We start from the raw sequence: 57,671 nt of genomic DNA, 5'->3' as shown, positions 1-57,671 counted from the left end.
TGCTGGAGCACGCTTTCATCGTGTGACACAGAGTTCACTTTCTGCTCGAGTTGGTTCTGAGCTCTGCGGATCAGTCCGCCGACGGGGTTGGGCTTGTTGTTCATTTCAGCTCGACTCCTGTTGGCGATAGAGGGCGTAGTACCGACCTAGTTTTTCCATCAAGGCTTCGTGAGTGCCCATTTCCACGATTGCCCCTTGATGCATCACCACAATCACGTCGGCTCGACGAACAGTGGAGAGCCTGTGGGTGATGAAAAAAACCGTGCAGTCATGCATTGCGTTGACGAGGTTGTCGCAAACTTTGCGTTCGGTTTCGTAATCAAGGGCGCTGGTGGCTTCGTCCATCACCAGCAGTTTGGGATTGCTTAAGAGCGTCCGAGCGATTGCGATCCGTTGCCGTTGACCTCCGCTTAAGGAGGAGCCCCGTTCACCCACCGGCGTGCTGTAGCCGCTCGGTAGCGTCATGATGAAATCGTGGGCGACTGCCAACTTTGCAGCCATGATTATTTCGTTGTTATCGGCATCAGGCTGGGTGAGGGCTATGTTTTCGCTGATCGAGCCTGAGAACAGCAGAGGATCTTGCGGCACGATCCCGATCTGGCGTCGTAAGGAGTAGAGCTCTACTTTGTCGATGTCATAGCCGTCGATCAGGATGCGGCCTTGATCTGGGGAATAGAGACGAGGCAGCAGCTTGACCAATGTGCTCTTGCCGCTTCCGCTCTGACCCACGATGCCCACAAAGGTACCGGCCTTGATGTTTAGGTTGATGTCTTTCAGGACTGGTGCTGTCGATTTGCTGAAGCTGAAGCTGAGATCTTCAAAGCTCACATCTCCTTCAAGCGGTGGCAGTGGAACTTTGCCTTTATCGAGGTCATTTGATTCTTGGGGGGTGTCGATCACATCCGCAAGACGCTCAAAACTTACCCTCAGTTCTTGGATGCTCTGCCAGATGGTTGAGAGCCTTAGCAGCGGTTGGGTGACATATCCAGAAATGATGCGAAAGGCGATTAGTTGTCCAAGGGTTAGTTCTCCAGCCAAAACCATGCTTGCGCCTACCCAAAGCACAAGTAATTGGGAGATTTTTTGCAGCACTTGACTGGTTTGGCTTAGTGCGGTGCCACTAATTGTTTTTTCGAAGCTTCGGCTGATGTAACGGCCGTAACGCTCTTGCCACTTCCAACGGCTGATCATTTCTACGTTCTGAGCCTTCACTGTTTGGATGCCTGTTAGCACCTCAACCAGGTGGCTTTGAGTCTTGGCATTTTCCTCGGCAGTTTGTCGGAATTGACGCCGGAAAAGAGGTGCTCCCAGCAGTGTGAGTCCGACCTGAATCGGTAATACAGCTAAGGCAATCAGGGTCAGCAGCCAGCTGTAGATCACCATGACCACCACATAGATCACTGAGAAGGCAGCATCAAGAATGGTTGTTAATGCTTGGCCGGTGAGGAAGTTGCGGATCTTCTCCAGTTCGCTGACCCTTGAGCCCAATTCGCCAACTGGGCGCTTGTCGAAATAGCCCAGTGGTAGTCTCAGTAGGTGGTCGATCACTTCAGCGCCTAGGCGTTGGTCGATGCGGTTGGTGGTTTCAGCGAAGAGAAAGGTTTTGAGACTGCCCAACACACCTTCAAGCACAGTCACGATGACAAGGGCAAAGCCAAGGATCTGCAGTGTGTCGAGGCTGCGTTGATTGATGACCTTATCGATGATGACTTGGATCAACAGGGGGTTTGCCAGCGTGAAGAGCTGGACCACGAAACCGGCGATCAAAACTTGGATTAAGACCCCCCGATAGCGCTGCAGTGCTGGCCAGAACCAACTCGGACCAAAGGCCTGCTCAGGAGTGGTGTTGGAACGGTCGAGGAGCAGCAGTTCGATGCCTTCAGGAAAGGCTTCCTCCAGCTGACTCGGATCTAGCTTGATAAAACCCTCGCTTGGTGAGGCCAGGGTGAGGCCTAGTTGATCGCTGCGTGTTACGAGAGCAAAGCTTTGTTTCCATGGCACCAAGGTGGGCGTCTGTAAGCGAGTGCCCATCAAGGCTGGTACCTTGGCTCCGGCAACGTGTAAGCCAAGTCCGGCTGCGATCTGGCCGCACATTCGCAGGGTGGGAGTTTGGCCGCGGCGCAGACTGTCACGCAGCATTTTCTCGATCGAGTCGCGTCTGAATGGCAGCTTCATCAGCTTGGCCAGCATCTGGAAGCAGGCCAGGGTTTCTTGGAGAGGGCCTTGACCGCCAACGAAGAAGTCTTCGGAGCTTGAGGGGCTATTGAGGCTGCTGACGGGTGGTCTTGATGGTGCGAGTGACAGTGCTGTCTCAGGGGTCTCTTCGTCGTTCTGCAGAGCTGCATTGCTCTTGCTATCGACTGCTGGTCTGAGCAGAGTGGCTAGCGAGTCGGCTGGTAGGGCAATCAGCCTTAGGCAGAAACCAGATTGGGGTTTGCTTAACTCGCGAATTGTTGCGATTGAGTCCAGCTCAGTGTTGATCGGGCAGCTGGGTATCGACGAGGCGAGGAATAGACGTTTGCCATTGTTTAGGGCTGCTTCTGCTTCATCGTTATTCGCGCGCATCAATGTGGCCAGAGGGCCGAGCATCTTCAGCCATGCCTCCAGGGAATGGTGGCTCTTGGGTGTGCTTGCACGGATCCCCTGGAGAAGGGCAGCGACTTCAGCGTCCCAGAGGTAAGCCTCACAACAGTCTCGAATGTCTTTTTTAGAGTTGTAGAGCTGTTGGAAGGTTGCGTCTGTGATGCTCCAAGCCACAAGCTCTGTTGCAGCTCGTACGGCTTCGCAAGATGCACCTCTTAGTAGAGAGACTGCTCCGATTAAGGAGCCGGATTCAAGTTTGATGCGTGTGGTCAAGCGACCATCACTGTTACCAAGCAGACGGGCGGTGCCGCTTTCGATCAGCAACACATGACCAGGGAGATAATTCTCTTCGCATAGGGATTGACCGATTTGAAACTTCAGCCGCTCACCTTTGGTCTGTAAAGCGTTTTGCAGCGGAGCAAGGGGGTGATTCAGATTAGCCAGTGTCATGTGAGGGCACCATTCTCAAATTGTTCGCCGCGAACAACTGAGATCAGTTGATTGGTTTGTTGCTCAATCCAGCCATCGAATAATTCGATCGCCATGCGTTTTTGCATGTTGGAGTCAAATGTGGCGAGTTGCCGCTCTTCAAGCCGCGTGACGACCCACCATTGCTCGATTTTGAAAGGCTCCAGTAAGACCCCTGGGGTTGCTGTGCGTAAGCGCTGGCGAAGGAGGGGATGGGCTCTGCCGAGGCTTGCAGGTCCTACGAGGCCATGGGACGCTCTCTCTCGGCCCTGGGAATGTTCGGTTGCCAGCACCGTGAAATCGGCTTCCCCGGCTTCGATCTGAAGGTAAAGCTCATGGGCCAGATCAGAATCCTCAACTCGGAGCAAGCTGTAGGTGAATTGATCGAGTTCTTCCTTGCGTTTGAGGAAGTGCGCTTCGGCTTTGACGCTGAATTCTTTCAGACTTAAATATTGAACTTTTAAAGGGATCCCGAGTTGATGAATGAGGTCTAGCTTGATCAGACCTTGATGAGAGAGATATCGCTCGAGACGTTCCTCATCACTTAGCCCATGCTGCTCGCAGAAACTCGCAATCGCCTGATCCAGTTTTTCTGCGGGTAACTGAACAGCTGCGCAGGCTTGATCAATGACCATCCTCTGCACGAGTGACCTCAACAGGTTTTTACTGCGAAGCAGAACCACAATGTCTTGAGGGAGCTTGTTGAGGCTCTCCCGAACGTTCTCTTGGAGGTCGTCCACGATGTTCTTGGGCGCCAATTGAGGCTAGTGGGTCGGTGTCAGGCGAAAGGTTCTCAGCATTGTCTTTTGATTGTTTTCGCGCTTGGCAGGGCTGGCAGAGATGAGCCATCGTCTTGAAGCTGAGCTAACACCTGCCTTGCTCGTTGCACCACGTCGTCAGGCACACCAGCTAGACGGGCGGCTTCAATGCCGTAACTGCGATTTGCACCGCCTGCGGCCACCTGATGCAGGAACACCAGGTCGTCGCCTGTTTCCTCCACCAAAACTTGAGAATTGGCGACATTGGTCAGCTCTTGGCTCAGCCCATTGAGTTCGTGATAGTGGGTCGCGAACACAGTGCGGCTTCTTAGATCTGTTGCCAGGTGTTCGCTCACCGCCCAGGCAATCGAAAGACCATCAAAGGTGGCGGTGCCACGTCCAATCTCATCGAGAAGCACCAAGGAACGATCGCTGGCGTGATGGAGAATGTTGGCCGTTTCTGCCATTTCCACCATGAAGGTGGATTGTCCTGCCGCTAGGTCATCGACGGCGCCGACACGGGTGAAGATGCGGTCTGCGATGCCAACACGGGCCTGCTTTGCAGGCACCCAACTACCCACCTGGGCTAGCAACTGTATGAGGCCGATTTGACGCAGGTAGCAGCTTTTGCCACTGGCGTTTGGGCCTGTGAGTACGACGAGGTCAATGTCCTTGCCAAGTTCTACATCGTTAGGGATGAAGGATCTCTCTACCAGTAGTTGTTCCACCACTGGGTGTCTGCAGGTTTTGAGCTGTAGTTCTCTGCTGTTATCGATTTCTGGGCAGCAATAGTCTCCAGTGGCGGCTACTTCTGCTAGGCCGACTAGCGCATCGAGTCCTGCTACTGCCCGGGCTGCTTTACGGATTGAAGTTGCCTGTTTTCCCACTTGCTCACGCAACTGGCAGAACAGTTCGTATTCCCGTTGGCACGCCCTTGCTCTGAGCTGGAAGATCTGCCCTTCCCGGGTTTTGAGATCTGGAGTGATGAAGCGTTCCTCGTTGGCCAGGGTCTGCCGGCGGATCCAGTGGTCCGGCACCATGGAAGCCTTGGCTTTGCTTACGGCTAGGAAGTAGCCGAAGGTTCGGTGATATTGCAGTCGCAGATTAGGGTTGCCACTGAGTTTCCGTTCTTGGATTTCCTGGCCTGCAAGCCAGGTGTCTTGGTCATCCAGTTGATTGCGCAGGCCATCTAGTAGCGGATCGACGTTGTCGTGCATGAGGCCTCCCTCGCTGAGGCTGAGCGGTGGGTTATTGATCAATTGCTCGCGGATACTCGCCGCCAGCCTTGGCAGGCTCTTATCCAGAGTCAGCAAGTTGTCGAGCCAGTGTGGGGCAGAGCTCAGTGCATTGTGTAGTTGCTCTGCTAGCCGTGGTAAGCGTTCAATACCATCGGCGATAGCCACGAGTTCGCGAGCACCAGCATGACCGGCGCCTGCCCTGCCGGCCAGCCGTTCGAGATCTCCCATCGGTCGCAGCAAGCGTCGCAGTGAATGCCGCAGCGAGCGTGTCTCCACGAGATGGCTCACCACTGCTTGACGGGCGCGGATGGCTTTGCTGTCTAGGAGGGGGGCCTCGATCCAGCGGCGCAGGCAGCGGGCTCCCATGGCAGTGAGGGTACGGTCTACGGCCCAAAGAAGGGATCCTTGGAATTGGCCATCCCGTTGGGTGCTAGTGAGTTCTAGGTTGCGTCGGGTTTGGGCGTCGAGTACTAAGGCATCGCCTGCGAACACTGTGAGCGGATGTTCCAGGGGCATCGGGGCGATGCCTTCATCGACGTTTTCAGCGAGGGGTTGGGTGTCCCTTAGATAAGTCAGCAGTCCGCCGGCGGCCCTTAGTGCCAAAGGCACCTCTTGCAGCCCTAGACCGTCAAGGGTGCTGAGCCGGTAATGATTGAGTAGCGTGCGCTCGGCCTCTGGCTGACTGAAGGGTGTAGTGGCCATCGTTGTCAGGAAGAGCTGCTCTGGACACCACGCAGGCCTGCTTCTTTCTGCGATCTTTTGAGCCATGATCAGTTCCGAAGCCTCGAGCTGAGCAAGGTGTTGGTGCAGCTCAGCGCTCCCCTCCCGTTGCGTGACAAGGAATTCGCCTGTGCTGACATCGGCGTTGGCTAGGCCCCAGCAAAACGGTTGGTTGCCTTGTGCTGGCTCAACCACAACTGCTGCTAGCCAATTGTTGCGGCGAGCTGTCAGCATGCCTTCTGCAAGCACCGTGCCTGGGGTGAGCACCCTGGTGATGTCACGTTTGAGCAGTGCGCCTTTGCTTGGAGTTGTTTCCAGTTGGTCACAAATGGCCACGCTTAGTCCATGGCGGATCAATTCGGCGCAATAGCGCTCTGCAGCGTGGTGGGGGACCCCTGCCATCGGCACACGGCCGATTCCTCTACCTCCTTCCTTGCCCGTGAGAGTCAGCTCCAGCAGCCTTGAGAGCTGAATGGCATCTTCAAAAAAGCATTCAAAAAAATCGCCGAGTCTGTAGAGCAAGATCCTTTCGGGATGTTTGGCCTTGAGTTCCACGTAGTGACGCAGCATTGGCGTGAGCTGCTCAGGGTCAACAAGGCTGTGGTGTGCCCAGGCGGGCAGCTCGTTGTCGTTATCGGCTGTTTCGAGTTGCTCTTGGCTTTCAGAATCAAGTGGGATGCTTTGAACGGATGTTGGCTGATGTCGATTGCGTGGCCTTCTCAGGGATTCCTCGACGAGTTCTTGATCAGAGAGATCGTTACGCAGAGCCCGTTTAATGGTTTCTGGGCAGCTTTCAGCGTTTGACTGCGGTTCCAGATCACCAAACAGACTGCCTTGCAACAACTCAGCGTTGGCAGTCATTGGATCATCCTGCCAGCAAAGAGATGGCATCGTAAGTCTGTTGTGCTGGGCAGGATGTGAAGCCTCGCGACACCCGTGGCGGCCTTTTCATGAGAAGCCTCGGCCTCGTGGGAGAATTTTCAAAGATCAGAGCATTGGCTCCGCCGCCTCAACTCCATGCAGATCATTTCCGACATCGCTGTGAACGCCCTGTTGTTCGCATCATTGCTTTTGGTTGTTGGGATTCCGGTGCTTTATGCAACCCAAAAAAATCCTGGCGATCGCCGCAATCCTGAAATCAAAAAGATCGAAATCATTGGTGGGGTTTGGTTCCATCTTGTTTTGCTCAACGGAGCAATCAGCTTTTTGGTGGTTTGAACCAATCACTCACTTGCTTTGATGAGAGCATGTGGGCAGTTTCTGCCACTGAATGATGGCCACATATGAAGGGCGTTATACCGATGCACAAGCTCTGCGTATAGCTGTTGTTGTTGCCAGGTTTAACGATTTGGTGACCAGCAAGCTGCTAAGCGGTTGCCTGGATTGTTTGGCACGTCATGGGGTTGATACATCTGCAACCAGTTCACAACTTGATGTGGCCTGGGTGCCCGGTTCGTTTGAATTGCCCCTTGTGGCTCAGAATCTTGCGCGTAGTGGTCGCTATCAGGTGGTGATTACCCTTGGAGCTGTGATTCGAGGCGATACACCCCATTTTGACGTGGTTGTGTCTGAAGCCAGTAAGGGAATTGCTTCAGTGTCCAGAGAGACAGGCGTCCCGATGATTTTTGGAGTGCTCACCACCGACACCATGCAACAAGCGCTTGAGCGGGCTGGTATCAAGAGCAATTTGGGCTGGAGTTTTGGGCTGCAGGCCCTAGAGATGGGCTCGCTGATGTCTTCCCTTGCATTATTGGCCTGACCGCTGATGAAAGTGCTGCTTACCGGCGCTTCAGGCCAGCTTGGTCAGGCTCTCCGCTCTAGGCAACCTGCTTTCGTTCTTGGCCAACCTTTTGAGTTGATCGCGACCAGTCGTCATGGTTCTGATGGTGTGTTGGCGCTGGACTTGTCTGATGCCGAAGCGTGCAAGGAGGCTGTACGTCACCATCGGCCTGATTGGGTGATTAATGCTGGTGCTTACACCGCAGTTGATCTCGCCGAGTCTGAGCCTGCTTTGGCTGAGATGGTGAATGCTGGAGCGCCGTTGGCGTTTGCCAAGGCGCTTAAAGACAGTGGTGGTCGAATGCTGCAGCTGAGTACGGATTTTGTGTTTTCTGGCAATCAAGGCCATCCTTATCGCCCTGAACAGCAGCTCAATCCACTCGGTGTTTATGGAGCGAGTAAGGCGGCTGGAGAGATGGCCGTGCAGAAGCTCCTTGGCTGTGAAGGCCGTGCGGTGGTTTTACGCACGAGCTGGCTCTATGGCCCTTTAGGAAATAATTTTTTGCTCACCATGTTGCGGTTGCATCATCAACGGGCTTTGGCTGCTGAACCGTTGTGTGTAGTGGCCGACCAAGTGGGATGCCCAACTGCCACGATTGGTTTGGCAGATGCCTGCTGGGCTTTGATCAATAGTGGAGTTAACTCAGCGGGAAAGCCAGACCATCAGCCTTTTTTGGCATCAATGCCAACGCTGTTGCACTGGAGCGATGCGGGAGTTGCCAGTTGGTATGACTTTGCTGTGGCAATAGGTGATCTTGGGCAGCAGAGCGGTCTGCTTAAACGTGCAGCTGAAGTGCAGCCGATTTCTACCGCTAAATACCCCACTCCTGCTAAACGCCCGTCTTATTCCCTATTGGATTGTTCTCGCTCTCATAAGTTGCTGGATTTGGAGCCAAAGCATTGGCGCTTGGCATTGCAGCAGGTGATGCTGGCGATTAGAGATGACCAGACGTCTTGATGTACTGGTTTTCATTTGTCGGTTGTGTTTGTTTGGGATCTGGTGATCCTGTTTGAGATAACTAACTCTGTCCTTAAGGCTGTATGGGTTTGATTTGGGTTTGTGTGATTGACCTGTGGCACCTTTGTGATGGATGATCATTCCGTCTAATGAGACGTTTGTCTTAACGGCATCTGCGGATGTAGCTCAGTGGTAGAGCATCTCCTTGCCAAGGAGAGGGTCGAGAGTTCGAATCTCTTCATCCGCTTGCTAGGTTGAAAAATTAGTTGTTCTTGTGTTTCAACAGGAGTAGCTGTTGACTCGTGGAGTTTTCAAAGCCGAGTTGCTCGTAGAAGCCTTGGCTTTTGGTAGTCATCAGATAGACGCGTTCGACACCGCGGATACCAGGAGCTCCCAGTAGGGCGTCGATTACTTGCCGCCCGAAGCCATGCCCCTGTAGGTCGCCAGCTACGACGATGTCCCATAGAACGGCACGGCATATGCCGTCACTTGTTGCACGTCCGAAGCCCACTAGGCGTTTGCCGCGCCAGAGGCTAATGATCACGTTGCTGCCTGCGAGAATCTTGCGCAGGTTTGCCGTGCTGCGGCCTTGGGCCCAGAAGGCATGCTTATTGAGCAAACGTTGCAGCTTGAGTAACCCCCGAGTGGGTTTGAACCCTGGACCTAAGCCAAGCCAGCGCAGGCCTGGGGCCCCAGGAGCGTGTTGGATTAGGCGGATGCCAGCCATAGCCAGTTTTTGATGGCACTATTTTCTCAGGCTGCCCGCTGCAGCGACTGAGAAGCCTCTCCACGTTTGAACTTCAAGCGCGGCCTGCTCAGGCATGGTCTGTTCATGCGCATCAGCGATGAAAGCGCAACGCTCTGCTGTTTTTTGTTTTCAAATGGGTTCGCTTAGTAGCTTTGCGCAGCCCTTGGGATATGTGATCAGTGTTCCAGGCTTTTGCACTTGAGCCTGATAAACGATGACTGGCTGGTTTGCTTGTACCAAGGGCTATTTATTTCGCATGCATACATGGCAGCATTTAGCCAGCCAAAGGTGGTTATGGATCGCAAAGGAATAATCCTTGCTGGCGGCAGTGGCACGCGTCTGCATCCGATTACCCAGGCTGTCAGCAAGCAACTGCTGCCTGTTTACGACAAACCGATGGTGTTCTATCCGCTCACCACGTTGATGTTGGCGGGTATCAGGGAGGTCTTGATCATCACCACTCCTAACGATCAGGCAGCTTTTCAGCGATTGCTTGGAGATGGCAGTGCTTGGGGGATGGACATTCGCTATGCAGTGCAGCCCAGGCCCGATGGTTTGGCTCAGGCGTTCTTGATCGGTGCTGACTTTTTAGCTGAAGCCCCAGCAGCATTAGTGCTCGGAGATAACTTGTTTCACGGCCATGATTTGGTCCCACAGCTTTTGGCTAGCAATGCTTCTGGGGCTGGTGCCAGGGTGTTTGCTTATCCGGTGCGTGACCCCGAGCGTTATGGCGTTGTCGAGTTTGCTGCTGATGGGCAGGTGTTGAGTATTGAGGAGAAGCCTGCAAAGCCCAGGAGTCGCTATGCCGTAACCGGTCTTTATTTCTATGACTCGACGGTGGTCGAGCGTGCTCGACGGGTGCAACCATCGCTGCGAGGAGAACTTGAGATTACGGATCTCAATCGTCAGTATTTGAGCGAAGGATTACTGCGCGTGGAATTAATGGGTCGTGGCATGGCTTGGTTGGATACGGGCACCTGTGATTCGTTGCATGAGGCGGGTGCCTATATCCGCACCTTGGAGCATCGACAAGGTCTCAAAGTGGGCTGCCCTGAAGAGGTGGCTTGGCGATTGGGTTGGATCACGGCTGAGCAGCTGGCCGATTTGGCGGCTCCCCTATGTAAGAGCGGTTATGGCGACTATCTCCTGCAAGCCCTTGAGAATCCTCAAGCAGGATCCACTCATGCAAGCTGAAGTCCTGACCTCCTCGGCAGGGATCCATCTAAACGGACCTCTGTTGTTGTCTCCTCAGGTGCATGGCGATGAGCGGGGATTTTTCTTTGAGAGTTGGAATCAGCGACGATGGCAGGACGTTTTGGCCAGTCATGGGCAGGAAGCGCCTGAGTTTGTCCAAGACAATCACTCGCGCTCGTCTTGTGGCGTGCTGCGAGGACTTCACTATCAATTGCCGCCGCATCCCCAGGGCAAGCTGGTGCGTTGCGTGGCAGGTGAGATCTTTGATGTTGCAGTTGATCTGCGCCGTAGTTCAGCAACGTATGGTCAGTGGGCAGGAGCACATTTGAATGCTGATCAGCATCAGCAACTTTGGATACCAGTTGGCTTTGCTCATGGCTTTCTGACCCTCAGTAGTCATGCTGAAGTCCTCTACAAAGCCACGGATTTTTGGAGTCGCGATTGTGAACGGGCGATCCGCTGGGATGATCCACGCCTAGGAATTGCCTGGCCTGTTGTGCACGTGGATGGAGATCAGATTCCAGCATCTCTTTCTCAGAAGGATGCGGTTGCTCCTTTGATGGAGGAGTTGTCTGCAGCTGAAACCTTCAGATGAAGGGGATACAAGCCCCTTGGAATTAGCTGAGAGACAGCTGAAACCTTCAGATGAAGGGTATACAAACACCTGGTTTTGACTAGTCTAAATTAGACGCTTGAGCATGACGTAGCAATTTATTATGTGCTTCTTATGTGAACTTAATCGGCAAATAGAACTTAAAACAGGTGGCTATAACTATTCCAGTACTGCAATGAGGGCAATTGCGGCGAATGAGCTGATTGGAGAAAATTTTGCGTCTTTTACGCGGGGTCAGCTCAATCGTGACGGTTTTATCGATATCTATTTGCATACTCCTGGTGGTGCAGTGACGGTAGGAGGGGGGAGTTTCGGTAGCCAAACAATTTCCAGCCTTCCAATTAGTGCAGCAGATCAACAGTTTCTTCAGGATATTGTGCCGCTCCTTGATCAGCGCTTGGACGCTGAGTTTCGCTTCACCAGCGATAAAGAGATTAGTGACATCCAATTGTATTACGATAGTGAGATTGAGCTTGATGGCGACACTCTTGGTCTCGCGACGACGAATAATCAGGCGGGTCGTGATTGGTGGGAGCTATTTATCAATGCGCCGGCTTTTGGTGCTGATCTGAATTATTTGCGTTATTCCCTCATCCATGAATTGGGCCATGCTCTTGGGCTTGAGCATCCTTTTGATAACTCTGATGGTGATGTCGTTGATGGGATTACCGATCCATGGACGAGTGCTTATCCAGAAGAGACTGTGATGGCCTATCGCAATCCGCTTGCGGGGAGTTGGCCAAATGCCTATTCAGTTAATGATTTAGAGGCGCTGGTATCGATTTGGGGTGCTGAGATGCAGTTATTGGGTGATGGTGATGATCAGATCACTGGAGAGAATTATTCAGAAGCTTTTAATGGTCGCTTAGGCAACGATCGCATTCGCGGAATGTCTGGTAACGACAAGATTCGTGGTGGCAGTGGCAATGATTGGATGAATGGCAACAAAGGATCTGATTGGATGAATGGCAATTTGGGCAATGACACCCTCTTTGGCGGCCGCGGTGATGACACGCTTCGGGGGGGTAAAGGTGATGATTGGCTTGATGGAAGCCAGGGTAATGATCGTATTTTTGGGGATCTCGGAGCCGATGTGATCAAGATTTCAACTGGCTACGATCGGGTTGTTGACTTCAGTACAGAGGAAGGGGATCGTCTGCTGCTTGCACATGGAAATAGTGTTGGTGTGAAACAGGAGGGGAATGATCTGATTGTTCAGACTTCCTTAGGAAGTCTGAACTTAGAAGGCTTGGATGCTTCATCATTTGATCTTGGATTACATCTGAGTTTTGGTTGAGTTGCGGCACGGCGCTTACTCTTCACTCCGGCAAGCTGCTTCGGATGACAGTCGTTATTCCTGCATCGATTCAGAGAGTTCTAGTAACTGGCGGAGCTGGCTTCATTGGCGGAGCTGTCGTGAGAAGGTTGTTACGCGAATCTCGGACTCGTGTTTTCAACCTTGACAAGCTTAGCTATGCGAGTGATCTCAGCAGTATTGAACAGCAACTAACCGCCCTTCGTGAGGCAGCTTGTTCGGCATCTGATGAGTCACGTCATCAGCTATTGCAAGTCGACCTTTTAGATGCAGAGGCCACGAAGATGGCCGTTCAGAAGTCAGACCCTGACCTTGTGTTGCACCTTGCTGCTGAAAGTCATGTTGACCGATCCATTGATGGTCCGGCAGCGTTCTTGGAAAGCAATGTCACTGGTACATTTCATCTACTACAAGCTGTGCTTGCTCATTGGCACGCGTTGCCGTTAGAGCGGCAGCGCTCCTTTCGCTTGCTGCACATCAGTACAGACGAGGTGTTTGGCTCGCTGGGTCCCGAGGGGCGCTTTGAGGAAACCACTCCCTATGACCCTCGCTCTCCATACGCGGCTAGCAAGGCGGCGAGTGATCACTTGGTACGGGCCTGGCATCACACCTATGGCTTGCCTGTTGTGCTCACGAATTGCACAAACAACTATGGACCTTGGCAGTTTCCCGAGAAGTTGATCCCAGTGGTGATTCTCAAGGCACTAGCTGGTGAACAGATTCCTCTTTATGGCGATGGCGCCAATGTGCGCGACTGGTTGTACGTGGAGGATCATGTTGATGCGTTGTTATTGGCGGCAACGTGCGGAGAAATTGGCCGTAGCTATTGCGTTGGTGGGTATGGAGAAAAGACGAATAAGCAGGTTGTAGAAATGATCTGCACGTTGATGGATAAGATGAGGCCAGATGGTTCGCCACACGCGCGTTTGATAAAACTCGTGGCCGATCGTCCTGGACATGATCGTCGTTATGCGATTGATTCGACGCGTATCAGTACTGAGCTGGGCTGGAAGCCAAAGCATGATTTTAGTAAGGGATTGGAGGCGACAGTGAGTTGGTATATCGATCATCTTGAGTGGTGCATGCGAGTGCGCGACCGTTCTGGCTATGGCGGCGAGCGCATTGGCCTGATGTCTGTGGGGGGCGGTTAATCTCCGCAAGAGCTATCTCTGTGGATTTGACACCATCCCCTCTGTTGTTGGTGCTTGGAGCTCACCGCAGCGGTAATTCCATGCTCAGTGGGGTCATGCAACGGCTTGGAGTGTTGCTTCCGGGTGAGCAGATTGCAGGAGATCAGAACAACCCAGAGGGTTATTTCGAGTGGCGCGAGGTTGTTGATCTACAGGAACGACTCCTGATTGATCTGGAGCGTTGGTGGCCTTCTGCTCAGGGCACTCTTCCCTTGCCCGAAGATTGGTTTGATCACTCGGCCACGGTTGAATACAAACTGCGTTTGCGTAGTCTGCTCAAAAAGGAAAGTCTTCGTCAGAAAGGGATCTGGGCATTTACAGACCCTCGCTGTTGTCGCCTATTGCCTATTTGGCAGAAGCTCACTGCTGAATTAAATATTCCTCTGAAATTGGTCTTGGTAGTTCGTGATCCGGCGGAGGTAGTGAGATCTCTGATTCGTCGTGATGGTCCGATTACTGGCATGAATGAAGGCAGGGCTCAACGCATTTGGTGGCAACACAATCTTGAGGTTTTGAATGTTTGTGATGATCCACAGCGGCTGACGCTAGTGGAGTTTTCCGGGTGGTTTGAGCAGCCAGAGAATCAGATCCGTCAGTTGTTGTTGGATTTGCCTGAGCTGCAGCCCAAACAAGCTCAGCTCGACGATGCTCTGGCGTTCATTAAGCCGGAACATCGGCATGGATTGGACCAAGACGTCGTCCTCGAATTAGCCCCTGCAGTGTTGCGTTTGCACCGCAGGCTTCAGCGGAGACCATTGCCGCGACGCTGGCCATCAGCAGGTTCTTTGCCATTGGATCAGGAGCCATGGCCATTGCAGGAAGAGCTCGCAGCTGATCCTGGAAGTTGGCTCGCTTTGTTGAAAAAATGGAGACCTTACCCCGCACCACGCGCACCAGGAAGTTTGGCTTTGCCTCCAGGGGAGGTGGTGCTGAGTAGTTGCGGTTCCTCCTGGTTGGATTGGGCTAGTCATCTTTGGTTGCAACGTTTGCCGCTGAATGGTCTTGCTGAGCGTCAGTTGTCTTCAGCAACTAGCGGCCCTTATCAGCTGCGCTTGCAGTCTTTGCGGGATACAGGTGAACCAGAGCTGCGAATCACTTTGAACCAAGAGCTCCCCTCAGTGGATCGAGCCGTTCATTGGCTCAATCATCTGAGGGTGCAGCAGTGGATTTGGGATCCAGACCCTGCCCGTGTTCTTTTACTTCGTGCTCTTGGCTTCCCAGCTTGGTGGCTTGATCCACTCACCCCTGTCAATGGTTGGTTGCAGCAAGATTCGGCGGTATCTCCTCGCTGTTGGGGCGAGCATCTCGGCTTAGCACCACCTCCAAAAGATCATTTGATTGTGCTTGGTGCAGCGGGGTCAACCTGGGATCAGGCGCTTGCTGCAGAGGAGGAAAGAGGAAGACAGGTTGAAGACCTCCAGATTGCATATCTCCCTGGCTGGCAAGACTTGCGTTGTCCTGAGCCGGGCTGTGCTCTTGCTGCAGCTGGTTGGCTGGCAAAGGCTTGTCGTGAGTCCGCACGACTCTTCTTTGTGCAGTCAAGGGATCATCTAATAGATGTGGACCTTTCGGCATTGGAGCAGCCAGCTGCAACGCCACTTTTAGTGGAGCAACCATTACTGCCAGAAGACATCAGGGCAATGCATCGGGGTGAAACGCTTATGGCGCTTGCGGAAGACCGCTCGCCGCCGCTTTGCGATGAACTGTTCGTTTGGAGCATTGATACCCCTCCTCGTGTGGCAGTGGTAGTGAGTTCTTTTAACTATGAGAAGAGGATTACAACTGCTCTTAAGAGCGTGCGAGATCAGTCATTGTCAGGATTGGAGCTGATCGTGGTGGATGACGCATCACAGGACGACAGTGCTGGTGTGATCAAGTCTTGGATGGAGACTCAAGTGCTTGAGGGCGATCACCCGTTTGTGCGCTTGTTGCTGTTGCGGCATCACCAGAACGCTGGATTGGCAGTGGCACGCAACACGGCTTTCGAGGCGGCAACCTCTGCTTGGTGTTTTGTGCTTGATGCTGACAATCGCCTTTTGCCAGAAGCAGTGCAGGCTTGCTTGGCGGTTGCCGAGAGTGGCAGTGAATGCCCTCACTTAGCAGTTGTTCATCCTTTGGTGGGCATGGAGATTGAAGGAGACCGATTGGATGAGCAGCGTTCGTTACTTGGTGGTCCTTCCTGGCAAGAATCGGGCTTTGTCGAAGGCAACATCATTGATGCGATGGCTTTGGTGAGGCGCAGTGCCTGGCGAGCAGTCGGCGGATACACCCACCTTGCAGGAGGGTGGGAGGACTATGACTTTTGGTGCAAGTTGATTACGGCTGGTTGGCATGGGCTGCAATGTCCGCGCTTGTTGGCTTTGTATCGCAGTCATCGACAGGCGATGACCTTTCTGGAGACTGGCCGAAGCCAAAGGGTGCTTTCTCGCCGTCTTGCTTTGCGTCATCCCTGGCTGAAATTGCCACTGGCACTTTGAAGAGGCCTTGTTTGCAGCTTCTACGCGAGTGGCCACCAGGTTTTGGTGGTATCGAGCGTGTTGCTCATGAATTAGCTAGTAATTGGCAGCGACCGGTTTATAGCCTTGATGCTCAGCCTCAGCGAAGGAACTTGCCAGATTCTTTGCCAGTGGCTTACCCGCGGCAGCGGCTGCCGCGGCTTCAACTGGGGCGTTTGCTCTTGCCTCGACCCAGCCTTCAGTTGCGAAAGCTGTTGTTTTCATCTGAGCCTCTGCATGGCCATTTGCCCTCTCCAGGTGTTTTGTTCATCTTGTTGTTGGCTCGGCTGCTGCAGCCCAAGCGATGGGTGAGTGTTCACTGGCATGCGTTTTTGGAGTGTTCTCCTGGTTGGAGTGGCATCCTTTTTGGCTTGTACCAGTGGCTGGCTTTACGGCTAATTCCATGGCTCAGCGTTGTGGTGACCACTTCACCAGCTCTCGCAGCTGAGTTGCTGCGATGTGGTTGTCATTCCGCTCGGTTGAAGGTTCTTCCTTGTTGCTTGGATGCCGAATTAGAGCGTTCGGCTTTGGCGTTGCCATTGCGGATGCATGAGGCTGAAGCTCCCTTGCGGGTGCTCTTCATTGGCAGGCTTGATAGTTACAAGCGCTTGGATTTGTTGTTGCATGCTTTGGCTGCAGTTGAGGGAGAGTGGTTTCTTCAGGTGGTGGGAGATGGGCCGCGGCGAGTTGCTTTTGAGAAGCTCAGCCAGCAACTTTTTCATGGCGATCACAGGGTTCAGTTTCTGGGCTGTGTAGATGAACCGATCAAGCTTTGTTGCTTGGAATGGGCTGACGTGTTGGTGCTTCCGTCGGATCGCAGTAATGAGGCCTTCGGAATCGTGCAGTTGGAAGCGATGGCGGCTGGTATTCCTTCCTTGGCATTTCAGCGGCAGCGTTCTGGCATGGGCTGGGTCGGTCAACTTGCAGGGATGACATGGTCACAGCAGCCCAAGGATTTGGCATTTGTGCTGCAACGTTTGTTGAGTGATAAAGACTTGCTGATGCAATTAGATAAGCAGTCTCGAGCGAGATACAACGCTTTGTTTTCGCGTGCGATCTGGACGCACCAGTTTCAGGACATAGGTCCTGAGCAGAGTTATGGAGGATCATGAGCTCTCAAGACCTGCTGGTCAATCTGCTGCCTTACCAACCAGCACCTACAGGCTTGAGCCGTTATGTGGAGCGGCTCTTGTCAGCCTGGCAAGACGCAACTGGTGAGAAGCTCCCCACGCAGCTGCGTTTGCGGAACGAAGGCACGGCTGAGTTGGCAACTGATGCTGTTTTGCCATCAAGTCAGTCAAGCGGCTTTATGCGTTGTTTGCAGGCCAATGCATTGGTTCAGCATGCCGTGCCCGTTCGCCGTCTTGTGCGCAAGGCTGATCCCGCCCTGATCTATTCCCCTTATACCGATCGATTGCTAACGGTGCGTGACCGGCCACAGGTCATCACTTGTCATGACCTCATACCTTTGTTTTTACCTAGTAGTAGGCGAGCTAATTGGCGCAGTCGTTTTTGGCTGTCTAGACATTTGCAGGGTGCAACTCGCGTGATTGCGATCAGTGAATATGTTGCAGATCTATTGGTGGCTGATGGCTTGCCAGCTAGTCGTGTTGTGGTGATTCACAATGGTGTTGAGACTGTTGAAAACCCTATTCAGTCTCCTTTGAGTGGCGATTGCTTGTTGTTGGCCCGTCATGCGCGCAACAAAAACATTGCTCTTGCCTTGCAGGGGTTTGCTGCATTTTTGCAACAACTAAACAGTTGGCAGGGTCATTTAGTGATTGTGGGTAGCACTGGACGTGAGACAAATCGGCTACAGCTGCTCACGCGACAGCTTCAATTGCAGGAGCGTGTGCTTTGGTTCAAGCACTTGTCAGCGACAGACCTCGAACATCAGCTTCGTAAGAGCTTCTGCTTGTTGTCGACAAGTTTGATGGAGGGGTTCGATTATCCATTGCTTGAGGCCCAGGCTTGCGGTGTTCCCACTTTGGCCAGTCGCATCCCTGTACATGCGGAACTCCATAGCCAGGCGTCTTTGCTTTTTGACATGGATGATCAAGGGGCTAGTCTCGCTGTTGCTCTAAACCGGCTTGCAAACGAACCGGATCTTTGGCAACAGCTATCCCATGCGGGTCTAAGCAACGCCCGCCAGCTCACTTTGGACAAGCAATGCCGCACTATTTGGCAACTGATGAGGAGTCTGATTTGAAGCGAGTTGTGCTTGAGCTCGAGAATGTGCGTCTCGATATTCCAGTGTTCACAACTGAGACTCGCAGCCTGAAGGCTTCACTGATTCGCTCAGTCACTGGTGGTCGTTTAAATCGCAGCGGGAGTGGCGCTGTGATCACGGCCCTCGATGATGTGACATGTACTGTGCGTGAGGGAGAGCGGGTGGGCCTGATCGGTCACAACGGTGCTGGGAAGAGCTCTTTTCTCCGTTTGATTTCTGGTATTTATCAGCACAGCTTCGGCCGCTTCCGGGCACATGTTCCGGTTTTTCCCATGATTCATAAGGGCTTTATTACTAGTCCAGAGCTGAGTGGAACTCAGGCAATCAAGGCTCACTATTTACTGGTGAAAGGCAACCTGCGTGGTTTTCAAGACTACAGCGAAGACGTGGTGACCTTCTCGGGCCTAGGTGATTTCATTCATTTGCCTGTGAAGACCTACAGCCAAGGTATGGCAGCGCGATTGTTGTTTGCAGTTCTCACCTTTGGCAGCCACGATTGCTTGGCGATGGATGAGGGATTTGGTGCTGGTGATAGTAGTTTTTATCAAAAGGCACAAGAGCGGTTGCACACTTTCCTAGACACCACCGGCACGTTGTTTTTGGCCTCTCATTCTGATGAGTTATTGCGTCGCTTCTGCCAGCGAGGGTTGCTGTTTGATGAGGGAAAAATCGTTTTTGATGGTTCATTAGAAGAGGCCTTGAGTGTTTATCACCGTGGTCATCAGCCGGGCAGGAGAGCAGGATAATGAAATCCAATTCGATCCGTGCAACCATTCGCGAAGCCTGGCGGATGCGACGCGTTTGGTGGTTTACAGGCACAGCTCGAACGCGTGCGCGTTTTGCGCGTACCTTCTTGGGGAGTTTTTGGCTTGGTTTGTCTAATTTGTTATCCATAGCTGCTCTTGCTTCGGTCTACGGAGCCGTGTTCAAAGTGCAGGATTTCAATACCTATGTGGTGTATTTGGGCCTGGGTTTAGTGGTCTGGAACACCATTGGAGCGGCGATTGGCTCAGCCCCCAATTTGTTTGAGCATAACCAGGCTCATGTCTTGAATACGAATTTGCATCCGATCTTTTATACACTTGAGGAGTGGTCTTTTCAGGTTCAAACCTTTGCACAATCTTTCGCCTTGGTATTATTAGCTCTTAGCTATTATCAACACGACTTGTTCATAAATCTGTTGCTTTATGGCTGGTTGCCCCTCATCAATTTGTTTTTATTTATCTATTGGCTGCCGATGCTAGTGTGTTTGCTTGGTGCTCGCTTTCGTGATTTCTACCAGGTAGTGCCTATCGTTTTGCAGTTGGTGTTTTTGTTGTCTCCAATTTTGTACAAGAAAGCCAACTTGGGAGCTTATGCTTGGACGGCCAATTTGAATCCTATTTATAGGATTTTGAGCCCAGTCCGTCACACTCTGATGTCAGCCGATGTGCAGTGGCAGGTTGGGATTTTTTTATTAGGGATGAATGTTTTTGGGATCTGGATGGCCATTCTTTTGCTTAATAGGGAGAGTAGGAATTTACCATTTCTGATTTAAATTAATCATTGAATGATTCTCGATGTTTAGTTGAATACTGCTTCAAGCTTGTCTGTTAGATCTTTGTAGAAAATTGATTTGTAATGCTGGTAGCGACTTATCCTCCGTCGCCGTTCTTTAGTAGCAAGCTTGGGGTCTTTAAAGGCTTCTCCTAAACCTGCAATGGCATTCATCGCTTCTGCCCAGTCGCTGCTCTGCAACGTGGATATCGTCAGCACATGTTGATCAAAATCGTGCATAGAACGAATTTCGTTATGTGAGTCGCAGTCGCTGGCTATGCTTGGCATTCCTAGGCATGCAGCATCGAGTACGGGAATGCCGAAGCCTTCCACAAGCGAAGGGCTGAGCAGGGCAAGAGAGTTGAGATAGAGATCGAGCTTGGTGCTTTCATCCACGTAACCAGTCAGCATGATGCCGGGTTCGTGGCTCACAATCGCCTGAATGGAGTTGCTGTATTCGTCAACTTTGAGTTTGCCAGTGACGCACAGGATTATCCCATGGCTGCTCAGATTAGATTGGGCATAGGCCTGAGCAAGCAGTAAAAGATTTTTGCGTGCTTCCACGGAGGAGTTGAAAAGCACGTATTGGAAAGGTCCTGTCGATCTTGGTCGCTTCTTTCTTTTAGGGGAAGGGCGGAGTAGATAGCTGGTTGGCTCGTGATCCCCGATCCGATGAGGATCGGCAAGGATCCAGTCAGGAAAGTTCAGCGAGGGAGGCTGCACGATGACTTGCTCTTGCTCTGCAATAGGCCTAGAGCCGGATTTACATTGTTCTTCTTTTGTTAGTGAGCGGATGTGATGATGAAACTTGCTGGCAGTTGAGTTGGAGACAAATAGGCGCCTGGCCGGCAGGCAAGCTTGGAGCCTGCGGCTGAACATCAGGGAGTTTTCATTGTGCGAGACGTATTCCAACGGGATTAGATCGTGCACTGTTTGTACGAACACAGGTAGATGGTGGGGGAGGATATTGAGCGGACAGCTGGTGAGCAGCAGGTCAAAATCTTGTAGATCAATCTGAACAGGCTTATCTTGTTTAAGTAGAGCAGCAGTTTGGCTTGCTAAGAACACACCTGGAGCGGAAATAATGCCTTCTAGGTGTTGTAGGTAGCTGAGCCGTTCGATTCGCTTGTAGGGGTTATCTATTAGACCTAATAGTGGGAAATGGTGCAGGTCTTTTCTTTTATAATGCTTCGGTAATTGGATAAACTCAATCAGTAGATGCAGCCGATGATTCCACTTCAAGATGGTGCGGATGAGGCCAAAGCGCTCTGCAAGAAAATTTCTATCTTTAACTTGTTGTCCTGTGGCAAGAGCCTCCAATATGCGTGCATTTTGAATCATGCTCCGGGTGGAGCGGGGGAGCCTGCGCATGCCACGGCTGGCAAGGGTGGCAGAGAATTCAGTTAGCAGCCAAACCTCCGCGCCTGCTTCATGCAGACAGCGAATAAGCGCCTTGGTATAAACAGCAATGCCGCGATGCTCTCCTTGCTCAAGGTCGTACCCCGTCACAAGAACACGTAGGCCATTGAATCTATTTTCTGGCAGCGCTTTGCTCATTGTTTCGTTAGCTTGAATAATTGCTGATGCAACCTGAGTACTTCCTGCTCAAGACGCAGGCGATGCAGTTGAAGGGTGTGCACCTGATCGCGCCATCTGATTAAGTCATCATTTGGACCTTGTATAGATCCTCGTAGCACATGTGCCTCACGGGTTGTGCAGGAAAGTTCTTTACGCAGTTCTATGGCGGTTGCTTGTTCGAGGAACTCACGACGCCGTTGACGCAACAGATCGATATCTGCTTGGCAGCTGTCTTGCCTTGGGAGAGTGTTACGTGTTGAGGAGGGGTTGTGCATCCCGCTGCATTGTGGGCACACCATTACATCCAAGCCACGTTGACGGCGTAGCTCGAAGCAGAACTGGGTATCTTCTCCGTGCACTATGCATTCTTCATCGAAGCGAATCGCAAGGAAATCGGAACGTCGCACAAGCATGACGGCACCGATCACGGCCGGGCTGAGTATCGGGTAGGAGCGAAGTTCGTGGCTGTCGGCTGGAATCAGGTTTTCAAACAGGTTGTAAGCGGAGTGGTCGTTGGTGAAACCTACGCCGTCATGGGTGATCATTCCGTCACTGCTACGAAGACGTGCTCCGACTAGGCCTGCTTTGGGTGTGCTGATAAGACAGTTGATGGCGGCATCAATTGAGCCTGTATCAAGCACTACATCGTCATTGATGATTAACAGCAGATCTCCTTTCGCTTGCTCTGCAAGGCAGTTGTTGTTGGTGGCGAAGTGATAAACATCACGGTTGGCAATGCGAAGGGGATACCTGGAAAGGTTTTCGATTTCTTCTTCTGCGTTCTTGCTGCCATTCCATGAGCAGAGAATTTCGACGTCAGCTGCAGCCAGATTTGTTGCCTCATCCAGGCTGCTCAGCAGACGACTGAGAAGAGTTGCAGTTCGACTGACTACCAGAATTGAAAGACGCATCAGCTTTGGTGCGAATGGCCGGAGCCTATCAGCCGTCGTAAGCACTTACGTCTGCAGACCAAGCTTGCCAGCAAGGATTAAGAGCCGCAATGCGTTGCAAGTTATCTTTTGAGCAGCTCGGCATGTCGGTTTAGAAATGCGCTAGTACTACTTCTTAATACTTGAGGTGATGGCTTTTTTGATTTTCTTTTGGGGACTTTTCAAATTTTTCTATACCTTGGGGTAGAAGGGTAATAAGTTTTGGTTTAGATAGCCAATCATGTTGCTTAGTCGAAGCAGTGTCACTGTCTTGTTAATGCTGAAATAGTGCAGTTATCGATCAGCTGCTACTCAAATGCTCGCTATGAGTAAGGAATAGAATGAGAAATCTGAGCACTCGATTTCAATTCAGATCACGCTTTTTTAGATGGTGATGTTTCAGCTTCTAGTCGCTAATTGGTCACTCAGAAATTTGCAGTTAGTCAGGAAAAGTTGGCGGCATTCTGCTTATCATTGATCAATTCGATTCATGCAGAGCGATCGAATCGTGTTTATCAGGGGTGTCGTCTTTGTTGACTGCAATCCAGGCTAAGGCTCAAGCCCTTGAATAGTTTTTTTATACTCTTTTCGTCTGTTTTGGGAAGCTGTAGCCAAACAATGCGATCGGCGATCATCATGGTTGAACTATGCGATTGGCAGGCATCAGAAGATGAAGTGCAGTAGACCAGGTTTTCTTGGCTTGGGTGTTCAAAAAGGTGGAACTACCAGCCTTTATCGGCTTCTGACTCATCATCCTGGTGTGTTCTTGCCGCAGTGGAAGGAACTGCATTACTTCAGCTTGCATCACGGGTTGGGTGATGCCTGGTATGCCGATTTTTTCGCTAAGGCAAAGGAAGACCAGTGCGCTGGGGAGATTACCCCTTACTACATCTTTCATCCGTTAGCGCCTGGTCGGATAAAAGCACTAGTACCGCATGTGAAATTGATTGTGTTGTTGCGCGATCCTGTGGAGCGGGCATTGTCGCAACTGTTTCACAGCCAGAGGTTGGGCCTGGAACCGCTAGAGCTAGAGGAGGCGCTGGCGGCGGAAGCCGAGAGGCTCGCTCTCGCTGAGCCTGCTGTGATGGCTGGAGAGCGCCATCCCAGTCATCAGGAGCACAGCTATCTGGCTCGTAGTCGCTATGAGCTGCAGTTAGCTCGCTATCAGGCGTTGTTCCCAGCAGAGCAGCTTTTGCTTCTTCGTAGTGAAGATTTGTTTGCTGATACACAGTCGATATGGGTGACATTGCAAACCTTTTTGGGGCTCGATATCATCCCGTTGCTAAATGTGCCGAGAGCTAATTCAGGAAACCAGGAGGCGCAGTTGGTATCTGCTGAATTACGACAACAATTGCGTCAAAGATTACGCATGACCTATGAGGTGATGGCAGAACAATACGGTTTGCATTGGACTTGATTTGTTGGGTGTAAACTTCAAATTTTCTCTTAGATGCTCCTCAGCTCGGGAACTCGTTTGTAGAGAGATTGCGTGAGTGATTCACGCCGAGCCCATAAGGAGCGATACCACGCTAAGCGCCGCTGGCTTTGATGCTTTTGCAATCGGTTTTCCTTCACCCAAGTATGTGCATCTCTTGCACATGATTGTGCCTCTGAAGGCTGATCGATCCATCGGCTGAGAATGCCTTCTAGTTCTTGCTCGCTGTGGAAGATTGCCCCTGTTTTGCCAGGAATAATGGTTGATTCGTATATTGTAGGACTGGCAATTGATGCGACTTCGTGTCCAGATGCTTCTACATACTTGAGGTCGGACTTCATTGAATTGAAGCGATTAGCTTGTAGTGGTATGAATGCGATATGACAGCCAGCGAGCCGCTGTTGATACAACTGATAGTTGCATAGAGGCGTGAAGCGCTTGTTTTGTGTGTCTAACGACTCAAAAAAGGCTTTGTCATGAATTACTTCAAATTCACAGCCTTGAGGATAATGTTTGAGAGTGCGATTGATGGAATCCATCCAAGGCGCCCAATCATTTTCACGGTTGAGAGCACCAAAAAAGATTCTGAGCCTTTTTGAAGCAATCGCTTCCGCCCACTTCTCAGGGTTACTGGCTGGCAATCGCTCGAGACAATTCTCAAATGCTTCTACTTCGGGGTTGTGAGGACTCATAACCTTTTTGAGAGGGGTTGTGCTTACTTGAACTGCGTGCATCGCTTTGAAGCTGAAAAAATTATTTTTAGGGATGTCAGGGAAATTGTTGGGATCGTCGTCGAATTCACTGATAAGGATGTAGCCCGCATTAATCACTTTTCTGAGTCTTTCTAAACAATCTTCTGTGGGACTTACTGTCTGGCGTTGCCAGATCATGATGCGCGGAATATCTGTATTTGCATATTGAAGCTTTAATGATTGTTGGTTCAGTTCCAGATGAATACCAGGGGTGCTTGCCACACTACGTAGTGGCTGAATCATGCGAACTTCGTTCATTCCGGCCTGTGGTTTGAGCATTAATCCTTGGAGTATTAATGGCTTCACGGGTATTTTTGTTGCAGTAATTACGTATTGCAATGGTGCGCAGCCCTGAAGGAGTTGATCAGGATTGATGTTCATTGCTTTCAGGCTTGGTGCCATTGCCATTGCGAATTGTTGAGCTTTCTCAGGCTTGAAGATACGGGGATGGATCTCTGCCAAATGTAAGCCGGCAGCCTTAAAGAGCTCTTCGATGCTTTGGCGTGTAAACCAGCGCAAGTGTGTGCGATCAAAGATGCCTTGATCTTCTTGAGGCCAGCGGCCTGAGATTAAATTCAGCAATACTGACCAGTGCTGAACATTGGGAATACAGGCGATAACAACACCATCCTCACTTAGCCATTCCTGCTGTTGTTGGAGTAATCGAAGCGGATTATTGAGATGCTCGAGAACGTCTCCATATACGAGTGCGTCGATGCTTTGATGGCTGTCGGGAAGTGTGAATTGACCATCTATTTCCACATTGCAAGTCCAGACCTGATCAAGCCTTGTGCGAGCGATTCGAGCTGGCTCGTTCATCAATTCGACACCTAAATAGGTGGCATCTGGATTGATTGCTTTGAAGGCTTGGCCTAAGGCACCACTGCCGCAACCAATTTCTAGAATTGTTTTTGCTGTGGTGGGTAGTCGATACAGCAGATCAGGATTGATCTGGTCGTAGTATTTGGCTTTGTTGGGCGTCATCGGCGATGGTGTAGATGCAGAGATTGAACTAATAACCAATGGCGCCATTGGCGACGAGGTTGATTAAATTAAGCTGTTGGGGCAGGCAGACTTCTAAACTATATTTCTGAAGAATTGATTTTCTAGCTTTTTCCCCCAGTGACTTGGCCAGTTTGCGATCACGAAGCAAGTCGCAAACTGCCGTTCCAATCGCTTTGGGTTCAAAAAAGTCAACCAAAAGACCATTGACAGAGTGTTGGATAACTTCCTCTACCGGAGGTGTTTTTGAGCCAACAATGGCGCATTCACTACTCATCGCTTCAAGCAAACTCCAGCTGAGTACAAATGGGTAAGTGAGATACACATGGGCGGCAGAGATCTTCAATAATGTGAGGAGTTGGTCGTAAGGAAGCTTTTCGGTGAAGTGGACTCTCCTTTGATTGTAATGCCCTTTAATTTCTTCCATGAATTTGTCTTTGTATTCCCCGTTTTCACATGGTTTGCCGTAACTTACACCCTTGGTGCTTCCTACAATGACGATACGCGCCTCTGGATAGAGATCGTGAATCGTAGGGATCGCTCGTATGAAGCTATGGCATCCTCTATAAGGCTCTAGTGATCGATTGAAAAAGGTAACAATCGGATCGCCAGATTGAATCAATGAATTGTCTGGTAATTTTAATTGGACGGGGCTCGAGGTTGGAGACGCAATGGCGGTATCGATTCCATCATGAATAGCGCTAATTTTAGCTTGCCAGTTTGCTGGGAAGGTGCTGCGTTGAAATAATGTTGGCGTAACATTCCAGCGGCTTGATTCAAGATTGAGTTGGCTATGTGCATTCTTCATCCTTACTTTGGCACAATTCTGCCAAGGGAGTTTGGATTGAAACTCGGGGTCAAAATCATAATCAAATCCCCGAGCTATGTAATAAAACTCTTGGTAGGAAAGTATTGGTGATTCTTGCCAGATGTCTTGCAAAAACAAAGCTTCGCCCCAGCCCGGATGAGCGCAAATAATGTCGGGTGTGAACCCTTTGTTTTTGAGCTTAAATGCAGCCTTGGCACAGCTCTCAGCACGAATGACTTTTGATTCTGTTTCCGAAACAAGTGGGTGAATTCCTTCGGTGTTTCCTCTCTCCAGTTTGTAGCGAATAAACCTAACGCTCTTTGGGATACTTTCCGCCGGAGGGTTGATCCCAAGTGCCACCAGAAGATGTCCTTGTTGCTTTGCAAGTGAGTTAACTATATGTCTGTATTGTCCTGGGAAGCTTTGATGGATGAAGAGGATTTTCACGTTAGGGAGTGTTGGCTTGATTTAAGACTTAATCAGTTTGAAAAGGGCAATATCCGCACTGTATATTTCTTGAAGTAAACCCTCGCTGCTGAGGTTAAGAAGCTCATTTAGAGCAGATTTACTCTTGCGGTCGGGCCTCGGCCCGAGGGCCTCTCTCCCGGGCAAAGTGAGATCAACACCAAGGTATTGGTTGATTGTGCTCACTGCTTTGGCCATTTCTTGCATTGGCCATAAAGTCCATTGTTTAAGGTTGTCTTCTTCTGGCTTTAGTTGAAGAATGTCACACATCGGTTTCCAGTGATCATTGCTTACGTGTTGGTGCTCCGATTCCAGAATCCAAAGCAGGAATTGTTCAAAGCTTGGTTTGTCATCTGTGGCTATCCTGGCATGGCTCTTAATCGCAGGTATGATCTCAAGGCTGAAAAATGATTGAGGATTTTTGTGAAACAAAATCTTGTCAAGATAAGCGCTAGCTGCTCGCTCTTTTGGCTCTCGTAATACTGAAAAATATTTAAATGATCCCTCAGATTGTTTACTCTTAAAGAGGTCTGATTCTTTAGGGGTGAGATGAGCTGCGTAGGGCAAGGGCAGCGCACTTGGGTTATGGAGGTTCTTGTAGCTCAATTCTTCTTTTGTCTGAATGTTCAGTGCTGCAGCAAGGTGAAGTTTCCAGGATGTACAGGCTACTTTTGGCAAATACACAAAGGCAGCGTTATGGGGACGCAACCAGATCGTGTGATTTGGGCTTGGCAGTGATGTCATCGGCTCCGGGTTGTTGGCCATGCCTTTTGAGGATCTGGTTGTTGTGCCATCGGACCCCAGTGCCAATTCAGCTGTTGCGTCCATCCGGTTAGCTCTCTGCTGTGGCTTGAGCAAGGATTTGGATCCAGTTGTTCCAAGGCTTGATCAGCCCAGCCTGGTGTTCGCCATTTGAGTCGTTGTTTCAGCCATGAACGCAAACTTTTGCGCTGTTGGGGTGCTGTTCCAGGGTCAAAGCCGAAGGTTTGAAAGTCTCTTTGATAGAGGCGCTGTGCCATCAACCATTCTTGGTGATCGTTACTTACAGATTTGATTTCGGTTTTGGCATTTCTGATGTTGGTCTGGATATTTTGGATCAACGTGTTTGGCCAGCCTTTTTGTTTAGCTAGGGCCAACAGGTCGTCCTTCAGGGTGTTGCAATGGAGAATATGATCCACCATGGGCTCATCTCCCAGATGAGTAAAGTTTGTGATTGGCAAAGAGTGGATATAGCGGGGATCCCGTCTGGCATGGCGCCAGGGGAGGTCAGCGATGTAGTTTTGCTTCCAAGCAATAGGGAGACCTGGTCCATTTACTACCGCTTCTTCTTGTTTGGAGCGTTGTCTGTGGAATTCATTCGCAGCAGAACTTAGGCGTGAAAGCGGATCACGGATTGCGGCAATTACTGTGTATTTCTCTAGCCACTTAAATTCTGGCCAATGCATTAAATCATCGAGTGGGAGATGGGCGAGGTCTACATATCGACGGAGTCGGGTTGAATAGCTGTAATTGAACAAGCTAATGAAGGCGTTATCTTCTGCATCAGCTACTAGCACTTCTCGGATTTCCTTCCCTGCGCACTTGGGTACATGGAGGAACACCAATTTGAGATCATGTCTGATAATCATGATGTTGATGAAAGAAAGTTTCTGGTACTGACCACTGCCCTTGATCGACTTCCTCTTGCCGTTCACTTTGCAGACCAAGCTCTCCGGGATGGCGCAGCCATTGGAATTGCACATCACCTGCCTGCAACAGCATTGATAGGCAGACGTCTTCGTAGAGCATGGTGTTAACGAAGTCCCAGGTGTGCAGCCAAAACTCGTTGATCAAACGGACTGCCGAAGTATTCAAAATGTAGCCAGCGCCTCCAGAGAGCCATTCTCTCGTTCCGATTGAACAGAAAATGCGCTTGTTGGCTCGACGGCTCTTCCCTAAATGCCAGGCGCGATCGAGATCGAGGGGGGTAGGGGTCACGATTGGATAACCCGCAGCAATCGGTGTTGGTTGGTTTAGTCGCGAAGCTAGTGATTTTAATTGCTTGAGATTGCCTGGGCGGGCGTCATCGTCGAGTTTGAGTAGAAGGGGTGGATCGGGCAGGAGTGCTATGAGCGCGATCATGCTGACGACCTTGGCGGGTAGTCCCTCATAGGCATCGTCGACGCTGATACGAAGCAGATGCAGATGCGGGTCGTAATCAATCGCCCAATCCGCTTGATATTTTTGCCCAACGACGATGAGAGGCTTCAAAATCCCATGGACTTTTTGGCTCTGAAAGGCTTCTTGAGCGGCTTGAGCATTGCGTAAGCGATGCCTGCAACTCGTGATAACTGGCAAAACAGGACCCTGCCCATTTTTATTGAGTTCTAGGTTGTAATGCAGGCTTGAAAGTGCTGCCCGATTAATTTGGGTTAGAAGGGAGTGGGCTGCTGAAAGTGTGACCCCATCAAGAGGGACGAGGCCCGTGAGGTTGCGAAGTGGGTAGAGCAGATGGATGGGTGGCCGTTTCCAGCCCATAGCCTGAAGAACCCGAACTAGGCGATAGCGATACAGCAAACGTTGCCTTTCGCGACGCAAAAAAGGTCCACGAGAGGGGTGATCGCGATTTGCGGCCAGATCACCGGGCCAGCGGCAAAGTTCTGGTATCAGCCGATCGATGCTTATCGGAGCCACTCCGAGCAGTAGGGCATTCGTCTTTTTATGTTCTCATGGTTAGCAATGACGCAAACTGAAGTCAGCGAGGGTTGCAACAGGGATGCGACGCAGGTCCATGCTTCGATCGTTGGCTTTTCTCATGGGTCTCGGTAGCGTAATTTCGGCTTGCAAGTTCAAGAGAATTGGAGGATCAGCTGCAGGAAGGGGAAATATTTTGATGCTGGTGGTGGATGATCTCAACAGCTGGATCGGTTGCCTTGATGAGGGTTTGCCGGGTCCACGGGCGAAAACACCTGCGATTGATTCTTTAGCCCAACGAGGCATTTTGTTTCGGCGTGCTTATTGCCCGGCTCCGTATTGCAATGCCAGCCGAATGGCGGTTTTTAGCGGTTGCAGCCCATTGCAGAGTGGGGTGTATCAGGATGAAGTTTTCTGGGAGAACGAAGAGCGATCGCCTACATATCTGGAGCAGTTGAAAAGGCTGGGCTATCACACATTCAGTGCTGGGAAGGTTCTTCATGGTCTCTACGACTACCGAGGGGCGGCATTTGATAACCAAGCGCAGGCTGTTTGGCTGAATCGTCAGGACCGTTCATTCCTTTGGGATGAACGGGAAGAGATGCCTCCTGAACCGTTGCCAGAGCAGCGTCCGCTTCATGGCATCCATGAGGAGTGGGGAACTGGCAGGCCCTTGAGCCCCCAGCTCGACTGGGGAGCGTTGCCCGATGCACGCCATCAGGAGCAACCCGATGTACTGAACGCCGATGCGGTGATTCGCTGGCTGCAGAGGACTCCTTGTCAGCCCTTCTTTATTGCTCTTGGGCTCTACAGACCTCATCTGCCTTGGTATGTGCCCCAGGCTGAATTCGATTCTTATCCCTTGGATCGCATCCCGCTGCCGCAGGTGTTGGCAAACGACCTCGATGATGTTCCCCCCATCGCTCGTCAGTGGGCCCTAAATCCTGCCGATCACGCCACAATAACGGGCCATGGGCAATGGAAGCAGGCGGTTCAGGCCTATCTGGCCTCCGTCAGCTTCACCGACCGCCAGGTCGGCCGGGTGCTTGAAGCACTCCATGCTTCACCGGTTGCAAATAACACCACCGTGGTGCTTTGGAGCGACAACGGGTTCCACCTTGGGGAGAAGCTGCACTGGCGCAAGTTCACCCTGTGGGAAGAAGCCACGCGTGTGCCCTTCATCCTGGTTCCCCCAGCCGGGCACCACCGGGGCCTAATGCCCCAGGTGGTCGACGAACCAGTGAGCTTGCTTGATGTGTTCCCGACTTTATTTGACCTCGAAGGCCTGCACCACCCCACAGGAATCTGTGATGGGCATTCCTTGCTGCCGCTCCTGCAAGACGGCAACCGAAAACAACATTTGAATAACGCCCCGCTCACCAGCTGGCAGAAAGGCAACCATTCGCTTCGTTGGGGCCGTTGGCGCTACACCCGCTACTGGACAGGCGACGAAGAGCTCTACAACTGCGAGGCCGACCCGCACGAGTGGCACAACCTGGTGCAAGCTCCGACGCTTGAGGCATCACAGGAGCGTGCCCTCAAGCGCCTTAGAGCTGAATGGCAACGGCGCAGCCTGCCTGCAGAGGAGAAACAGGCATGACAAGGCCACGCCTGCTCTTGATCCATGTGGGCCGGCATAAAACAGGCACCACTGCTGTGCAAGAGCAACTCCAGAGATTGCGGCGTCCTTTGCAGCGCAGGGGGATATTGGTTCCGCAAACCGGTCTGCACCAGCAGCAACATCTGCTTTTCCCGGCAGTTTTGGTGCCCGGCCACCCGGCACTTCCACCAGGCCCATCTCCAGACCTGGATACGTTGCTGGGCCAGCTCGACGACGAATGGAAGCGCAGTCATTCACTCTGCTGTCTACTCAGTTCTGAGGTGTTCTGTGAACTGGCCTATCGCCAACCGGCTGAGGCGGATGCGCTGCTACTGAAACTCAAATTGATCGCTGGTGAATTGTGCCTTCTTCAGGTGGTGCGGCCTTTGCGTGATTTTATCCTCTCGTCTGTTAAACATCAATTGCGCAATGACCATCTACTGGAGCGATCACCCCTGAGTTGGGCGAATCACTGCCGGAGCAAACAGGAGACTCTCGATCATTTTTGGCTGAATAGAGGTATGACTCTTTGCACGATGCCCTACAACAGCCTCAACGTAGTGCCCGATCTTCTGCAACGTGTGCTGCGTGAGGCTGATCAACTGAGAACATGGCCAGGCTTATGTAGACAACTGCAGGCTCAACTGGAAACTCGACCAAATGCTGATGAATTACCAGAAGTTTTCTACGCTGCACAGTTTGTCCAGATAGTACGGTCCCTTTTTTATGGTCGCTCTCCTATCGGGATGGCGGTTTTGGTCCGTCAAGTTGGTCACCAGCTGCGATCGCTGGCACCGGGTAGCCTGGAATATCTAGTTGACTTACCTCATCAGCCCACGATTGCGGGTGATTGGGAATTGGTGCAGCAGATGAAAGTGTGGCAACAGCTAAAGCCAATTCTGGAGACTCTTTGATGGACATTCTCTTCATTCACGGTAACTATCCCGCTCAGTTTGTACATCTTGCTGAGCGCTTAGCTCGCCAAGAACAACATCGCGTTGTCTTTTTGACCAATCGCGAGGATTCTGAGGCTCGGCCTCTGACCGGAGTTTCTGTGAGGAGGTTTGTTCCCCATAGGGACGTTTCTGAGTCCACCCATAATTATCTCCGCGCTACAGAGTCAGCTGTTTTAAAGGGACAGGCGGTTGTACGAGAGCTGTTGGTATTGATAGAGAAGGGTTTTAATCCACGTTTAATAATCTTTCACGCTGGCAATGGCTTAGGACTTTTTGTTCGACATATTTTCCCGCAATCTCGGATGATTGCTTATCTAGAGTGGTGGTTTAATGATTCCACAAATCGATGGCTGATAGAAAACTATCAATTTAATGACCGATTGCGAGCACAAATGCGTAATAGTATTATTTTAATGGAATTGGATCAGAGTGATGCTGCTGTGACGCCTACGGAATGGCAGCGTGCTCAATTTCCGATTCATCATCAACCAAAAATTGAAGTAATATTTGATGGCATTGATACTTCGTTCTATTATCCAGGCACTGTTGATGGAATATGTAAGCTGAAAGGAGAGAACTCTGACATTCCATTAACTATTCATCCAGACTCTAGAGTTTTAAGTTACGCAACGCGGGGAATGGAGCCCGTTCGAGGTTTTCCTGAGTTCATGAGAATGCTGCCAAATCTTCTTTCTACCTATGATGATTTACAGGTTGTTATTGCTGGACGTGATCGAGTTGCTTATAGCTATGGTGCACCAGGATGCGAAGGCTCCTGGAAAAACTGGATGATGAATGAGATTGAACCAATGTGTGATATTTCACGCATACATTTCACTGGTCTTTTGAATTTTAGAGATTATCGTCAATTGCTATGGCGTACTGATTTGCATGTATATTTTTCTCGTCCTTATATTACTAGTTGGAGTTTTTTTGAGGCTGTAGCATGTGGAGCGCCTCTACTCGTGAGCAGTTGTGAGTGCACAGAATATTTATCAACTCCTGAAAATATACAGCTGGTCAATTTAGAGGATCCTAGAGAGTATGTGAGAGAAGCCAAGTTGGCCTTAGATAAATATGATGGTCATGCAAAGCGTTGTTTCTCGCAAACTCTCCCTCAACATTATACCCTTAATGAGTCTATGATGAAGTGGGCTTCTTTCCTTACGCGACTATTACAAGACCAATGCTAATATGAAAGTATGCGATATATTTAGGGGTGACATTGCCAATAATATTGTTTTCTGGATTTGCATTATTTGAAATTACTCACTGGCTTGTATGAGTCTGATTGACCAAAAAACCTTTTGCACAGTATATTATACGCTATTTAATTTGGATTAAATTGAAAGACCAGGTCCGTTTTCATTTATTAGGTTTTGAAAAAATGGTTGGTCCTTTTTATCAAACTAAGATGTATTATTTTTCATGCTCAGCGATTTCGTTCTCAATCCACCCAAGGGAAAGAAGTCTCTCCCCACTCGTCACGTTTCGCGCTTCATGTAAATATTGTGTTGGGCAGCTAATTATTTTGCCGGTGTTAAGCTTTACTATGTTTGTCTCGGGAGGAATCTATAGCACTAGTTCACTTCCTTCATATGAATAATCTCTGTCAGACAGGAATAAAGTAAATAATAAATCCCCCTCTGCCATTTGTTGCGATGGTGCATTCTGATTGTAAAAATATGATGATAGCCAGGTAATTGTATAATTTGAAATTTGTCTTTTATAGTGCTTGTCTGATCAAGTTGATTAGTGCCCCTTTTTCTTTAAGTTGTAGTGCTAATAGGTGATGATTACATTGATGCTCAATCAACTTACATTTCTCGTGTTGAATATACTCCGCGTACTTCTTATCAATGTACCCGGGGGAGTCAGAAGAGTAATGAATTTCTGCTTCTGTTGAAAAGGGCATAAAGTTTCTCAGGTTAAGGCAATATTGATAGAGCTCATCATTTTTGTGCTGTTTTCTCAGGAAATCAGACATTTTAATTTTGAAAATATCATCTTTTATTACGGTTTCCTTTTCTTCGCTGATTACTGTCTGTGGGTTAAAGACAATCGATTTTTGAAACCGTAAAAGATTTCCATACAGAAGGCATGCAAAACCACCTGATGAACTCCCTATGCCTATTATCCTAGTATATTCTTTTTGCTTAATAATCCTTTGAAGCAGACTAATAGTCTCCGCTAAATCTTTTGTACTATGCTTGAGGCCTTGAAGATAGTATTGTCTATTTTGATCTCGAACAAATAGCTTGTCTACCTGCTTCTCGTTTTTAAGTAAATTATAAAAATCAAACGTAGGTGGTGTCGCCTCGCCTCGACTTAATTGCATACCATCACTTGTGAATGCAATAATCAGCTTATTACTTTTATTGTCTTCAATGTAATAATCTTTTTTGGCTTCAAATGACGGATTATCGATATCGTTGGTTTTTGTGCGCGTATATTCATCCTTTGCATTCTTTGCCAGCTGTATAACAGTTAATAACGTGCGATAGTCTTCATTGGTTTTGTCAAGCCTGACTGCCTCTTTGAGCGCTGAAAGAGAATCCGCTATATTCTTTTGTTGATGGCAAAGTACTCCATACTCGTAATATAAGCGGTGGCTATTGGGATTCATCTTTAATCCGATTCTGTAGGTTTTTAATGCTTCAGTGTCTGATTTCTCTTTGATAAATATATTTGCTAAAAACGAATAAAGAATTTCTGATTTACTGTCTATTTTTAAGATTATTTGTAGTACTTCTCTTGCTTTGGCTAGGTGGCCGAGCCGAAACAATGCTATTGCCAAATTGAACATGCATTGTGTATTACCTGACTCTATAGCTAGCCCACGATTTGCATACTGAGCAGCTTTATCTGGCCTGTTTGCTATTAAGCAGACTGATGAAAGATTTATGTATGTATTTGCATTAGAAGGATTGATTTTCAATGCGTGCTCATAACATTTTATTGAGCGATTGAATTCTTTTTCACCTTTATAGATTACTCCTAAATTTATTAAAACCAATTCTTTTTGCTGACATCCGGCTTTTATTGCTGCTAAATAAAGAATTTTCGCGTGCTCTAAATCGTCGTTTTTATGTGCCTTTAATGCCTCCTGTGCAAGTGTATTGCAATCTGTCTTGTCGTCAATGTTATAATCTGATTTTTCGTTCATGGTTTTTGTGCCCTATTGATTCTTGCCATTGCATCTATCCTATCGTGCCTTTTCGTCACACTTCTATATGTTGAGCAGGGGCTTCCATCTTTCCGGTTATTATTCTGCATTATATGACACCTAAGCTTTTTGAAGGCTTTCTCAACAGTGATATATAAGTTTTCTATTATGCAAGAAAAACTAATATAGCATTCTAGGCTTTGGATTGTGGTAGGCGAAACCTAACTTTACCAGAACTCGTTTACCAAGCTCTGCATCAATGCATCGTTTAGAATTCTGCTGGATATGTCTGAATTTAAACATCGTTAATCATATGGCTAAGTCTGTTGAATTGTGCTTGGGACATGTGACTCTAGGGATTTAGAGAAAAGGCTTTTTTAGATAAACTATTGCACTACTTAGGCTTTGGATTGAATCTCTGAACAAAAATGTATTTTTCGTGAATATCAGCGTACTCCAGATTCATCTTTATGCCATTTTGAAGGGTATGATTTGCAAAGTGGTATTTTTGGTCTGTACAATATATAGTTGCCATCGCCATATATGGGTGGGTGATCTGGCTTTGCGCAGATAGTTTCTTTTAGAGTGATTGCTGCCTCCTCTAAATCATCAAGGCTCACAAGTGATATCTCCCACTCCTATAAGAATTGATGATTTTGTTTGTTATTTTTAAGTCCTTTCACGGAATATTCTTTGTCTTCTTGATACCTGAGTCTCTTTAGGCAAAGTGTGGAAATATTTATACATGCGTTTAGATCGCTCGGGCTTAATATCAGTATGGTGTTGTAGCATTTTTCGTTTCGTGCTTTTTTGCCATCACGCGCTAATTCTAATTCATTGGCTGCCTCATGTATAATGCTCAGTGGATGCAGCTTTCATTATTTGGCTAAGTATTTTTCATTTTAGAATATAAATATGACTTTAACATTATCGCATGATTGCATATAAGTTGCCATGAAAATTCCACTCAAATAGGGGATTGAGCTCGCTCGAATCGTCAGAGTGATGAAATTTTACTGAGTATATCTCTAAGATCTGAAAAGATACGTTTGGTTGATCGAGAGGACTCACAAGATTGCTTAAGCAAGGCAAGCTTGTTCTTGACATATGTCAATTGAACCACAAGAGACAGCGATGCCAATTCTTCCACAAAAATTTACTCTTAGTGATTGGCTGTTAAATGGCCTGCACTTTTGAATCGAATAATGAGTGGCAATTGACATGCAAATGCTAGACAATCTAAAGTGCAAAGTTATGCTGGTATTTATGAATAGTCTGAGTTGATAGTCTTGATATTATTTGCAACTGATTGATTATTTTAACCGGAGAATCTTTTATACAGCATATTATAGGCAACAATTAATTTGTTCATTATATCCTTGTTATCTTTGCCTAAGTCATTTTCTTTTTGCATATTAGCTCGAGCTTCGTCTAATAAGCTTAGTATATATCTGTTTTCTTGCTCTGGGATCTCACTTTCAATCCAACCAACTGATACCAATCGTTCACCTTTTGTCACTTCCCTTACTTCGTGAAGATATTGAGTTGGATAAATAATTACTTGGCCAGCATTGAGCTTTATTATTTTAGTTTCTGGGTCTATCTTTAGAACTAACTCTCCACCTTCATAGCTTGAGCTATCATTAAGAAACAAAGTGAATGATAAGTCTCTCCTTCCGTCACCGACTATAGGCGTATCTAAATGCGTTCGGTAAAACATTCCTTCACCAGTCCTAGTAAACATAATGGAGTGAGTTTTTTTTATCCGTGTGTAACGCATGATTCTTTTGTTGTTTATTAATGCTGTCTTGACGATGCTTTCACCATCTTGCTCTAGTTTGCCAGGAAGCTGAATATTTTTTTTCCAACCCGAAGTTCTATATGTTGAGCTGTACCTTCCATCTTTCCAGTTAGTATTCTGCATTACTTGACGTGTAAGTTTTTTGACTGTTTCCTCATCGATAAGATTTAGGATTAGATATAGCATTAATATAATAATGCAAAAAAGGTAATTATAACGCCCTAAATCTTGGGTTGAAGAAAGTGAAACCTAACTTTACCAGAACTCGTTTGCAAGCTCTGCATCAACGCATCGTTTAGAATTCTGCTGGATATGTCTGAAATTTAAGCATCGTCAATCATATAGCTAAGTCTGTTGATTTCTGCTTGGTACATGTGATTCTTGGGGTTTAGAGCCAAGGCTTTTTTTAGATAAACTATTGCACTACTTAGGTCTTGCATGTAATCCCTGAAAAAATAGGCGTACGTTTCGTGAATATCAGCAGACTCCGGATTCACCTTTATGCCATTTTGAAGGATCTGTTTTGCTAATTCGTATTTTTTATCTGTGCAATATATAGTTGTCATTGCCATATATGCGGGGGTGAAATCTGGCTTTGCGCGGATAGATTTTTTCAGATTGATTGCGGCCTCCTCTAAATCACCAAGGCCCGCGAGCGACACCCCCAAGTTATACAAGCATTGATGACTTTGGTTGTTATTTTCAAGTCCTCTCAAGGAATATTCTTTGCCTTCTTGATACCTGTATCCCTTTACGCAAAGTGAGGACAGGTTTATACATGCGTTTAGATTGCTCGGGTCTGATTTAAGTACTGTTTTGTAGCATTTTTCTGCTAGGCCGTCATTACGTAGTGCTTTGCTGACCACGCCTAAATTTAGTAATACGCCTTTATCATTTGCATCTTCTTGAGCAATCGATTTTAGATATAATGTCGACGCTTTTCCTAGCTCACCATTTTTGTGTGCAATCAATGCTTGTTGCGCTAACGGATTGCTTGGTTTTGGTGATGATCTTTCTTCCATTATCGCTTTTGAGGATAATTGATTTAAGCATAGCATAAAATCTTAGCGTGCTATAGCCTTTCTCTTTTAACATTAATACGTTGAGCCAGTTTAGTTGTTCTTCGGTTGTTTATTCAATTTCGATTGGCGTCACCCCAATTTAATGACGTCTAAAAAAAAGCTCCTCGTAAATGAGGAGCTTTTTAATTGTAATTAATTTAAGAGATTTTAATCTTAAATTAATGGATTACACGAAGTTGTCGTTATCGAAAGCGGCTGCAAGATCATCGAATATAACATTCGAAGTACTACCCTCAACCCCAGCTGCATCAGCTGCAGTTGTGTACACGATCAATGCATCCTTTGCGTTTGTTGCGTTATACGCACCAACTGCAGTGAATTTACCGGGAGTTTCGCCTACGGTAGTCGGAGCCCAGACGCCATAGGTAACGTACGCTGTGTCGTCAGTTGCTGCGCCGAAAGTAGTGATTGCTGCGAGCACAGCTGGAGCATTTGCTCCATATACTCCATCAACCACGTCAGTTTCAGCGAAGTCGGTGATGACATCAACAGTAGTCATAGTCCAGAACGCTCCACCGACGACATCAGCGTCTACGGCTGCCTGTTCATCGTCCGCAGCATCAACTTCTGCAGAGGCGACACTGTCACCTTCATCTTGGATGTAGACATCGGTGCCAGTACCACCTGTCATGTAGTCCGCAGCTGTACTGCCGTTGATGGTGTCATCGCCAGTACCACCAGTAACGGTGTTTGCAGCGTTGTCAGCCTCAACACTGAAGTCTTTGCTGAGAGTAGAGAAATCAACGGTATCGAAAATACCGTCTGCAACTTTGAGGGACGTTCCTGTTGCCAGGTTCTGGATATCAGTGCTACTCAAACTGAACGCATCATCGTCATCAACGAGGGAATCATCGTTGAATACCAGGGTGCCTAATGCAGCATCGGTACCGGTGATTACGTCGTCGCCTTCTGAGGCGAAGATAGAAGCGTTGCCAGCCTCATTTGCAGCACCAATAGCGACTGTGTCATCACCTTTACCAGCTAAAACGTTGAAGTTTGCGTCGTTTGTACCACCATCCAGGGTGATTACGTCATCGCCACCATTTCCGTTGACTGTGTAAACAGAGACGACGTTAGAAGCGTTAATGAACGTGATGCTGTCGTTACCTTCGCCACCACTGACCGTCATGCCGGAACTCAACGCAGTTCCTTCATTTATTTCGATGCTGTCATCACCAGCATTTCCGTTGATCAGAGAATTCGTGCTTGCATCAAGCTGAAGGTCGATGGTGTCGTCGCCTTCATCAGATCTGATAGTGGAGGTGGTGATAGTTGTGTCTGTTGCGCCACTGTAAATAGAGTCATCACCGGCACCACCGTAAGTAGTGGAAACGTCGATCGTAAGCGCTTGTGTGATGCCGATGTCGTCATCACCGGCATTGCCGTTGATGGTGGTTTTGGAGAGATTTCCGTTAATGTCGATCTCGTCATCACCTTCTTCACCCTTAACCAGAGTCTTGGTTGCGGCTGCGATGTCAATGGAATCAGCACCACCGCCAGTTTCGCCATCGCCAAGGATTGTCGTCTCGTTGGTGGCCGCACTGAAGGCAATTGTGTCGGCTCCTAGTCCACCGTTGGCAGTTGAGCGATTACCTTCTTCGAGCTGCATGTTGTCATCGCCCGCATCACCGAAGGTGTTGCCGTCTTTCAGCAGATCGGCGAGTGTGACTGCGTCGTCGCCTTCACCGCCTCTAACTGTGCCACCTTTAACCTCACCGGTAACGTCGATATCGTCGGTGCCTTGGTTGCCATTAACAAGAGTTCCGGCTGAAATTGAGCCGGTGACATTCATGTCATCATTGCCATTATCACCTCGAACCTTTGAGGTTGTAACGATGCCACCGAGTGTCATTACATCTTCAGCTACTCCGCCGAAAACACTAGAGCCAGTAACATTCCCATCGATGGTGAAGGTGTCATCACCTTGATTGCCATTCAGGAAGCTGTCATCAACAGTACTATTGAAGTCAAAGGTGTCGTCACCTTCATCACCGCGAATCCGCGAATCATCAATCGCTCCATCAACAGTGATTTCATCATTATTGATGCCACCGTAAATAGTCGAGATCGCAACGGTCTCGTCGAAATTCAATTCATCAGAACCGCTGTTGCCATTGACGAATGCATTGGATGCTGAAGCGTCAAAATTGACGGTGTCATCGCCATCGCCTGCTTTTACTGTTGCGACGTTGGCATCGCTGGCGATGTTGAACGTGTCACCAGCTGAATAACCGATGGCGTCAAATGATGCAGTAGTTGCTGCTACTTTGAAAGTGTCTGCTGCCTCGGTGCCGAGGAGAGTAATAGCATCACTAGAAGTGGCGCCATTGATTGTTTGAATAGCCAAGTCTCTGGATCTGATAAGGACTCAGCAAAGATAATACTATAGATTGAGGCAATCCGCAATTATTCTGTGCCGGATGCCTGACCGGACTTTGGTGTTCTTTTTGCTTGGTGCTTTTATGTGGGATTATAGGGTAGCATGGTGCGAACTGATGTCAGGTCTATAATTGTCTTAATGAATCTGTTTTGTCCTTGAAGCTCCCAAGTAATAGCTGTAGATAGGTCACGCTTCTTAGCTTGATATTTGCGGTGAGGCTCATTCCGGCTTGCAGTCTCAAGCTATTGCCATTTTTGAGTTCGAGTTGTTGGGTATTGATCTTGATGTCGGCTGGGAAGCGATAGTCTCGTCTGCCTTTGCTCTGATCTGGTGGAATGGCATCTGAACCAATTCTTTTGATACTGCCTTCTAAAACCCCGAAATCTGTCGCTGGAAAAGAATCGATGCTTATGTCAACATTCTGCCCGACACTGACAAATCCAATATCGCTGCTCGGGATTTCAACCTTTGCATGTAAGGCATCAAAAGGAACGACTTTCAAAATAGGTTCATTGCCATTGGCTACAAATCCAGGAGCGCTTGGTTGCAGTTCAAATATCATTCCGTCAGCTGGTGAGCGAATTTCTTGATAGCGCAATTTTACGTTTTGCTCTGTGAGTGAGCTGCCTAGATCTCCTAATTGAGCTTTTAACTGCACAATCTGCTGATTAAGACGAGCCCGTTGACGCTCTCGTTCATCAATTCTTTTGGCAATTTCTCCTTCTTGTTGTTGAATCTTGTCGCGTTGCTGAAGTACTTGTAACTCGGATCCTGCGCCCTGTCTCTCCAGTGCTATGTATCTACTGAGAACATTTTTTTGTAGCTTTAGATTGTCTATTAATACTTTCTGCTCCGTGCTGTTGAGATCTAAATATCGATCCAATTCTTCCTGCTTGAATTCGAGCTGTTTAAGTTTGAACCTGATGTTGCCGCTGAGACTTTCCTGTCTCTCTGCACTAGTTTCGGTATCCAGTCGCAACAAGATTTGCCCTTGTTTTACATGCTCACCCTCTTTCACTAAAATTTGATCCACAACTCCGCCGATAGGTACCTTTACTTCTTTGACAGCACCGATTGGTTCGAGCTTGCCAGGCGTAACCACAATTTCTTCTGTTTTTGCAATCGCCAACCAGCCGATGCCAAAGGTGGCCGTTGCAATCATGGTCATGATTGATGCGCGTAACCAAATCGGCGATTGTTCAACCACCTCAAGTTGATGGTCGTTGCCACTGATCTTTGCAAGTCGATCTTGCGCTTGGCGGATCAGAGCAATTGGGCCAGTTTTAACAATTTTGCCCATTTCAGCTTCCCTCCTGTTGGCGGTATAGAGCGTAATAACGTCCACGCATCTCCATCAGTTCTTCGTGGCTTCCTGATTCCACAATCACTCCTTGATGCAACATTAAAATTCGATCGACGCGACGAATGGTGCTTAAGCGATGAGTAATAAAGAAGGTGGTGGATCCTTGCAATTGATCGCGGAGGTTGTCGCAGACTCTTCTCTCAGTTTCATAATCCAGCGCGCTCGTTGCCTCATCAAGAACCAGTAATTTTGGATTGCTTAAGAGGGTTCGGGCAATGGCTAGCCTTTGACGCTGACCGCCACTTAAGGCGGCACCCCGTTCGCCAACATTCGAGCTGTAGCCCGCTGGAAGCTCCATTACAAAATCATGTGCACAGGCTAATTTCGCCGCATGCACCACCATGTCGCTGCCCGCATCAGGGTCTGTTATGGCGATGTTCTCACTTACGCTACCTGCAAAGAGCAGCGGATCTTGAGGCACGATGCCAATCTGGCGCCGCAGAGAATACAGCTCCACTTTGTCGATGTCATATCCATCGATCAGAATTCTCCCCTCTCGCGGTTCATACAGCCTTGTGAGTAACTTCATAAGTGTGCTCTTGCCGCTACCGCTCTGACCAACGATTCCCACAAAGGTTCCTGAAGGGATCTGCAAGTCAACGTGCTTGAGAACATCCGGACTTCCAGGACTGCCGAAGTTGAAACTGAGATTCTCATAGGTGACATTACCCTTCACTGATGGCAAGGGGATCTTTGCTTGATCGCTGGTGTTGCTTTCCTGTGGGGTGTCCACCACATCGGCGAGCCGCTCAAAGCTCACTCGCAACTCCTGCACGTTTTGCCAGATGTTGGAGAGGCGAAGCAGAGGCTGGGTCACATAGCCGCTAATAATCCGGAAGGCAATCAGCTGGCCCAGGGTGAGATCACCATTGAGCACCATCGAGGCTCCCACCCAGAGAACGGCCAGTTGAGAGATTTTTTGCAGCACTTGCGCTGTCTGTGTCAGGGCCGTGCCCGTCACGGTTTTCTCAAAGGTGCGGCTGATGTAGCCGTTGTACAAGTCTTGCCATTTCCAACGGCTCACCATCTCCACGTTTTGCGCCTTCACCGTTTGGATGCCAGTGAGCACTTCCATGAGGTGGCTCTGAGTTTTGGCATTTTCATGGGCGGCATCGCGGAATTGCTTGCGAAACAAGGGTGCGCCAATCACGGTGATCAACACCTGAATCGGTACAACGATCAACGCCACGATCGTGAGCACCCAGCTGTAGAGAGCCATTACCAGGATGTAGATCACGGAGAAGGCCGCGTCGATCACTGTTGTCAGTGCTTGGCCCGTAATAAATTGCCGGATCTTTTCTAATTCAGCCACCCTGGTGCCGAGCTCACCCACCGGCCTCTTGTCAAAGTAATCCAGCGGCAGGCGAATCAGGTGATCAATCACCTCAGCTCCCAAGCGCATATCGATGCGATTGGTGGTTTGCGTGAACAAGAATGTGCGCAAGGCCCCCAGCAAGCCTTCGAAAATAGTCACACCCACAAGAGCGATTCCAAGCACCTGCAAGGTGTCCAAGCTTCGCTGGTTGATCACCTTGTCGATAATTACCTGAATCAGTAGTGGGTTGGCCAGGGTGAACAATTGCACTACAAACGAAGCCAGCAGCACTTGCAGCAACACACCCCGGTAGCGGCTTAAGGCTGGGAAAAACCAACTCGGTCCAAAACGTTTCTCTTGCGTACGACTGGTGCGATCAATCAACACCACCTCGAGTCCGTCGGGATAGAGCTCCTCGAGCTGAGCGGGGCTGATTTCAAGCCAGCCTTCGGCTGGAGATGCCAGCGTGAGGCCGCGTTTATTGCTGTCAACTGCTAGAGCAAAGCCATTGCCCCAGTTGATCAGCGCTGGTGTTCGCAGGCGATTGCCTATCGCTGGATCCACCTTTGCGCGTACGGCATGCAAGCCGAGCATTCCTGCCACTTTGCCAAGAAATTGCAGGTTGGGCGTTTGGCCCCGGCTTAAGGCATCGCGCACCACCCTTTCCACAGCATCCCTGCGAAAGGGAAGCTTCAGCAACCGGCTCAACATCTGGAAGCAAGCCAATGTCTCTTGAAGCGATCCGCTCGCTTGGATCACCTCTAAATTGCGAAGTGGATCCGGCTGGCCGAAGGCTTCAGCGCTCGCTATCGGCATCGGTGCTGCCTTTAATAAGTCGCCTGTTTCAGCCACCACTTCGGCCTTGCTCAATGCTGGCTGTTCGCCTTCCAGTAGAAGGCTGAGTGGTTCAGCCGGCAGGCTGATCAGGCGACGTATAAGTGGTGGTCTCAGCTCTGGTAGCGCATCATCGGCTGTTGTGAACTCGCTGCCGAGCGGTTCAGAGCAGTTGGCACTGGCCAAAAAAACCCTGCGCCCTTCTCGCAAGGCCTGATTGAGGGCGTTAGGCGAATCATCAAGAAGTGTGGCTTGATCGAGCAAGTCGTCAAGCCGACCTTGCAAGGACGGAAGGGCTTTTTGGCTGCCCTCGCGCAACACGAGCAGCAATCGGTGCAGTTCAGCGGCCCAGACCTGTGCGTTGCACCAGGATTTAAAGTTCTCGTCTTCTCGGTAAAGGGCCAACACTTGCTTGTCGCTCAGCGTTGCCGCCTCCACAAGGGTGCTCGCGATGATCGACTCGCAAGGATCTACCGACAACAACGAGGCCAGTCCAGCCATATCACCAGCTTTGAGCTTGCATAGCGTTTGCATACGTGTCTGTTTATTCGTCTCTAACGTCGTCAGCACGCGGGCTTCGCCACTCACGATCAGAAACACTTGACTTGGCAGTTTCGTATCGATGCACATCGGATGCCCTGGCTCAAACCGCAGGCGGGCCCCTTGTTGATTCAGCAGATACTGCAATGCATTGGGCAATGCAGCTCTGGTAGAGGATGCATTCATGACTGCAAAGTACCTGTGAGAGCCTTGCATTGAACGTTCAATTCCTCCGACCTCCACTCTTGGAATAGTTCCCTGCACATAGATTTGCGTATGGTTTCATCGAAGCTCACCGGCATGTAGCGATCCACCCGAACCACCAGCCACCAATCTGAGATTTGAAAGGGTTCCACCAACGTGCCTGGAGCGTGGCTGCGTAAGGCCTCAACCAGGCGCGGGTGGGCTTGACAAAGCGGCACCGGACCGATCGAACCACCTTTTGCCTTCTCCTTACCCTCACTGTAATCGGAAGCCAGTTCTGCGAAGGTCGCTTCGCCTTCAGCGATGCGCAAAAAAAGTTCTCGGGCTAAGTACACGTTCTTGATCCTGAGCAGGCTGTACATCACCTGATCGAGTTGTTCTTTGCGTTCCAAAAAGCGTTGTTCTGCCTTGTGGTTAAAGTTCTCTAGGCTGTAGCTCGTAATGCGAAATGGGAGGGTGACCCTCCAACGAAGATCGGCCATGCTCAGCCCCGCGAGAGTGAGGTGATCCTTAAGAGCCTGCTCGTCGGTTAGTTGATGTTCCTTGCAGTAGGCGTCCATCGCCTGTTGCTCTTGCTCTTGAGGCACCGAAATATCGGAAAGAGTGTCAACAAGGAGTTGTCTGTTTAGCAGCGGTCTCAGAAGTTGATGTCGAGCGAGAAGTTGCAGCACTTCGGCTGGTAGCTGATTAATCAATGGAGAGGTTGGCATTGGGCTGCAATCGGCCAGCGACAGCACTTGGTTCGAATCGAACTTGACCTTAGACCTATTACAAAGAGCCAGGATTAGTAGGCTGCCCAGAATTGTTTTCGGCCGTTTCCATGCTCAAGCTCCTGCTGGGTGACCCCAATGCCCGCAAGCTGAAGCGTTTTCAACCGATAGTGACTGATATCAATGTCCTGGAAGAGGACATTGTCTTGCTCAGCGATGAAGAGCTTCGCTCTAAAACGGCCGATTTTCGCCAGCAGTTTGAGAATGTCGTCAGTTTTCCTAAGCAGCGAGTTTTACTTGATGAGCTGCTCCCAGAAGCCTTTGCTGTTGTACGTGAGGCTGCTAAACGGGTGCTCGGCATGCGTCATTTCGATGTGCAGCTGATTGGCGGCATGGTGCTGCATGAGGGTCAGATTGGTGAGATGAAGACCGGTGAAGGGAAGACTCTTGTAGCCACTCTGCCTAGCTACCTCAATGCCCTCACTGGCCGTGGGGTGCATGTGGTTACGGTCAATGATTACCTGGCACGGCGAGATGCTGAATGGATGGGCCAGGTGCATCGTTTTCTCGGTCTCAGTGTTGGTTTGATCCAGCAGGACATGAGCCCTGCTGAGCGGCGGCGCAATTACGCCTGCGATATCACCTATGCCACCAATTCAGAGTTGGGTTTTGACTACCTACGTGACAACATGGCCACCGATCTGAGTGAGGTGGTTCAGCGGGAGTTCCAGTACTGCGTCATCGATGAGGTGGATTCGATCCTGATCGATGAGGCGCGTACTCCCTTGATCATTTCCGGACAGGTGGAGCGTCCCCAGGAGAAGTATCAGCAGGCTGCAGATGTGGCCGCTGCTCTCGAGCGGGCTGCCGAACAGGGTAAGGATGGCATTGATCCTGAGGGTGACTACGAGGTTGATGAGAAGCAACGCAGTTGCACACTCACAGATGAAGGCTTTGCCAAGGCTGAGCAGAACCTCAAAGTGAGGGATCTGTTTGACCCCGCTGATCCCTGGGCCCATTACATCACCAATGCATTGAAGGCGAAGGAGTTGTTTGTTCGGGATGTGAATTACATCGTGCGCGATGGTGAAGCTGTGATTGTTGATGAGTTCACAGGTCGTGTGATGCCAGGCCGGCGCTGGAGCGACGGACAGCATCAGGCGATTGAGGCCAAGGAACAGCTAGCGATTCAGCCTGAAACTCAGACTCTGGCTTCGATTACTTATCAAAATTTCTTTCTGCTTTATCCCCGCTTGGCTGGCATGACCGGCACCGCTAAAACTGAAGAGGTGGAGTTTGAGAAGACCTACAAGCTTGAGACTACAGTGATCCCTACCAACCAGCCTCGGGCTCGTGCGGATTGGGTGGATCAGGTTTATAAGACTGAATCAGCCAAGTGGCGTGCCGTGGCCAACGAGACGGCTGAAATTCATAAGCAGGGAAGGCCTGTTCTGGTTGGCACGACCAGTGTTGAGAAAAGCGAACTGTTGAGTTCTCTGCTCTCAGAACAAGAGATTCCCCACAATCTTTTGAATGCCAAGCCGGAGAATGTGGAACGTGAGGCGGAGATCGTGGCCCAGGCTGGCCGTGCAGGTGCTGTGACGATTGCCACAAACATGGCTGGCCGTGGGACAGACATCATCCTCGGCGGAAATAGCGATTACATGGCACGCCTCAAGTTGCGTGAGGTTTTGCTGCCAAGATTGGTGCGGCCTGAGGAGGGTCATCGACCACCAGTGCCATTGCAGAGGGCTGCCGAGACAGGTGGTGGGTTTGCTGCCAAGTCCGTTGCTGCGAATGGATCTCATGGCCATGTCTTAAGCGAGGCCCGTGCAATCGGGAGTCTCTATCCTTGCTCGCTCACTGATGACACTGATCAGTTCCTTGCGGAGTTAGCTCGGGAGCTTGTGAAGGTTTGGGGAGATAGGGCACAGAGCGTGATCGAATTAGAGGATCGCATCTCCACTGCTGCTGAAAAAGCACCTACCGATGATGCGCAGATTGCTGCCTTAAGAGAGTCGATCGCAAGAGTAAAGACTGAATACGACGTGGTAGTGACCCAGGAGGAGGTTCGAGTGAGGGAAGCAGGAGGTCTTCATGTGATTGGTACAGAACGTCATGAATCTCGCAGGGTTGACAATCAACTTCGTGGTCGGGCTGGCCGTCAGGGGGATTTAGGTAGTACCCGTTTTTTCCTTTCTTTGGAAGACAACCTATTGCGCATCTTCGGAGGCGAACGGGTGGCTGCGCTGATGAATGCTTTCCGCGTGGAGGAGGACATGCCCATTGAGTCGGGCATGCTGACCCGTTCTTTAGAGGGGGCTCAGAAAAAAGTAGAAACCTATTACTACGACATCCGTAAACAGGTTTTTGAGTACGACGAAGTAATGAACAATCAACGTCGTGCCGTTTATGCCGAGCGTCGCCGGGTCCTTGAGGGTCGCGGTCTCAAGAAGCAGGTGATTGGTTATGGAGAGCGAACAATGGACGACGTTGTTGAGGCATATGTGAATCCTGATTTGCCCCCTGAAGAATGGGACTTAGGCCAACTGGTTAGCAAGGTTCAGGAATTTGTCTACCTGCTTGAGGATCTAAAGCCTGAGCAGTTGCAGGGGCTAATCATGGAGGAGCTTAAGTCTTTTCTTCAGGAGCAACTGCGCAATGCTTATGACATTAAGGAAGGTCAGATTGAGCAGCAGCGTCCAGGATTGATGCGTGAGGCAGAACGTTTCTTCATCCTTCAGCAGATCGATACACTTTGGCGGGAACATCTTCAGGCGATGGATGCTCTGCGTGAATCTGTAGGTTTGCGAGGATATGGGCAAAAAGATCCGCTTATTGAATACAAGAATGAGGGCTACGATATGTTTCTCGAGATGATGGCAAATATGCGTCGTAATGTGATTTATTCGATGTTTATGTTCCAGCCTGCTCCTGCTCAAGAGGCCGCGAATGTTTGATTTTATTTAATAGCTTATCTAACTACTGTCAGCTTCTGGGAGTATCCCCTAGAAATTCAATGATTTCCCTGTCTTTGAGGTTTTGAGCTTGTCCGGTTTGAAGATCTTGAGGAACACGATCAGTACTTAGCTCTTGTAGAAAAGAATGCAAAGCTGTCACCTGATTTTCTAATTGGTCGATACGCTCCATCAGGTTGCGTATGACATCGGCCTCCGCATCAGGTAGTGCTGAGTGGGCTAATGGATTGATACGGACACCGCTTTGATGCACCACTCGCCCAGGGATGCCCACAACCGTGCTGTCGGCTTCAACGTCCCGCACAACGACTGATCCGGCACCGATTCTCGTATTAGCCCCCACGTGAATTGCGCCAAGAACTTTGGCGCCCGCTCCAACGACAACGTTTTCTGCCAGGGTTGGATGGCGTTTGCCGTGCTCTTTGCCTGTACCACCGAGCGTTACGCCTTGATAGAGCAAGCAGCGGTTGCCGATCTCCGTTGTTTCTCCGATCACAACACCCATGCCGTGATCGATGAATACTCCGTGACCGATTTGGGCGCCTGGGTGGATCTCTATGCCAGTCAGGGCACGTGTGATCTGGCTGAGTAGTCGTGGCAGCAAAGGTAATCCGGAGCGCCAAAGTCGGTGACTGATTCGATGCAGTGTCAAGGCCTGAAAGCCCGGATAGCAAAGCAGGATCTCAAGCAGGTCTCGGGCTGCTGGATCTCGCTCTTTGATGATTGCTAGGTCGGTCTTTATGGCTGTGAGCATTTGCCTAGATTAGTGAGCTTAATTAGGCGCTGAGCAGGCCGATCTCCTTGCGCAGTTGTTCGATCGTGTTGGTGCTGAGATAGCTGTCGGCGCAGTGAAGTTGGGGCATGCGTATCAATTGGGAACGGTTTTGGCGCAGGCTTTGCTCGACAAGGGGCAGGCTGGGGCGGTCGCAGAGCACGTGGCTGGCTGCTCTGAGCAGGGCTAGTAAGCGGCTGCCTACATCCGGTGTTGCTGTCATGAGCAGGAGTTCATTGCCGCGCATGCTGTGCAGGATTACTTCGGCAGCTCGTAGGATCCCTGGGCTGATACTTACCAGCCCCACGCAGCTGCCGGGCCGCAACTCCTTAAGCATGGCGAGCTCTTTGCGGAAGTCATTGAGGTCTACTGCGACGGCCCGAACTCCGTGGCGCTTAGCTAGCTCTTCCAGCGGTTGTAGGAAATAACGACTGGTTACGACGGTGCCGTTGCTTGAGCTTTCAAGAATGCTTTCCAGCTCCTCCATCGGTACCACTTCAACTGGAACATCAAGGTGGGGCTCCAGCTCTTCTGCAATCAGCATGGAGGCGCCAATATCCTCTCTCGGAGTGCTTACCAACACTCTCGCCCCGCAGCGAAGGCGCCAGTCAATTTCGCGGGTTAAGAGTTCTCGAGTCTGCTGGAGAGTACAACCAGCATTGAGCAGACCATCGACGCACTTGCGCACTTCCTGGTCAAGGTCAGGGGTGCCTCGATTGCGAATATGGGGAGGGGTTTTGATTTCGCGCGGCTTTTGCTGGTCGCGCACGTAGATCCCTGAACCAGCCATGGCTTCGACGACCCCATCTGTTTCCAGCTGTCGATAGACCTTGCTGATCGTGTTGCGATGAAGGCCAGTTTGCATGGCTAACTGGCGAGTGCTGGGCAGTCTGTGGCCAGGTGGGTAATGACGTGCGGCGATTGCGAAACAAATTTGGTTGTAAAGCTGGGCCGAAGCCGGAATGTCGCTTTCCTGCTGAATATGGAATCGCACGCCGGTAGGCCAGGTTGCAATGCGGCCACCTTAAAGAGCAGGAGGCCTTCATGACAATCGCGCGTGTGTCCTGTGATGCTGTGACAGTTCACTGTGGCCTTGGCATGGCTGAGCTTGACAGTGGTTTGTTGTTGAGTTCATTTAGAGAATTTGCATACAGGCTCGCCTTGCTGCTGCTCTCATGTCGAATTTTTCGCTTGGCTGCAGACTGAGTGGCAGTATCTCTTTCGTCCGGTCGACTCTCTGCCTGGCGAGATGTGTAGGCGGGCTATCCAGGCTTGTACTGCACACAGCAGGTTTTGGATAAAGCGTTGTTGCTACAGGGAATTCAGAGGGGTCGACCCCTCTGAATTGAGCGACCAGAAGGCTTATTGGCTCAGGTTGTTCTCAAGGGCTCGCAGGTGGTTGATTCCTCTGAAGTTAGGGATTTATTGATCCTTGTTGAGCTGTGTTTTGGCAGCAGCAGTGGCTCGAGGTGGGGCTGTGATGGTGCGAACCGCACGCGTAGGAATTTGGTTTTCCTTATCTGTTTTGATCAGCGGTGTTTTGCGCGGTGTAAGGAACATGATCATGTTCCGACCTTCACGCTTAGGAGCTTGCTGAATTTCGGCCTGTTCTTCCAGGTCTTTTGCCATACGTCGTAGCAGCGTTTCAGCCAGGGCAGTGTGCTGAATTTCCCGACCCCGGAAGATAACGGTGCACTTGACTTTGTCACCAGCCTTGAGGAATCGCACGGCTTGGCCGATGCGCACGTTGTAGTCGTGCTGATCGATTTTGTAGCGCATTTTGACTTCTTTGACTTCGGTCTGATGCGACTTCTTTTTGGCTTCCTTGGCTTTCTTCTCCTGCTCAAACTTGAATTTGCCGTAATCCATGATTCGGCAAACGGGTGGATCCGCTTTCTCGCTGACAAGGACCAGATCGAGTTCCCTATCTTTTGCTACATCAAGGGCTTCTTCCCTGTTGATCACCCCGAGCTGAGTTCCGTCTGCGTCAACGACCCGCAACTTGGGATAATTGATGCGGTCATTAATGTTGGGGAGCTCCCTGACGGGTGCGCGACGGTCAAAACGAGGACGTGGTGGCATTCAGTGAGATAAGGGAATAGAGCAGACGACAAGGAGACCAGAAGGTTTTATGTCTGCACCCTTCACCTTAGACCCGCTTGAATCAGTGATAGCGCTTCGCTCAGCGGTTCCTCACCTTTGAGCCAATAGGGGTGATGTTGTCTGCGGAACCATGTGCGCTGACGCTTGGCGAACTGCTGTGTACGACGTGTGGTCAGGGCGATGGCCTGTTCACGGTTGAGTAGGCCTTGAATCACCTTTAGTGCTTCCCCATAGCCGATCGTTTGCAGCAAGGGCAGATCGGTGTCGTAGCACTGACTCAAGTGTTCGGTTTCTTCGATGAGACCATTGGCATAGAGCTGTGTTGTGCGTTGGCCAATGCGTTCGCGCAGATTGTGTGGGTCGAGGCCTAGTTCCAGCACGCGCCAAGGGGGTGGGCTTGAGCCTTGTTGAGTGGTGATCGGTTGGCCAGTGGCATAAACCACTTCCAGAGCCCGTTGGGTGCGCATGGCATCAGCAGGGGCAATTCGGCTGGCAGCGGTGGGATCGGCGGCTTGGAGTAGGTGGTGGCAGGTGCGTTGTCCTAGCTCGCCTAACTGCTTGCGGAGCTCTGGTTGGGGTGGCACTGCTGGTGGGCGCAGCCCACAAGTGAGAGCTTTGAGATAAAGACCACTGCCGCCAACCAGGAATGGCATGTTTTGTTCCCTTAGCTTTTGCGCAAGGATCAGTTGCGCGGCTGCCTGGAATTCCTGCAGGGTGATCGGTTGATCTGGGCGACGAAGATCAATCAGGTGATGTTGCACGCGCCGTTGCTGTTCTTTGGTTGGCTTGGCGGTGCCAACGTCCATGCCGATGTAGAGCTGGCGGGAATCCACATTGAGCACGCTCAGCTTCAGCTGTTCTGCCAGCTGTAAGGCCAGGCATGTTTTGCCGCTTGCTGTTGGTCCTAACAGCGCAATCAGAAGCGGCTTAGAGGCGGGCATGAGCAGCTGTGATGAGTGTCATGTCAGCAACATTTAGGTCGTCCCTTTTGGGCAATCACGCTTCAGTGACCGTTGTAAGCGCCAGTGGTAAAATGAGCTTGCCAGGTCGAGGTTTCTCGCCGATGAGGCCTCTTAGAACAACCCTTCCTGGCTACGGATTTATTGAATGAGCGAAGACTCCAAAGTCCAGGCTGCCTATGGCGCCGAACAAATTCAGGTGCTGGAAGGGCTAGAGCCCGTTAGGAAGCGTCCGGGGATGTACATCGGCTCCACTGGGCCAAGGGGGTTGCATCATCTTGTCTTTGAGGTTGTCGACAACTCTGTTGATGAGGCCTTGGCCGGGCACTGTGATGAGATTCTCGTGGTGCTTGGACCAGATGGTTCCGCATCAATATCTGACAACGGCCGTGGCATTCCCACCGACGTTCATTCCCGGACAGGCAAGAGTGCCTTGGAAACGGTGCTCACCGTGCTTCATGCTGGCGGTAAGTTCGGCAGTGGCGGTTACAAGGTCTCTGGCGGCTTGCACGGAGTTGGTGTATCTGTCGTCAATGCCCTGAGTGAATGGGTGGAAGTGACGGTCCGGCGTCAAGGACAGGTGCACCGTCAGCGCTTTGAACGTGGGACCGCGATCGGGAGTCTTTGTTCTGAAGCCCAGCCTGCTTCAGAGAAGGGGCGCACTGGCACGAGCGTTTGTTTTAAGCCGGACGAAGAGATATTTACTGTTGGCATTGTTTTCGATTACGCCACCCTGTCTGCTCGTTTGCGTGAACTGGCTTATCTCAATGGTGGGGTGCGGATTGTTTTCCGCGATGAGCGTCAGCCTGTTTTAGATGCTGAAGGGGCTCCTCATGAGGAGGTCTATTTTTATGAGGGCGGTATCAAAGAATATGTCACCTATATGAATGAGGAAAAGGATGCTCTTCATCCCGAAATTATTTATGTGAATTCTGAAAAGGATAATGTGCAGGTTGAAGCAGCACTGCAATGGTGTGTTGATGCTTATTCAGACAGCATTCTCGGATTTGCTAATAATATTCGCACTGTAGATGGGGGTACTCATATTGAGGGGCTGAAGACAGTCCTTACGCGCACTCTCAATACGTTTGCCCGTAAGCGTGGCAAACGCAAGGAAGCCGATTCTAATCTGGCTGGAGAAAATATTCGTGAAGGACTTACGGCTGTCCTTTCTGTAAAGGTGCCCGATCCGGAATTCGAAGGGCAGACAAAAACCAAGTTGGGCAATACAGAAGTCCGCGGCATTGTCGACAGCTTGGTTGGTGAAGCATTGAGTCAGTACTTGGAATTTAATCCTGCGGTGATTGATCTTATTCTTGAGAAGGCCATCCAGGCATTCAATGCAGCTGAAGCTGCACGTCGTGCGCGAGAATTAGTGCGCCGCAAAAGCGTACTTGAGAGTTCTACGTTGCCAGGCAAACTGGCTGATTGCAGTTCTAGGGACCCCTCCGAATCAGAGATTTACATCGTGGAAGGCGACTCCGCTGGTGGCTCTGCAAAGCAGGGCCGAGATCGTCGCTTTCAAGCAATCCTGCCCTTGCGCGGTAAGATCCTAAATATTGAGAAAACAGATGATGCTAAAATATATAAAAATACGGAGATTCAGGCGCTGATTACTGCGCTTGGATTAGGTATCAAAGGAGAAGAATTTGATGCAAAGAATCTTAGATATCACCGTGTGGTGATCATGACTGATGCTGATGTTGATGGTGCTCATATTCGTACGCTGATACTTACATTTTTCTACCGCTACCAGAAAGAATTAGTGGAAGGTGGTTATATCTATATTGCGTGCCCTCCTCTTTATAAGGTTGAGCGAGGTAAGAACCATACCTATTGCTACAACGAGGCGGATTTACAGACGACACTCTCAGGCTTCCCCGAGAAGGCCAACTACACCATTCAGCGCTTTAAGGGTCTCGGCGAAATGATGCCAAAGCAGTTGTGGGAGACCACCATGGACCCTTCTACCCGGATGATGAAGCGGGTGGAGGTTCAGGATGCATTAGAGGCTGATCGTATCTTCACAATTTTGATGGGCGACAAGGTTGCTCCCCGCCGGGAGTTCATTGAAACCCACAGCGCTGAGCTCGATATGGCAGCGTTAGATATCTGATGGGTGTTGTGCTCCGTTGGGGGTGGGTCCTAGGGGTGGCCTTGCTAGCTCCTGCGGCCTTGCCGGCTGGTGGGGGTGAGCGGCGCCAGCCAGAAATTCGTCGTTCTGATAGCTCAGGACCTTTGTTTGCTGGTACAAGCTGTGAATTGCGAGTTAGCCCTTTGGCTGTAGCTCCCAGCTTGAAAAGACTGGCCGTTGGCACCCCCTTGAAAGTGCTTCGTCGTTGGCATGGCGAAGATGGTAAGGACTGGCTGCAAGTACAGATCGCCTCGGGTAGCGGGGAGTGCTTGGCCGGGGTTGTTAGGCGTGGCTGGCTCAATGTCTGATCTGGCGTTGCCCGGATGGCAGGCTTCACTTGTAGCCATAGGTGCTGTGCCAGGAGCTTGGTTGCGCCTCAGAGTGGTGAACCACCTCGAGCCGATGGTGCCGAGGAAGCACTGGGGCACTTTTGCGGTGAACATGGTTGCTGCTTTCGCTCTTGGCTTGGTCTTGGCCTTGCAGGCCAAATGTGCAACAGCAAGTGGAGCATCGCCTTTGATCTTGTTGATTGGTGTGGGCTTCTTCGGTTCTCTCAGCACCTTTTCGACTTTTGCGGTAGAGGTGCTCAATACCTTGCGAGAGCACCGCTGGAGTGAGGCCTTTGTGCTTGCTGTGTGCTCGATCTTAGGAGGTCTCTTGGCTGCAGCTGCAGGCGTTGGGTTGGCGGATGGCTAATGGCTAATACGACGCAACCCTTGCACAATCAATGGAATGAGATGTGGCTGGTGGCTCTTGGGGCTGTGCCTGGGGCCTTGGTTCGCTGGCAGGTTCAGAACGACTTGCTGGTGAATGTAATTGGAGCTGCCATTTTGGGGTTGGTGGTTGGTTTGCCGTTCCGTCCAAGCCGTCAGTTGTTGCTGGGGGTGGGTTTCTGTGGTTCTCTCACCACTTTCAGTAGCTGGATGGTGGAATGCAGCACCCTGATCTCCCAGGGAGCTTGGTGGTCAGCGCTGGGTTTGATTGGTCTAACCATGGGCTTAGGTCTTGGTGTTGCAGCCCTTGGTTTTTTGATTGGTCGTCAGTTCAGGCCATCAGGGCTTGGTCGATAGCTGTTTTGAGCTCAGTGCTCTCAGGCTCGACTCCACTTTTGAAGCGCTTCAGGACATTGCCGTTTTTGCCAACAAGGAATTTCTCGAAGTTCCAGGCCACATCTCCTGCTGGTTCAGTTTGATTGAGGGTGGTGTAGGGCTCGGTGGTTTGGCCCATGGCGTGCACCTTGTCAAACAACTCGAAGCTGGCGCCGTAGGTCGTGGAACAGAAGCTTTTGATCTCCTCGAGGGTGCCGGGCTCCTGGGCTCCGAAGTCGTTGCAAGGAAAGCCCAGCACCTTTAGTCCCTTAGGGCCGTATGTGTCTTGCAGTGCTTGCAGGCCTTTGTATTGCTTGGTAAATCCACATCGGCTGGCCACATTCACGATTAAAAGCACCGTGCCGTTGTATTCGCTGAGGGATTTCTCAGCACCCTCTGGAGTGCGAACCACAATCTGGCTGATGTTGATGGCCATGGATATTCGATTTTGTCTTCAAGACCCTAGCGAGGACCATACGCCATACAGTGTGCTCGCCTTGACGGCGGGCCGATGAACGAGGCAACGGGGGCAACCAGTCCGGAGGCGGCCGTGGTCAGCGGCTCTGACCTGGTGGACTTGGTGGCCCAGCAGCTGCAAGCGCTGTTGTCAGCAGGAAACTATGACGCAGTGAAGATGTTGCTTCAACCGGTGCAACCGGTTGACATCGCTGAAGCCATTGGCATTTTGCCTCGTACCCTGCAGGCTCTGGCCTTCCGCTTGCTCAGCAAGGACGAGGCCATTGAGGTTTACGAATACCTAGAGCCTGCTGTTCAGCAGAGTCTGCTGGAACGCCTTCGCTCTGGTGAGGTGCTCGAGTTGGTGGAGGAGATGTCCCCCGATGACCGGGTGCGATTGTTTGATGAGCTGCCTGCCAAGGTGGTGAGACGATTGCTGGCAGAACTGAGCCCAGCAGAGCGAAGGGTCACTGCTCAGTTGCTTGGTTACGAGCCTGAAACCGCTGGTCGCTTGATGACGACCGAGTTTATTGATCTCAAGGAATTTCACAGTGCAGCTCAGGCTCTCACGATCGTGAGGCGTCGAGCTCCTGACACGGAGACGATTTATAGCCTCTATGTGACTGATGGCGAGCGCCACCTTACCGGGATCCTTTCATTGCGAGATCTCGTGACTGCTGAGCCGGAGGCACGCATCGGGGATGTGATGACCCGCGATGTGGTGAACGTGCGCACCGACACAGATCAAGAGGAGGTGGCCCGAGCGATTCAGAGATACGACTTTTTGGCTGTCCCAGTTGTGGATCGAGAACAGCGCTTGGTAGGGATCGTCACCGTCGATGATGTGATTGACGTGATTGAACAGGAGGCCACACGCGATCTTTATGCCGCTGGAGCTGTGCAGGCGGGGGATGAAGACGACTATTTCCAGAGCAATTTGTTGGTTGTTGCGCGCCGTCGAGTGGTGTGGCTGGCTGTATTGGTGGTAGCGAATGGCTTTACTAGTCAAGTGATTGCCATGAACGACGATGTGCTGAAGCATGTTGTGCTGTTGGCGGCGTTCATCCCGTTGTTGATCGGTACGGGCGGCAATGTTGGCGCTCAGAGTTCCACTGTGGTGATTCGAGGTCTTAGTACTCAGCGCATCCAGGCTCTTGGTCGCATGAAGGCGGTGTTGCGTGAGGCCATGGCGGGCGGGCTTTTGGGTTTGTTGATGTTGCTTGTGGTTGTTCCCTTTGCTTGGTGGCGGGGTGAAAGTCTTCTTGTGGGTGCAGCAGTAGGGATCAGCCTGATGGCGATCACGACCCTGGCGGCTACGGCTGGGGCGGCTTTGCCTTTGTTGTTCGATCGAATGGGTCTGGATCCCGCCCTGATGTCGGCTCCCTTTATTACGACAGCAACTGATGTGGCTGGGGTCTTTATCTATTTACGGACAGCGGCTTGGCTGCTTCAGCAAACCAATGGAACAGCTTTCTAGGTATTTATACCTAAACCACCTGGAGAGGGGGTTTCCCGAAGGGCTGTTTGGATTGCTCGGGAGTAAGCTTTACAAAACGCAATAGAGTTGTCGTGGTCGACTCCGCAGCTTCCAAAGCCCTTGTTAAATCAGCGGTTGTGCCTGCTCGTCAGTTGCCCGCAGATGTCGACCTGGTGCGTTCATACCTGCGCGATATCGGTCGAGTGCCGCTACTGAGCCATGAGCAGGAGATCACGCTGGGTCGTCAGGTGCAGGAGTTGATGTCTTTAGAGCAGCTTGAGTCTGA

The 57,671-nt window shown here is 50.3% G+C and carries 48 protein-coding genes and 1 tRNA gene (1 of these 49 running past the window's edge); 25 read left to right on the top strand and 24 right to left on the bottom strand.

The annotated features are described in order from the left end of the window. The 4 genes in view from PMIT1303_RS09470 to mutS are tightly spaced (at most 35 nt apart) and all read right to left on the bottom strand, a layout consistent with a single transcriptional unit that may run on beyond the window. Positions 1-104, bottom strand: the 5' end (the start) of a protein-coding gene (locus tag PMIT1303_RS09470; protein WP_063398513.1) for an HlyD family secretion protein. Its footprint begins 1,072 nt before the window's first position; the window shows 104 of its 1,176 coding nt (coding positions 1-104); it begins with the start codon at positions 102-104; the stop codon falls past the left edge of the window. Position 105: 1 nt separating this feature from the next. Continuing rightward, positions 106-3,033, bottom strand: coding sequence for a peptidase domain-containing ABC transporter (locus PMIT1303_RS09465; RefSeq protein ID WP_063398512.1), 2,928 nt, complete (start codon positions 3,031-3,033; stop codon positions 106-108). Continuing rightward, positions 3,030-3,809 (bottom strand): peptidylprolyl isomerase, encoded by a 780-nt coding sequence (locus PMIT1303_RS09460; protein ID WP_082824483.1) that lies wholly within the window; start codon positions 3,807-3,809, stop codon positions 3,030-3,032. Before PMIT1303_RS09460 ends, PMIT1303_RS09465 begins: the two co-directional genes overlap by 4 nt. A gap of 35 nt (positions 3,810-3,844) precedes the next feature. Further along, the gene (gene mutS, locus PMIT1303_RS09455; protein WP_063398940.1) at positions 3,845-6,628 is read right to left on the bottom strand and encodes a DNA mismatch repair protein MutS; all 2,784 of its coding nucleotides are present in this window, start codon (positions 6,626-6,628) and stop codon (positions 3,845-3,847) included. A 156-nt stretch (positions 6,629-6,784) separates the two neighbouring features. On the opposite strand from mutS, the gene psbZ reads away from it, so the two are divergent. The 4 genes from psbZ (at position 6,785) to PMIT1303_RS09435 (ending at position 8,751) form a co-directional block, all read left to right on the top strand. After that, positions 6,785-6,985 (top strand): photosystem II reaction center protein PsbZ, encoded by a 201-nt coding sequence (gene psbZ, locus PMIT1303_RS09450; RefSeq protein ID WP_011129459.1) that lies wholly within the window; start codon positions 6,785-6,787, stop codon positions 6,983-6,985. 52 nt (positions 6,986-7,037) lie between these two features. Then, positions 7,038-7,526 (top strand): 6,7-dimethyl-8-ribityllumazine synthase, encoded by a 489-nt coding sequence (ribH, locus tag PMIT1303_RS09445; RefSeq protein ID WP_063398511.1) that lies wholly within the window; start codon positions 7,038-7,040, stop codon positions 7,524-7,526. 6 nt (positions 7,527-7,532) lie between these two features. Next, positions 7,533-8,504: a dTDP-4-dehydrorhamnose reductase gene (rfbD, locus tag PMIT1303_RS09440; RefSeq protein WP_063398510.1), complete on the top strand. Its 972-nt coding sequence runs from the start codon at positions 7,533-7,535 to the stop codon at positions 8,502-8,504. A 175-nt stretch (positions 8,505-8,679) separates the two neighbouring features. Further along, a tRNA-Gly gene (locus PMIT1303_RS09435) sits at positions 8,680-8,751 on the top strand. Positions 8,752-8,766: 15 nt separating this feature from the next. Here PMIT1303_RS09435 and PMIT1303_RS09430 read toward each other — a convergent pair. Beyond that, complete coding sequence (locus PMIT1303_RS09430) at positions 8,767-9,231, bottom strand: GNAT family N-acetyltransferase (protein ID WP_063398509.1); 465 nt, start codon at positions 9,229-9,231, stop codon at positions 8,767-8,769. A 285-nt stretch (positions 9,232-9,516) separates the two neighbouring features. Between PMIT1303_RS09430 and rfbA the strand changes: the two genes are divergently transcribed. The 9 genes from rfbA (at position 9,517) to PMIT1303_RS09385 (ending at position 19,826) form a co-directional block, all read left to right on the top strand. Then, positions 9,517-10,446, top strand: a complete 930-nt coding sequence (gene rfbA, locus PMIT1303_RS09425; RefSeq protein WP_231901436.1) for a glucose-1-phosphate thymidylyltransferase RfbA — start codon at positions 9,517-9,519, stop codon at positions 10,444-10,446. Then, positions 10,436-11,041, top strand: coding sequence for a dTDP-4-dehydrorhamnose 3,5-epimerase (rfbC, locus tag PMIT1303_RS09420; RefSeq protein ID WP_063398508.1), 606 nt, complete (start codon positions 10,436-10,438; stop codon positions 11,039-11,041). Before rfbA ends, rfbC begins: the two co-directional genes overlap by 11 nt. A 193-nt stretch (positions 11,042-11,234) precedes the next feature. Further along, complete coding sequence (locus PMIT1303_RS09415) at positions 11,235-12,356, top strand: hypothetical protein (RefSeq protein ID WP_197459811.1); 1,122 nt, start codon at positions 11,235-11,237, stop codon at positions 12,354-12,356. Between the two features lie 44 nt (positions 12,357-12,400). After that, entirely contained in the window at positions 12,401-13,525 is a 1,125-nt protein-coding gene (gene rfbB / locus PMIT1303_RS09410) for a dTDP-glucose 4,6-dehydratase (RefSeq protein WP_063398506.1), read from the top strand. Positions 13,526-13,551: 26 nt separating this feature from the next. Further along, complete coding sequence (locus PMIT1303_RS14075; protein WP_156486996.1) at positions 13,552-16,041, top strand: glycosyltransferase; 2,490 nt, start codon at positions 13,552-13,554, stop codon at positions 16,039-16,041. 11 nt (positions 16,042-16,052) lie between these two features. Then, positions 16,053-17,171 (top strand): glycosyltransferase family 4 protein, encoded by a 1,119-nt coding sequence (locus PMIT1303_RS09400; RefSeq protein WP_231901435.1) that lies wholly within the window; start codon positions 16,053-16,055, stop codon positions 17,169-17,171. Further along, the gene (locus PMIT1303_RS09395; protein WP_063398503.1) at positions 17,168-18,268 is read left to right on the top strand and encodes a glycosyltransferase family 1 protein; all 1,101 of its coding nucleotides are present in this window, start codon (positions 17,168-17,170) and stop codon (positions 18,266-18,268) included. Before PMIT1303_RS09400 ends, PMIT1303_RS09395 begins: the two co-directional genes overlap by 4 nt. After that, the gene (locus PMIT1303_RS09390; RefSeq protein WP_231901434.1) at positions 18,265-19,035 is read left to right on the top strand and encodes an ABC transporter ATP-binding protein; all 771 of its coding nucleotides are present in this window, start codon (positions 18,265-18,267) and stop codon (positions 19,033-19,035) included. Before PMIT1303_RS09395 ends, PMIT1303_RS09390 begins: the two co-directional genes overlap by 4 nt. Beyond that, the gene (locus PMIT1303_RS09385; protein ID WP_063398501.1) at positions 19,035-19,826 is read left to right on the top strand and encodes an ABC transporter permease; all 792 of its coding nucleotides are present in this window, start codon (positions 19,035-19,037) and stop codon (positions 19,824-19,826) included. The genes PMIT1303_RS09390 and PMIT1303_RS09385 overlap by 1 nt, the downstream gene beginning before the upstream one ends. Before the next feature lie 26 nt (positions 19,827-19,852). Here PMIT1303_RS09385 and PMIT1303_RS09380 read toward each other — a convergent pair whose 3' ends face one another. Both PMIT1303_RS09380 and PMIT1303_RS09375 read right to left on the bottom strand, forming a co-directional pair. Further along, a complete protein-coding gene (locus PMIT1303_RS09380; protein ID WP_063398500.1) occupies positions 19,853-21,382 on the bottom strand; it encodes a glycosyltransferase in 1,530 nt (509 codons plus the stop codon). Next, the gene (locus PMIT1303_RS09375) at positions 21,379-22,314 is read right to left on the bottom strand and encodes a glycosyltransferase (protein WP_063398499.1); all 936 of its coding nucleotides are present in this window, start codon (positions 22,312-22,314) and stop codon (positions 21,379-21,381) included. The genes PMIT1303_RS09380 and PMIT1303_RS09375 overlap by 4 nt, the downstream gene beginning before the upstream one ends. Before the next feature lie 688 nt (positions 22,315-23,002). Here PMIT1303_RS09375 and PMIT1303_RS09370 point away from each other — a divergent pair. Then, positions 23,003-23,749 carry a sulfotransferase gene (locus tag PMIT1303_RS09370; protein ID WP_063398938.1) on the top strand — a complete coding sequence of 249 codons (747 nt, stop codon included), beginning with the start codon at positions 23,003-23,005 and terminating at the stop codon, positions 23,747-23,749. Positions 23,750-23,778: 29 nt separating this feature from the next. Here PMIT1303_RS09370 and PMIT1303_RS09365 read toward each other — a convergent pair whose 3' ends face one another. From PMIT1303_RS09365 to PMIT1303_RS13545, 5 genes are read right to left on the bottom strand one after another with little or no spacing between them, the layout of a single operon-like run. Then, a complete protein-coding gene (locus PMIT1303_RS09365) occupies positions 23,779-25,551 on the bottom strand; it encodes a methyltransferase domain-containing protein (protein ID WP_082824480.1) in 1,773 nt (590 codons plus the stop codon). Continuing rightward, positions 25,532-26,776: a glycosyltransferase family 4 protein gene (locus PMIT1303_RS09360; protein ID WP_063398497.1), complete on the bottom strand. Its 1,245-nt coding sequence runs from the start codon at positions 26,774-26,776 to the stop codon at positions 25,532-25,534. Before PMIT1303_RS09360 ends, PMIT1303_RS09365 begins: the two co-directional genes overlap by 20 nt. 21 nt (positions 26,777-26,797) lie before the next feature. Then, entirely contained in the window at positions 26,798-27,559 is a 762-nt protein-coding gene (locus tag PMIT1303_RS09355) for a sulfotransferase family 2 domain-containing protein (RefSeq protein WP_197459810.1), read from the bottom strand. Continuing rightward, positions 27,535-28,422: a sulfotransferase family 2 domain-containing protein gene (locus PMIT1303_RS09350; RefSeq protein ID WP_063398495.1), complete on the bottom strand. Its 888-nt coding sequence runs from the start codon at positions 28,420-28,422 to the stop codon at positions 27,535-27,537. Before PMIT1303_RS09350 ends, PMIT1303_RS09355 begins: the two co-directional genes overlap by 25 nt. Next, entirely contained in the window at positions 28,406-29,467 is a 1,062-nt protein-coding gene (locus PMIT1303_RS13545; protein WP_063398494.1) for a hypothetical protein, read from the bottom strand. Before PMIT1303_RS13545 ends, PMIT1303_RS09350 begins: the two co-directional genes overlap by 17 nt. Before the next feature lie 82 nt (positions 29,468-29,549). On the opposite strand from PMIT1303_RS13545, the gene PMIT1303_RS09340 reads away from it, so the two are divergent. Genes PMIT1303_RS09340 through PMIT1303_RS09330 form a run of 3 tightly spaced genes read left to right on the top strand, consistent with a single transcriptional unit; the run spans position 29,550 to position 33,216 of the window. Further along, positions 29,550-31,067 carry a sulfatase gene (locus PMIT1303_RS09340; RefSeq protein ID WP_082824477.1) on the top strand — a complete coding sequence of 506 codons (1,518 nt, stop codon included), beginning with the start codon at positions 29,550-29,552 and terminating at the stop codon, positions 31,065-31,067. Next, positions 31,064-31,981, top strand: coding sequence for a hypothetical protein (locus PMIT1303_RS09335; RefSeq protein ID WP_156486995.1), 918 nt, complete (start codon positions 31,064-31,066; stop codon positions 31,979-31,981). Before PMIT1303_RS09340 ends, PMIT1303_RS09335 begins: the two co-directional genes overlap by 4 nt. Beyond that, positions 31,918-33,216, top strand: coding sequence for a glycosyltransferase (locus PMIT1303_RS09330; RefSeq protein WP_197459809.1), 1,299 nt, complete (start codon positions 31,918-31,920; stop codon positions 33,214-33,216). The genes PMIT1303_RS09335 and PMIT1303_RS09330 overlap by 64 nt, the downstream gene beginning before the upstream one ends. Before the next feature lie 533 nt (positions 33,217-33,749). Here PMIT1303_RS09330 and PMIT1303_RS09325 read toward each other — a convergent pair. The 7 genes from PMIT1303_RS09325 to PMIT1303_RS09295 all read right to left on the bottom strand — a co-directional run bounded on the left by PMIT1303_RS09325 (position 33,750) and on the right by PMIT1303_RS09295 (position 45,418). After that, a complete protein-coding gene (locus PMIT1303_RS09325) occupies positions 33,750-35,189 on the bottom strand; it encodes a lipopolysaccharide assembly protein LapB (protein WP_063398490.1) in 1,440 nt (479 codons plus the stop codon). A 1,318-nt stretch (positions 35,190-36,507) separates the two neighbouring features. Further along, complete coding sequence (locus tag PMIT1303_RS09320; protein ID WP_063398489.1) at positions 36,508-37,176, bottom strand: Fe2+-dependent dioxygenase; 669 nt, start codon at positions 37,174-37,176, stop codon at positions 36,508-36,510. A 137-nt stretch (positions 37,177-37,313) separates the two neighbouring features. Continuing rightward, on the bottom strand, positions 37,314-38,012 hold the full coding sequence (locus PMIT1303_RS09315) for a lipopolysaccharide assembly protein LapB (RefSeq protein ID WP_063398488.1): 699 nt from the start codon (positions 38,010-38,012) through the stop codon (positions 37,314-37,316). A 226-nt stretch (positions 38,013-38,238) separates the two neighbouring features. Next, on the bottom strand, positions 38,239-40,419 hold the full coding sequence (locus PMIT1303_RS09310) for a calcium-binding protein (RefSeq protein ID WP_063398487.1): 2,181 nt from the start codon (positions 40,417-40,419) through the stop codon (positions 38,239-38,241). A 157-nt stretch (positions 40,420-40,576) separates the two neighbouring features. After that, the gene (locus tag PMIT1303_RS09305; RefSeq protein WP_231901433.1) at positions 40,577-41,659 is read right to left on the bottom strand and encodes an HlyD family secretion protein; all 1,083 of its coding nucleotides are present in this window, start codon (positions 41,657-41,659) and stop codon (positions 40,577-40,579) included. 94 nt (positions 41,660-41,753) lie between these two features. Beyond that, positions 41,754-44,690 carry a peptidase domain-containing ABC transporter gene (locus tag PMIT1303_RS09300; protein WP_063398485.1) on the bottom strand — a complete coding sequence of 979 codons (2,937 nt, stop codon included), beginning with the start codon at positions 44,688-44,690 and terminating at the stop codon, positions 41,754-41,756. After that, the gene (locus PMIT1303_RS09295; protein WP_063398937.1) at positions 44,687-45,418 is read right to left on the bottom strand and encodes a peptidylprolyl isomerase; all 732 of its coding nucleotides are present in this window, start codon (positions 45,416-45,418) and stop codon (positions 44,687-44,689) included. The genes PMIT1303_RS09300 and PMIT1303_RS09295 overlap by 4 nt, the downstream gene beginning before the upstream one ends. 110 nt (positions 45,419-45,528) lie before the next feature. Here PMIT1303_RS09295 and secA point away from each other — a divergent pair, with 110 nt between their 5' ends. Continuing rightward, positions 45,529-48,378 (top strand): preprotein translocase subunit SecA, encoded by a 2,850-nt coding sequence (gene secA / locus PMIT1303_RS09290; RefSeq protein ID WP_063398484.1) that lies wholly within the window; start codon positions 45,529-45,531, stop codon positions 48,376-48,378. Positions 48,379-48,406: 28 nt separating this feature from the next. Here secA and cysE read toward each other — a convergent pair whose 3' ends face one another. Together cysE and PMIT1303_RS09280 are read right to left on the bottom strand one after the other, a co-directional pair. Then, positions 48,407-49,150 carry a serine O-acetyltransferase gene (gene cysE, locus PMIT1303_RS09285; RefSeq protein ID WP_063398483.1) on the bottom strand — a complete coding sequence of 248 codons (744 nt, stop codon included), beginning with the start codon at positions 49,148-49,150 and terminating at the stop codon, positions 48,407-48,409. Between the two features lie 22 nt (positions 49,151-49,172). Next, a complete protein-coding gene (locus tag PMIT1303_RS09280) occupies positions 49,173-50,162 on the bottom strand; it encodes a GntR family transcriptional regulator (RefSeq protein WP_063398482.1) in 990 nt (329 codons plus the stop codon). A gap of 50 nt (positions 50,163-50,212) precedes the next feature. Here PMIT1303_RS09280 and PMIT1303_RS09275 point away from each other — a divergent pair, with 50 nt between their 5' ends. Next, on the top strand, positions 50,213-50,374 hold the full coding sequence (locus PMIT1303_RS09275) for a hypothetical protein (protein WP_156486993.1): 162 nt from the start codon (positions 50,213-50,215) through the stop codon (positions 50,372-50,374). Positions 50,375-50,590: 216 nt separating this feature from the next. Here PMIT1303_RS09275 and infC read toward each other — a convergent pair whose 3' ends face one another. Together infC and miaA are read right to left on the bottom strand one after the other, a co-directional pair. After that, entirely contained in the window at positions 50,591-51,250 is a 660-nt protein-coding gene (infC, locus tag PMIT1303_RS09270; RefSeq protein ID WP_011129498.1) for a translation initiation factor IF-3, read from the bottom strand. Between the two features lie 62 nt (positions 51,251-51,312). Beyond that, positions 51,313-52,212: a tRNA (adenosine(37)-N6)-dimethylallyltransferase MiaA gene (gene miaA, locus PMIT1303_RS09265; protein ID WP_063398480.1), complete on the bottom strand. Its 900-nt coding sequence runs from the start codon at positions 52,210-52,212 to the stop codon at positions 51,313-51,315. A gap of 166 nt (positions 52,213-52,378) precedes the next feature. On the opposite strand from miaA, the gene gyrB reads away from it, so the two are divergent. The 4 genes from gyrB to PMIT1303_RS09245 are packed head-to-tail and all read left to right on the top strand — an operon-like array spanning position 52,379 to position 55,434. Then, positions 52,379-54,346, top strand: a complete 1,968-nt coding sequence (gyrB, locus tag PMIT1303_RS09260; protein WP_063398479.1) for a DNA topoisomerase (ATP-hydrolyzing) subunit B — start codon at positions 52,379-52,381, stop codon at positions 54,344-54,346. Next, complete coding sequence (locus tag PMIT1303_RS09255) at positions 54,346-54,672, top strand: hypothetical protein (RefSeq protein ID WP_063398478.1); 327 nt, start codon at positions 54,346-54,348, stop codon at positions 54,670-54,672. The genes gyrB and PMIT1303_RS09255 overlap by 1 nt, the downstream gene beginning before the upstream one ends. Then, entirely contained in the window at positions 54,665-55,060 is a 396-nt protein-coding gene (locus PMIT1303_RS09250) for a CrcB family protein (protein WP_063398477.1), read from the top strand. The genes PMIT1303_RS09255 and PMIT1303_RS09250 overlap by 8 nt, the downstream gene beginning before the upstream one ends. After that, positions 55,060-55,434 carry a CrcB family protein gene (locus PMIT1303_RS09245; RefSeq protein ID WP_063398476.1) on the top strand — a complete coding sequence of 125 codons (375 nt, stop codon included), beginning with the start codon at positions 55,060-55,062 and terminating at the stop codon, positions 55,432-55,434. Before PMIT1303_RS09250 ends, PMIT1303_RS09245 begins: the two co-directional genes overlap by 1 nt. On the opposite strand, the gene PMIT1303_RS09240 is transcribed toward PMIT1303_RS09245, so the two are convergent. After that, positions 55,409-55,888 (bottom strand): glutathione peroxidase, encoded by a 480-nt coding sequence (locus PMIT1303_RS09240; RefSeq protein WP_063398475.1) that lies wholly within the window; start codon positions 55,886-55,888, stop codon positions 55,409-55,411. The two genes, PMIT1303_RS09245 and PMIT1303_RS09240, sit on opposite strands and share 26 nt — an antisense overlap. Before the next feature lie 75 nt (positions 55,889-55,963). Between PMIT1303_RS09240 and mgtE the strand changes: the two genes are divergently transcribed. Together mgtE and PMIT1303_RS09230 are read left to right on the top strand one after the other, a co-directional pair. Then, the gene (gene mgtE / locus PMIT1303_RS09235) at positions 55,964-57,385 is read left to right on the top strand and encodes a magnesium transporter (RefSeq protein WP_063398474.1); all 1,422 of its coding nucleotides are present in this window, start codon (positions 55,964-55,966) and stop codon (positions 57,383-57,385) included. 137 nt (positions 57,386-57,522) lie between these two features. After that, the coding region (locus PMIT1303_RS09230) for a sigma-70 factor domain-containing protein (protein ID WP_304440525.1) at positions 57,523-57,671 on the top strand (149 nt) is incomplete at its 3' end.

The organism is Prochlorococcus sp. MIT 1303 (genome assembly GCF_001631965.1).
GTDB classification, from domain to species: domain Bacteria; phylum Cyanobacteriota; class Cyanobacteriia; order PCC-6307; family Cyanobiaceae; genus Prochlorococcus; species Prochlorococcus marinus_D.
The sequence above is the reverse complement of the archived record's forward strand: the minus strand, read 5'-3'. Positions and strand labels throughout refer to the sequence as shown.

Bases quoted from the DNA above. Each gene is read 5' to 3' on its own strand.
- PMIT1303_RS09465 (WP_063398512.1), bottom strand. From the start codon at position 3,033: ATGACACTGGCTAATCTGAATCACCCCCTTGCTCCGCTGCAAAACGCT.
- mutS (WP_063398940.1), bottom strand. From the start codon at position 6,628: ATGACTGCCAACGCTGAGTTGTTGCAAGGCAGTCTGTTTGGTGATCTG.
- psbZ (WP_011129459.1), top strand. From the start codon at position 6,785: ATGCAGATCATTTCCGACATCGCTGTGAACGCCCTGTTGTTCGCATCA.
- ribH (WP_063398511.1), top strand. From the start codon at position 7,038: ATGATGGCCACATATGAAGGGCGTTATACCGATGCACAAGCTCTGCGT.
- rfbD (WP_063398510.1), top strand. From the start codon at position 7,533: ATGAAAGTGCTGCTTACCGGCGCTTCAGGCCAGCTTGGTCAGGCTCTC.
- PMIT1303_RS09430 (WP_063398509.1), bottom strand. From the start codon at position 9,231: ATGGCTGGCATCCGCCTAATCCAACACGCTCCTGGGGCCCCAGGCCTG.
- rfbA (WP_231901436.1), top strand. From the start codon at position 9,517: ATGGCAGCATTTAGCCAGCCAAAGGTGGTTATGGATCGCAAAGGAATA.
- rfbC (WP_063398508.1), top strand. From the start codon at position 10,436: ATGCAAGCTGAAGTCCTGACCTCCTCGGCAGGGATCCATCTAAACGGA.
- PMIT1303_RS09415 (WP_197459811.1), top strand. From the start codon at position 11,235: ATGAGGGCAATTGCGGCGAATGAGCTGATTGGAGAAAATTTTGCGTCT.
- rfbB (WP_063398506.1), top strand. From the start codon at position 12,401: ATGACAGTCGTTATTCCTGCATCGATTCAGAGAGTTCTAGTAACTGGC.
- PMIT1303_RS09395 (WP_063398503.1), top strand. From the start codon at position 17,168: ATGAGCTCTCAAGACCTGCTGGTCAATCTGCTGCCTTACCAACCAGCA.
- PMIT1303_RS09385 (WP_063398501.1), top strand. From the start codon at position 19,035: ATGAAATCCAATTCGATCCGTGCAACCATTCGCGAAGCCTGGCGGATG.
- PMIT1303_RS09380 (WP_063398500.1), bottom strand. From the start codon at position 21,382: ATGAGCAAAGCGCTGCCAGAAAATAGATTCAATGGCCTACGTGTTCTT.
- PMIT1303_RS09375 (WP_063398499.1), bottom strand. From the start codon at position 22,314: ATGCGTCTTTCAATTCTGGTAGTCAGTCGAACTGCAACTCTTCTCAGT.
- PMIT1303_RS09370 (WP_063398938.1), top strand. From the start codon at position 23,003: ATGAAGTGCAGTAGACCAGGTTTTCTTGGCTTGGGTGTTCAAAAAGGT.
- PMIT1303_RS09365 (WP_082824480.1), bottom strand. From the start codon at position 25,551: ATGGCGCCATTGGTTATTAGTTCAATCTCTGCATCTACACCATCGCCG.
- PMIT1303_RS09355 (WP_197459810.1), bottom strand. From the start codon at position 27,559: ATGGCCAACAACCCGGAGCCGATGACATCACTGCCAAGCCCAAATCAC.
- PMIT1303_RS09350 (WP_063398495.1), bottom strand. From the start codon at position 28,422: ATGATTATCAGACATGATCTCAAATTGGTGTTCCTCCATGTACCCAAG.
- PMIT1303_RS09340 (WP_082824477.1), top strand. From the start codon at position 29,550: ATGCGACGCAGGTCCATGCTTCGATCGTTGGCTTTTCTCATGGGTCTC.
- PMIT1303_RS09335 (WP_156486995.1), top strand. From the start codon at position 31,064: ATGACAAGGCCACGCCTGCTCTTGATCCATGTGGGCCGGCATAAAACA.
- PMIT1303_RS09325 (WP_063398490.1), bottom strand. From the start codon at position 35,189: ATGAACGAAAAATCAGATTATAACATTGACGACAAGACAGATTGCAAT.
- PMIT1303_RS09320 (WP_063398489.1), bottom strand. From the start codon at position 37,176: ATGCTATATCTAATCCTAAATCTTATCGATGAGGAAACAGTCAAAAAA.
- PMIT1303_RS09315 (WP_063398488.1), bottom strand. From the start codon at position 38,012: ATGGAAGAAAGATCATCACCAAAACCAAGCAATCCGTTAGCGCAACAA.
- PMIT1303_RS09300 (WP_063398485.1), bottom strand. From the start codon at position 44,690: ATGAATGCATCCTCTACCAGAGCTGCATTGCCCAATGCATTGCAGTAT.
- PMIT1303_RS09295 (WP_063398937.1), bottom strand. From the start codon at position 45,418: ATGCCAACCTCTCCATTGATTAATCAGCTACCAGCCGAAGTGCTGCAA.
- secA (WP_063398484.1), top strand. From the start codon at position 45,529: ATGCTCAAGCTCCTGCTGGGTGACCCCAATGCCCGCAAGCTGAAGCGT.
- cysE (WP_063398483.1), bottom strand. From the start codon at position 49,150: ATGCTCACAGCCATAAAGACCGACCTAGCAATCATCAAAGAGCGAGAT.
- PMIT1303_RS09275 (WP_156486993.1), top strand. From the start codon at position 50,213: ATGACAATCGCGCGTGTGTCCTGTGATGCTGTGACAGTTCACTGTGGC.
- infC (WP_011129498.1), bottom strand. From the start codon at position 51,250: ATGCCACCACGTCCTCGTTTTGACCGTCGCGCACCCGTCAGGGAGCTC.
- miaA (WP_063398480.1), bottom strand. From the start codon at position 52,212: ATGCCCGCCTCTAAGCCGCTTCTGATTGCGCTGTTAGGACCAACAGCA.
- gyrB (WP_063398479.1), top strand. From the start codon at position 52,379: ATGAGCGAAGACTCCAAAGTCCAGGCTGCCTATGGCGCCGAACAAATT.
- PMIT1303_RS09255 (WP_063398478.1), top strand. From the start codon at position 54,346: ATGGGTGTTGTGCTCCGTTGGGGGTGGGTCCTAGGGGTGGCCTTGCTA.
- PMIT1303_RS09250 (WP_063398477.1), top strand. From the start codon at position 54,665: ATGTCTGATCTGGCGTTGCCCGGATGGCAGGCTTCACTTGTAGCCATA.
- PMIT1303_RS09245 (WP_063398476.1), top strand. From the start codon at position 55,060: ATGGCTAATACGACGCAACCCTTGCACAATCAATGGAATGAGATGTGG.
- PMIT1303_RS09240 (WP_063398475.1), bottom strand. From the start codon at position 55,888: ATGGCCATCAACATCAGCCAGATTGTGGTTCGCACTCCAGAGGGTGCT.
- mgtE (WP_063398474.1), top strand. From the start codon at position 55,964: ATGAACGAGGCAACGGGGGCAACCAGTCCGGAGGCGGCCGTGGTCAGC.